This is a genomic window from Microcoleus sp. w2-18bC1 (genome assembly GCF_036700365.1).
Lineage (GTDB): Bacteria > Cyanobacteriota > Cyanobacteriia > Cyanobacteriales > Microcoleaceae > Microcoleus.
The window spans coordinates 1-46,283 of record NZ_JAUBOS010000047.1 but is presented as its reverse complement, the minus strand read 5'-3'; the positions used below and the strand labels follow the sequence as shown (position 1 = coordinate 46,283).

39 protein-coding genes and 2 pseudogenes are annotated in these 46,283 nt (G+C 45.7%); 24 read left to right on the top strand and 17 right to left on the bottom strand.

Annotated features, from left to right (window positions below; genetic code table 11):
- The first annotated feature begins 228 nt into the window (after positions 1-228).
- Together QT979_RS20845 and QT979_RS20840 are read left to right on the top strand one after the other, a co-directional pair.
- Positions 229-552 (top strand): hypothetical protein, encoded by a 324-nt coding sequence (locus QT979_RS20845; RefSeq protein ID WP_333311562.1) that lies wholly within the window; start codon positions 229-231, stop codon positions 550-552.
- Between the two features lie 253 nt (positions 553-805).
- Positions 806-1,735: a phosphoribulokinase gene (locus QT979_RS20840; protein ID WP_333227394.1), complete on the top strand. Its 930-nt coding sequence runs from the start codon at positions 806-808 to the stop codon at positions 1,733-1,735.
- A gap of 89 nt (positions 1,736-1,824) precedes the next feature.
- Here QT979_RS20840 and QT979_RS20835 read toward each other — a convergent pair whose 3' ends face one another.
- The gene (locus tag QT979_RS20835) at positions 1,825-2,013 is read right to left on the bottom strand and encodes a hypothetical protein (RefSeq protein ID WP_333214433.1); all 189 of its coding nucleotides are present in this window, start codon (positions 2,011-2,013) and stop codon (positions 1,825-1,827) included.
- Between the two features lie 112 nt (positions 2,014-2,125).
- Here QT979_RS20835 and QT979_RS20830 point away from each other — a divergent pair, with 112 nt between their 5' ends.
- Positions 2,126-3,106 (top strand): ABC transporter ATP-binding protein, encoded by a 981-nt coding sequence (locus QT979_RS20830; protein WP_333311561.1) that lies wholly within the window; start codon positions 2,126-2,128, stop codon positions 3,104-3,106.
- A gap of 84 nt (positions 3,107-3,190) precedes the next feature.
- Here QT979_RS20830 and QT979_RS20825 read toward each other — a convergent pair whose 3' ends face one another.
- Complete coding sequence (locus QT979_RS20825; RefSeq protein ID WP_333311560.1) at positions 3,191-4,837, bottom strand: ATP-binding protein; 1,647 nt, start codon at positions 4,835-4,837, stop codon at positions 3,191-3,193.
- A gap of 402 nt (positions 4,838-5,239) precedes the next feature.
- On the opposite strand from QT979_RS20825, the gene QT979_RS20820 reads away from it, so the two are divergent.
- On the top strand, positions 5,240-9,211 hold the full coding sequence (locus QT979_RS20820; RefSeq protein WP_333311559.1) for a VWA domain-containing protein: 3,972 nt from the start codon (positions 5,240-5,242) through the stop codon (positions 9,209-9,211).
- A gap of 171 nt (positions 9,212-9,382) precedes the next feature.
- Here the strand turns inward: QT979_RS20820 and QT979_RS20815 are convergent, their stop codons facing one another.
- On the bottom strand, positions 9,383-10,399 hold the full coding sequence (locus tag QT979_RS20815) for an adenosine kinase (protein WP_333311558.1): 1,017 nt from the start codon (positions 10,397-10,399) through the stop codon (positions 9,383-9,385).
- Between the two features lie 145 nt (positions 10,400-10,544).
- On the opposite strand from QT979_RS20815, the gene QT979_RS20810 reads away from it, so the two are divergent.
- The 4 genes from QT979_RS20810 (at position 10,545) to QT979_RS20795 (ending at position 13,990) form a co-directional block, all read left to right on the top strand.
- Positions 10,545-12,104, top strand: a complete 1,560-nt coding sequence (locus QT979_RS20810; protein WP_333214165.1) for an AAA family ATPase — start codon at positions 10,545-10,547, stop codon at positions 12,102-12,104.
- Positions 12,105-12,190: 86 nt separating this feature from the next.
- On the top strand, positions 12,191-12,517 hold the full coding sequence (locus QT979_RS20805) for a hypothetical protein (protein ID WP_333214163.1): 327 nt from the start codon (positions 12,191-12,193) through the stop codon (positions 12,515-12,517).
- 119 nt (positions 12,518-12,636) lie between these two features.
- Positions 12,637-13,431, top strand: a complete 795-nt coding sequence (locus tag QT979_RS20800; protein ID WP_333311557.1) for a YdcF family protein — start codon at positions 12,637-12,639, stop codon at positions 13,429-13,431.
- 325 nt (positions 13,432-13,756) lie between these two features.
- Positions 13,757-13,990, top strand: a complete 234-nt coding sequence (locus QT979_RS20795) for a hypothetical protein (RefSeq protein WP_333214159.1) — start codon at positions 13,757-13,759, stop codon at positions 13,988-13,990.
- Positions 13,991-14,082: 92 nt separating this feature from the next.
- On the opposite strand, the gene QT979_RS20790 is transcribed toward QT979_RS20795, so the two are convergent.
- The 3 genes from QT979_RS20790 to QT979_RS20780 form a co-directional block, all read right to left on the bottom strand.
- The gene (locus QT979_RS20790) at positions 14,083-14,316 is read right to left on the bottom strand and encodes a ferredoxin-thioredoxin reductase variable chain (RefSeq protein ID WP_333311556.1); all 234 of its coding nucleotides are present in this window, start codon (positions 14,314-14,316) and stop codon (positions 14,083-14,085) included.
- A gap of 278 nt (positions 14,317-14,594) precedes the next feature.
- Positions 14,595-17,366: a DUF3536 domain-containing protein gene (locus QT979_RS20785; protein WP_333311555.1), complete on the bottom strand. Its 2,772-nt coding sequence runs from the start codon at positions 17,364-17,366 to the stop codon at positions 14,595-14,597.
- Positions 17,367-17,425: 59 nt separating this feature from the next.
- A complete protein-coding gene (locus tag QT979_RS20780) occupies positions 17,426-17,692 on the bottom strand; it encodes a hypothetical protein (protein ID WP_333311554.1) in 267 nt (88 codons plus the stop codon).
- Positions 17,693-18,135: 443 nt separating this feature from the next.
- Here QT979_RS20780 and QT979_RS20775 point away from each other — a divergent pair, with 443 nt between their 5' ends.
- The 7 genes and pseudogenes from QT979_RS20775 (at position 18,136) to QT979_RS20745 (ending at position 19,997) form a co-directional block, all read left to right on the top strand.
- Positions 18,136-18,252 (top strand): nucleotidyltransferase domain-containing protein, encoded by a 117-nt coding sequence (locus QT979_RS20775; RefSeq protein WP_333311564.1) that lies wholly within the window; start codon positions 18,136-18,138, stop codon positions 18,250-18,252.
- Between the two features lie 108 nt (positions 18,253-18,360).
- Entirely contained in the window at positions 18,361-18,621 is a 261-nt protein-coding gene (locus QT979_RS20770) for a DUF4160 domain-containing protein (protein ID WP_332984565.1), read from the top strand.
- Between the two features lie 3 nt (positions 18,622-18,624).
- Positions 18,625-18,906, top strand: a complete 282-nt coding sequence (locus tag QT979_RS20765; protein WP_333311553.1) for a DUF2442 domain-containing protein — start codon at positions 18,625-18,627, stop codon at positions 18,904-18,906.
- Positions 18,907-18,961: 55 nt separating this feature from the next.
- Entirely contained in the window at positions 18,962-19,123 is a 162-nt protein-coding gene (locus QT979_RS20760) for a hypothetical protein (RefSeq protein ID WP_333311552.1), read from the top strand.
- Between the two features lie 68 nt (positions 19,124-19,191).
- Positions 19,192-19,458: pseudogene (locus tag QT979_RS20755) on the top strand (DUF4365 domain-containing protein); the annotation flags it as partial.
- Positions 19,455-19,715 (top strand): hypothetical protein, encoded by a 261-nt coding sequence (locus QT979_RS20750; protein WP_333311551.1) that lies wholly within the window; start codon positions 19,455-19,457, stop codon positions 19,713-19,715. The pseudogene QT979_RS20755 and the gene QT979_RS20750, both read left to right, overlap by 4 nt.
- A gap of 48 nt (positions 19,716-19,763) precedes the next feature.
- Positions 19,764-19,997 carry a hypothetical protein gene (locus QT979_RS20745; RefSeq protein ID WP_333311550.1) on the top strand — a complete coding sequence of 78 codons (234 nt, stop codon included), beginning with the start codon at positions 19,764-19,766 and terminating at the stop codon, positions 19,995-19,997.
- Positions 19,998-20,024: 27 nt separating this feature from the next.
- Here the strand turns inward: QT979_RS20745 and QT979_RS20740 are convergent, their stop codons facing one another.
- The 4 genes and pseudogenes from QT979_RS20740 to nuoB all read right to left on the bottom strand — a co-directional run bounded on the left by QT979_RS20740 (position 20,025) and on the right by nuoB (position 23,273).
- Complete coding sequence (locus tag QT979_RS20740) at positions 20,025-20,840, bottom strand: alpha/beta hydrolase (RefSeq protein ID WP_333311549.1); 816 nt, start codon at positions 20,838-20,840, stop codon at positions 20,025-20,027.
- Between the two features lie 32 nt (positions 20,841-20,872).
- Complete coding sequence (locus QT979_RS20735; protein WP_333311548.1) at positions 20,873-22,072, bottom strand: FAD-dependent monooxygenase; 1,200 nt, start codon at positions 22,070-22,072, stop codon at positions 20,873-20,875.
- A 79-nt stretch (positions 22,073-22,151) separates the two neighbouring features.
- The gene (locus QT979_RS20730) at positions 22,152-22,568 is read right to left on the bottom strand and encodes a VOC family protein (RefSeq protein ID WP_333311547.1); all 417 of its coding nucleotides are present in this window, start codon (positions 22,566-22,568) and stop codon (positions 22,152-22,154) included.
- A pseudogene (gene nuoB / locus QT979_RS20725) lies at positions 22,561-23,273 on the bottom strand (NADH-quinone oxidoreductase subunit NuoB). Before nuoB ends, QT979_RS20730 begins: the two are co-directional and overlap by 8 nt.
- A 494-nt stretch (positions 23,274-23,767) precedes the next feature.
- Here nuoB and cax point away from each other — a divergent pair.
- Both cax and QT979_RS20715 read left to right on the top strand, forming a co-directional pair.
- The gene (cax, locus tag QT979_RS20720) at positions 23,768-24,889 is read left to right on the top strand and encodes a calcium/proton exchanger (protein ID WP_333230329.1); all 1,122 of its coding nucleotides are present in this window, start codon (positions 23,768-23,770) and stop codon (positions 24,887-24,889) included.
- A gap of 1,116 nt (positions 24,890-26,005) precedes the next feature.
- Positions 26,006-28,081 (top strand): serine/threonine-protein kinase, encoded by a 2,076-nt coding sequence (locus QT979_RS20715; protein WP_333214136.1) that lies wholly within the window; start codon positions 26,006-26,008, stop codon positions 28,079-28,081.
- Between the two features lie 286 nt (positions 28,082-28,367).
- On the opposite strand, the gene QT979_RS20710 is transcribed toward QT979_RS20715, so the two are convergent.
- Positions 28,368-29,006: a transaldolase family protein gene (locus QT979_RS20710; RefSeq protein ID WP_333214134.1), complete on the bottom strand. Its 639-nt coding sequence runs from the start codon at positions 29,004-29,006 to the stop codon at positions 28,368-28,370.
- A 279-nt stretch (positions 29,007-29,285) separates the two neighbouring features.
- Between QT979_RS20710 and QT979_RS20705 the strand changes: the two genes are divergently transcribed.
- Positions 29,286-29,510: a hypothetical protein gene (locus tag QT979_RS20705; protein WP_333214133.1), complete on the top strand. Its 225-nt coding sequence runs from the start codon at positions 29,286-29,288 to the stop codon at positions 29,508-29,510.
- 379 nt (positions 29,511-29,889) lie between these two features.
- On the opposite strand, the gene QT979_RS20700 is transcribed toward QT979_RS20705, so the two are convergent.
- A complete protein-coding gene (locus QT979_RS20700) occupies positions 29,890-31,053 on the bottom strand; it encodes a quinone-dependent dihydroorotate dehydrogenase (protein ID WP_333214131.1) in 1,164 nt (387 codons plus the stop codon).
- Positions 31,054-31,265: 212 nt separating this feature from the next.
- Here QT979_RS20700 and QT979_RS20695 point away from each other — a divergent pair, with 212 nt between their 5' ends.
- The gene (locus QT979_RS20695) at positions 31,266-34,205 is read left to right on the top strand and encodes a GAF domain-containing protein (protein ID WP_333311546.1); all 2,940 of its coding nucleotides are present in this window, start codon (positions 31,266-31,268) and stop codon (positions 34,203-34,205) included.
- Between the two features lie 173 nt (positions 34,206-34,378).
- Here QT979_RS20695 and QT979_RS20690 read toward each other — a convergent pair whose 3' ends face one another.
- On the bottom strand, positions 34,379-34,837 hold the full coding sequence (locus tag QT979_RS20690) for an ABA4-like family protein (RefSeq protein WP_333311545.1): 459 nt from the start codon (positions 34,835-34,837) through the stop codon (positions 34,379-34,381).
- A 178-nt stretch (positions 34,838-35,015) separates the two neighbouring features.
- Between QT979_RS20690 and QT979_RS20685 the strand changes: the two genes are divergently transcribed.
- Positions 35,016-36,026, top strand: coding sequence for a leucine-rich repeat domain-containing protein (locus tag QT979_RS20685; RefSeq protein ID WP_333311544.1), 1,011 nt, complete (start codon positions 35,016-35,018; stop codon positions 36,024-36,026).
- 139 nt (positions 36,027-36,165) lie between these two features.
- Here QT979_RS20685 and QT979_RS20680 read toward each other — a convergent pair whose 3' ends face one another.
- A complete protein-coding gene (locus tag QT979_RS20680; protein ID WP_333311543.1) occupies positions 36,166-36,522 on the bottom strand; it encodes a hypothetical protein in 357 nt (118 codons plus the stop codon).
- Positions 36,474-37,973: an NAD(P)/FAD-dependent oxidoreductase gene (locus QT979_RS20675; protein WP_333214121.1), complete on the bottom strand. Its 1,500-nt coding sequence runs from the start codon at positions 37,971-37,973 to the stop codon at positions 36,474-36,476. The genes QT979_RS20680 and QT979_RS20675 overlap by 49 nt, the downstream gene beginning before the upstream one ends.
- Before the next feature lie 70 nt (positions 37,974-38,043).
- On the opposite strand from QT979_RS20675, the gene QT979_RS20670 reads away from it, so the two are divergent.
- The 3 genes from QT979_RS20670 (at position 38,044) to QT979_RS20660 (ending at position 42,351) form a co-directional block, all read left to right on the top strand.
- Positions 38,044-39,735 carry a hypothetical protein gene (locus QT979_RS20670; protein WP_333311542.1) on the top strand — a complete coding sequence of 564 codons (1,692 nt, stop codon included), beginning with the start codon at positions 38,044-38,046 and terminating at the stop codon, positions 39,733-39,735.
- Between the two features lie 183 nt (positions 39,736-39,918).
- The gene (locus QT979_RS20665; protein WP_333214117.1) at positions 39,919-40,914 is read left to right on the top strand and encodes a pentapeptide repeat-containing protein; all 996 of its coding nucleotides are present in this window, start codon (positions 39,919-39,921) and stop codon (positions 40,912-40,914) included.
- Positions 40,915-41,004: 90 nt separating this feature from the next.
- Complete coding sequence (locus tag QT979_RS20660; RefSeq protein ID WP_333311541.1) at positions 41,005-42,351, top strand: serine/threonine-protein kinase; 1,347 nt, start codon at positions 41,005-41,007, stop codon at positions 42,349-42,351.
- 278 nt (positions 42,352-42,629) lie between these two features.
- On the opposite strand, the gene QT979_RS20655 is transcribed toward QT979_RS20660, so the two are convergent.
- The gene (locus QT979_RS20655) at positions 42,630-45,041 is read right to left on the bottom strand and encodes an ATP-binding protein (protein ID WP_333311563.1); all 2,412 of its coding nucleotides are present in this window, start codon (positions 45,039-45,041) and stop codon (positions 42,630-42,632) included.
- A gap of 242 nt (positions 45,042-45,283) precedes the next feature.
- Positions 45,284-45,511 (bottom strand): hypothetical protein, encoded by a 228-nt coding sequence (locus QT979_RS20650; protein ID WP_333215592.1) that lies wholly within the window; start codon positions 45,509-45,511, stop codon positions 45,284-45,286.
- A gap of 385 nt (positions 45,512-45,896) precedes the next feature.
- On the opposite strand from QT979_RS20650, the gene QT979_RS20645 reads away from it, so the two are divergent.
- On the top strand, positions 45,897-46,283 hold a 387-nt coding region (locus tag QT979_RS20645), incomplete at its 3' end, for a transposase (RefSeq protein ID WP_333311540.1).

Here is a 46,283-nt window from a genome sequence, read left to right as displayed (position 1 = left end):
TTTTAATAATTTTAGGAATCGCGTATTAGCTTGCTTTTCTGATTAGAGAAACTTATAACCATAAGTTCAGGAGAGCCGATAATATCAGCTCCATTAACAATAAATTGTTAAGACTGTCGTCCACAATTAAAATACTGCCCCTTAATTTTTCTGAAGATAATTGATTCATCGGCTTGCTACGGGCTTAGTTAAACTTAAAATTTGTTTAAATTTATAAATTACGCACAGGTGCGTCCAAACCTATTTTTTTTCACGGAAAGACGCATGGCCGAAGGCAAGCAAGAGGAAAAAAAACAGGTTTGTGAGGGCATGATTGCCTCCTCAAGTCAAATTTATTATACTAATTTGTCAAAACAGCGAAAGCTGGGGCTAAAATTTCATATTTCGGATAAATTCGATCGACCTGGGCGTCGATTGATTGACTGGCGAATTGATTTACTGCTTGCTGCGGGTTTGGAAACCAAAAATATCTCACAAGCCCCACCGCTGCAATTTGCACTACAAAAGACCAAGGAGACTACCCGGACACTTTGCAGGGGTAATTTTCCCTAAATTCTGACGCGGAGCTGGATTCAAAAGTACGATCGACATCGTGGGCGGTAAGAAATGGGCGTGATCTTTTTATCTGATGCTCCCTGAGTCTGCGGTGTCGCATTATATTAAGAAATATAACAATAATTTTACACATGGGGGAGAATCCGGGGGCGGGATCAAGTCAAACCATCCGAGCGATCGGATCGAACACAACTTTGATAAGATTTAAGATTGACAACAAAATTTGCTATTGTGCGTCCGGGTAAAAACAATGAGCGATCGACCAATTATTCTCGGTATTGTCGGAGACAGCGCAGCGGGCAAAACCACCCTGACGCGGGGAATTGCCCAAGTATTGGGACCAGAAAATGTCACTGTGATTTGCACTGACGACTATCATCGCTACGACAGAAAGCAGCGGGCAGAAATCGGAATCACAGCATTGCATCCCGACTGCAATTATCTCGATATCATGCAGCAGCACCTCAGCCTGCTGCGTACCGGACAAGCAATTCTCAAACCCATCTACAACCACACCACAGGTACATTCGACCCACCGGAATACATCAAGCCCAGCAAATTTGTAATAGTTGAAGGTTTGCTGGGTTACGCAACCCGAACCATCCGCGATTCTTACGACGTAAAAGTGTATCTTGCTCCTCCCGAAGAGTTGCGAACTCAGTGGAAAGTTAAGCGCGATATTATGAAGCGCGGTTATACTGAAGAACAGGTGCTTGCAGAAATAAAAAAACGGGAACCAGACTCTGAAGACTTCATTCGTCCTCAGCGCAAATCGGCCGACGTTGTAGTTAGTTTTTACCCGCCCGAAGCGGAAAATGAATCGAATTTGAGCGTCCGTCTAGTGCTCAGACCGACAATTCCTCACCCTGATTTTACTGAAATTTTAGGTCGAGGCAGCGAGAGTTTTAAACCTGCAATTCGCTTGGGACTTGATCGGGATATGGGCAAACCAGTTGACGTTTTGGAAGTAGACTCCCACGCTACCAGCGAGCAAGTAAACGAACTGGAAATGATGTTGTGTAGCGAGTTGCCACACCTGCGGGGATTTTGCTCCGCCCAAGGCAACCCGGAAATTGGCAAACTGATCGGCACAACTGGCGAAGTTTTGCAAAGTTATCCGCTAGCTTTGACGCAGTTGCTAGTTGCATATCACATGATGAAAGCAATTCATGTCTATTAGTTAGTTGGCAGTTGGCAATTGGCAGTTGTTGGTTGTTAGTTGTTGGTTGTTATTGCAAGGATTAATAACCAATAACCAATAACCAATAACTAATGTACTCGCAAAGTCGGGTTAGCAGTGCCTAATTGCTGAAGTGGCATGGAGACTGGCAACTGACTTTGAGGTGCAGGCAGCATTTCGCCTCGGAAGTCGAGGATGGTGACAAGCAGCAGATAGGCAACTGCTAAAATTATAGAAATCACTCCAGTGATAATAGCAACAAGTTTTGAACGATCCATATTCAGCAAATTTTAACTACAGCTAATATTAGTTTAACATTAAAAATATCAACATTATTACTTAACTTATGCAATAGAATATAATCAGGTGCTAGTTATTTCTCTGACAAAAATGGAACCTCTTGTAGATGCGCCAAATCCCACCGAGATACCCAGAGCTACCCCAGTTGTGGAAACATTTAATCTGGGGAAGTTCTACCGTACCGGCTTTTGGATGAATGAAAAAATTGAATCGCTCAAAAATTGCACTCTGACTGTCTCTGAGGGGGAAACTTTTGGGTTGTTAGGGCAAAATGGAGCGGGGAAAACTACGCTGCTGAAAACTTTGCTGGGTATAGTGCGCCCCACTTCTGGGCGGGCGCTGCTGTTGGGGAGGCCTTTGGGCGATCGCACTGTGAAGCAGCGAGTCGGCTATTTGCCAGAAAATCCCTATTTTTACGATTATCTCACGGGCTGGGAATTCTTGCAATTTGCGGCGGGGTTATTTCAAATTCCCCCCTCGATTCAGCGACAGCGAATTCCGAATTTGCTAGACTTAGTTGGACTATCTCAATCGGCGGCAATTAAAAAACAGTTGCGCCAGTATTCTAAGGGAATGCTGCAACGGATCGGCATGGCTCAAGCTTTGATTAACAATCCCGATGTGGTATTTTTAGATGAGCCGATGTCTGGTTTAGATCCGATGGGACGCTATCAGATGCGGGAGATAATTTTATCGCTGAAAAATCAAGGAAAAACGATTTTTTTTAATTCGCATATATTGTCGGATGTGGAGAAGATTTGCGATCGAGTGGCAATTTTGGCGAAGGGTGAGTTAATCTGCATTGGTGCGATCGACGAACTCCTCGGCACTACTGAAACTTACCGGGTTGAAGGTAGGGGCGGTCACTTGAATATCCTGAAAAAATGGATACCGGATATGGAAGTTGATAATGATTTGTGGTACGGTCATTTGCAGGGCGATCCGAAGGAGTTTCTTTCTAGTCTGAGCGGTACGGGAGGGCAGCTAATTGGGATGAATTTGGCTAAGCCTAGTTTGGAAGAGTTTTTTATGCAGCAACTGCAAGAAAGAGGAATTTATTCTAGTAGTTGAACTTTATACATCAAGTTGATTGTGAGGTGGGCATTTTTCCCGCCCTGACTATAGAAACGGGCAAGATGCCCGTTCCACAGCACATCAAGTTTCTTGTGGGGTGGGCATCTTGCCCGCCTCTGAAAAGCTAATGTTTTTTACTTCCGTTAACAATGGCAACTGTAGATTTGCACATACTAACTCTGCACAATTCCACTGCCGCAGATACTCACAAACTTCAGAAATAATCGCATTTGCTGCATCTAAATCTCCTGCTTGAGAAGCATGATAGTGCGCTCTGATTAACGGCTTAATATCCTCGATATCTTGCCATTCCGATTTAGGTTTGAGCGGAATGCTGATATAATAACTATAGGCTTGGCTGTGGGCGGTACGGAGATTTTCAGGGTGTTGACTTAGCAGGTACTCGCCCTTTTCTCGGACTAGCGGATGCAACTGATAGGATTTGAGGTGGCGATCGTAATATAGCAATTGTCGGCGCTTGAGTGCCTGAATAATACTTTCTTTGAGTTCATACTTGCTAACTTCTGGCATTTGAGCGCTAATTCCGGCAAAAGATAGCGGATATTCTGAGGTTTGGTAGACAGAAATTCGGCTGAGACAAGTTTGCTCGCCGTCGCTAAGACGCGCTATGATTTCATCGATAGCTCTTTCAATATCTCGAATCAGCAACCAGTCTCTCTGGTGCAGAAAAATCCCGACATTTCCCTGAAACTCGGTATCATCTCGAATCAAGGCTGCGACGAGTTGTAAGGCTTTGGGATGTCCACAATAGCGATCGCACATTTCGGCTAATTCTTCTGGATTTGCAGTCAGATTAAAAGATTGCAATAGGGCAACTGCGGCATCTCGATCCAATCCGTTTAGCTGGATTTCGCGGGTGACAGTTGACGGCAATTCGGCTAAGCTTTCGCGACTGGTGAAGAGGATTTTGCTTTGATGTTCTGTTTCTAATAGTTCTTTGAATAACCAAGCATATTCTGCACAATCGTCGGCGAAATAACCCGCCGCTTTTGCCTCTCCAGCTTTCAAAAGTGTGTCGGCGCGATCGAAAACGAGCAAGCAAGGTTTTTCTCTGAGGATTTTGAGCAGATTTTCGGTTTTTTTGAAGTAGTCATTTTGAGCATTGACGGCTGCGGTAATGTCGCCGTTGGAGAGGGTGAATAGCAGCGAGTCAATTGTGCGATCGAACGGGGGTGCTTTGCCTGTTGCAGATTGCAAGGATTGCCAAGCGGCGCAGGTGAAGGGGGTATTTTCTGTGTGGAGTTGGCGAATTAGTTGGCTGACGAGGCTGGTTTTTCCGATGCCTGGTAATCCGACAATTGAGATGGCGGTGATATCTGAGTTAACGATCGTAGTTTTTAAGATATCGATTTCTTTTGTGCGCTGTACCCAATTTCTGATGGGGGGTAAGTTTTCTGGGAGGGGGAAAGTGCGATCTGTTTGGGAGTCGAGAGGGATATCTGCGATCGCGGCGGCTAAAAGTGGCTCTGTTTTCTTGATTTTGTAGCCTTCAGCAATGTATTCCCAGTTTTCTATTTCTACTGCTTTGCAAATATTGATAAAGTTCTCTCGTCTAATTTCTATTTTCGCCCAAAACCGCTTTAAGGTAGCTGTTGAAACTAAAGCGGCAACACACCAGGCATCCTCAGTTTTATTCCATCCGAGATTGCGTCTTACCATGTCAATGATTTTTAGCCCTTCTTCGGATGCTCTGAGCAAACCTGCCATTGCGACTCCTCTACGGAAATTATGCCTTAGTAAAGAATATTACATGATTTTGTGAGCCAAATGAGCCAAATGAGCCAAGTGAGCCTTTGATGTTGAGCCAAATGGTGAGCCGTTAAGCCTATACAGATTCAGGATTGTGGAGTATTGTGAAATGATGTGTTTGGCTGTCAGCTACGTTTGACGGTGCATCTGGCGGGCGATCGGGGATACAGCTTATCTACTGCTGGAGCAATGTAAAGTTTTATTACAAAAACTGGGCGAACTGCATAAAAAGCAGAGAAACGCCCTGATAGATATCTAGGAAGGCTTGCAAGGCGGGCTTTGCTGGTTTTGACGCAACTATATTTGTGAGGAGATGGGATTATGCAATTACTGACAGATGATGTGTTGTTGGGTAGTGCAGTGGATGCAAGTGCGATCGCCCCTCTGGAGGAAGAGATCAAGGGCGATCGAATCTTGTCCTATGGTTTGGATACCCGCAGTGCTAGCCAGTTAGGGGCCAGTTCGTCTTTCATTTCGACCTTCGACGGACTAAGGGGACAAGTTGGAACGATCGATCCGTCAGCCAAATTTACCCAAATTGCTAGTACCTTCAGTTTCTCCGACATCGCTGTTTCTAAAGACGGGACGATTTTCGGAATTACGCCCACTCAGTTATTCAAAATCGATCCAGTATCGAGTTTAACTTCATATGTTGGCGATCTGGGTGCAGGTGTTGTCAACATTAATGCTCTAGAATTTGCCAATGATGTCCTCTATGCGGCTGGCAATTCCAACTTATATACAATTAATACCAGTAACGGGGCAGCATCTTTCGCAGCTAACTTAGGCCCTGGGTTTACCAGCAGTGGGGATTTAGTATTTGACGCTGCGAACAATCGATTTTTAGCCACATCGAGAGGAGATACAAGCGATAGTTTGTTTGCGGTATCTCTCACAGGTCAAGCAACGAAAATTGGTGACATTGGTATCAATAATGTTTGGGCATTGTTGTTTGAGGGCGGAAAACTTTTCGGTTTCACAGGAGATGGGAAGCGAATTGCGATCGATCCTGGAACGGGAGCGGGGGTTTTTGATACCCTTGTCAAGGGTATTAGCGATCGAATTGGGGGAGCATCTGGTATTCAAATTAAGAAAGGAGAGATACTGTCGAGCACTCCGGGAACAATTCTGTCAGCGGATACGATCGATGTGTTTTTGCCATCCGGTGGCGAAATTACTTTAGATATTACAGTGACAGTGCCTGGGGATGCTTCTAGTTCAACCACTCGCAGCGCATTAAGTGTTGAAAGTGTGGATACTGTGGCTGCTCAGATGCCAAGTTCTTCAGCGGTTAGTGCAAGTGCAACGAATGACCAGCTTCCGCTTGATGTTTTTTTACTGCAAGACGCTTCTAACTCGTTCAGAGATGATGTGTCTACTTTCCAGCGTCTAGTACCAAATTTAGTTGATACTCTGTTAAATCAGCAGCCAAATACTCAATTTGGTCTTGGCAGTTTCGTTGACAAGCCAATAGAAGGGATCGGAAGTATTGATGCAGGTCATTATGTTTATCGAACTAATCTGCCATTAACCAAAAATGAAAATGAACTGCAATCGGCAGTGAATAATCTAACTATTCTCCCTGGTAATGCTCAAGAACCGGAAGCATCACTGGAAGCCCTGTTACAAACGGCACGTCGTGCTGGCACTTCTGAAATTGGTTTCCGAGATAGTGCGCGACGTGTTGTTGTTGTAGCTACAGATGCACCGTTTTACCAAGCGGGTGATGGTGGGATTCAGGCGGGAATTACCAGACCAAACAATGGCGATGCTGTCCTTGATGGCAATCCGCCGGGAACCGGAGAAGATTATCCGAGTATTCAGCAAGTTCGCGAGGCGTTGATTGATGCAGGTATAGTGCCTATTTTTGCTGTTACATCTATATCCGAAATAGATAATGTAAACAATATTTCAGTGTATAACGACCTAGTTAATAAATTAGGTTTCGGTAAAGTTGTCAGATTAGACTCAGATAGTGCTAATTTGGTGAGTGCAATTACAGAGGGCTTAGATCGAGTCAGTCAGGAAATTACTCTCGTACCTGCTGATGATGATTTCAACTATGTGAAAGATATTTCACCCAAGAAATTTGAAAATGTCAAGCCGGGTGATCAGCTAAATTTTAAAGTCACATTAAAATCGGATAGTGCAGGTGGTGACGATAATCTGAAACTGCAAATACCTGGATTTGGTAATCTGGGTGATACGAAGATTAATGTGCGAACAGATCGAGTTCCCACGTCAGTCAACAGCCCTCCCGCAGTCATACAAGGTTCTGTAACTGGTGACTTCAAATTATCGCCTGATGATTTTTTATTGCAACAGACTTTGGTAGCAACGGCTGGGGGTCTTCTTGGTGGTGCAATAGGAGTAACCTTTGTTAACCCATTAGCTGGACTTGCTACAGCAGTAGGAGCCGCTTATGCTGTTCCAAAACTTGGTGAAGGTGCCGGATCTTTTCCTTATGGAGTCTTGGGTCGTACAAAGTTTGAAATCACAGATCCCGACAATCCTTCTCAACTAAAAATGGTTGATCTAGTTGATGATCGACGAGATATTCGAGATCCTTCTTCTCCACCACCACCGAAACGTGGTGATTCGACAACTTCAGAGCGCCAAATTGAGCTAAAACTGTTTAGCCCTACAGATAAGCAGCCCTCTCCTTTTGAATCAGAAACTGAAACAGGAAAAACCTGGGTTGTTATTCACGGGTGGAATGATGGGGAGAAGACAAATGATGGGCAGCCGAGCAATTTACCTAAACTAGCAACAGCTTTAGCAAATGTCCGACCTAACGATCGAGTTTATTTCTTAAACTGGGAGCAAGCTTCTGTTAATGGTCGCATAAGTAATGATGATACAAACGATTTAGAGTCATCTCTAAGAGTAGGTAACTATTTTGCTGCGAAGTGGATTCGACCTGTTGCAGAATTTGTGGTCACGGAACTACTAGACAAGCTAAAAATAGATTCTGTGACAGCTAGCGAAAATCTAAACTTAATAGGTCATAGTCTAGGTTCATTAGTTAGTGGTGAAATTGGTCGCCTCTACAAAGAAGGCTTCAAAGATGACAAAGGCAATGAAATAAAACCCAATGGAGTAGGTGTTAACACTATTACTGCTTTAGATCCGCCATCGGAAAGCAGCATCGATCTCTTAACTCTTGGAGGTGTTGACTATGATTTAGATGGTCGAAATACTCAAGCAGATTCGCCCAATAACTTTAGTGAAGTTTCTAATTACTCTCTAGCACTTGTAGGAGCACGAAGCCTTGCCGGAAATCAGCAACTTGCTGCCACTGCTGATGAGTCATTTCAGATGGATTTTGGTGGTTTGAGCGTGCCAGTAGATGAACACGGTCAAGTTGTTCAGACTTTCACAAACTTGCTGAATCAGATAAAAAAGGATCAGCCGTTAGGATTACTCCAGCAAGAAATTATCAAAGATCGCATCCTCACTACTGATCGAGGGCGCTTCAATACAAAACAAAATGCTTACTTTTACCTTACAAATCCTATCGATCGTCTATCTGAAAAGCTTTTTGTTCATGAAGGAATTTTGTCAGTTCAAGCACCAGATAGACCAATCTTTCTTGCTGTTAAGGATACCAACTCAGCAAATGATGATATAGTCTACGGTAGCATTGATAACAATATAGGCGATCTCAAGCTAGACGGAAGTAATTTCGATGGTCTTTTAGGGGTGACTGGTAACTCTATCTTTACAGGCTCAGGAAATGACAAAATCTTCGGCGATGCTGGTAATGATGAAATTAATGGTGACAGCGGTGATGACACCCTCGAAGGTGGGGCAGGTAACGATACGCTCATAGGCGGCAATGGGTTATTTGATTCTGGAAAAGATGTACTTGAAGGCGGTGAGGGTAATGATGTAATAACAGGCGGTGGTGACAAAGATATCCTCACTGGTGGAACCGGTTCAGATAGATTAGATGGTGGGAACGATGATGATGTTCTTTTTGGTGGATTGGACAAAGAGCAAGACATCCTAATCGGCGGTTTAGGTAATAATTTGTTTCTGTTGGCTACTGATACAGGTTTACCTATTACAGATACCGCTAATCTAGACAAAGTTGACATAATAGAGGATTTTCGTGCAGGTTTCTTGCCGGACGGCATAGGCGGCGATCTTCGTGGTATCAGCGGAATTGGCTTACTCAACGGTTTAAATCGAGATCAAATTGAAGTGGAAAAATTGGGTGATTTCTTTAACCGAAAGACAGCCATTATTGCTAATGGTCAGTATTTGGCTGTGCTCAAGGGTGAGTGGTTCACGCAGGGTGATTTGAGATTGACTGAAATACCAACTTGAACATTAGGAGCTCTCTTTAATTGTATCTCATCTGAGTGCTAAAAATACAATTGTATTGTGTGCGATCGCCCTTGCTGCATCTGCGTTCATCCCCGTTCATCCGCCTTCATCTGCGGTTCAAAAAAGAGCGATCGCCCTTACGACAAAAAGTGCGATCGCCCCTTTCAATTCCTAACCAGAAATCACCTCACTCAAAAGATGAGCCTGAGAACCCTCCAGACGCGGCCCATGAATCTGCACCACCCTAGAAGCCAAGAAATTGCCCCAACGAGCCGCTTGTGTTGAACTCAAACCATTAGTAATTCCAAACAAAACACCCCCCGCAAAAGCATCCCCAGCACCCACAGTATCGATCGCCTTTACCGGAAATCCAGCCACATCAACAATCTGTTTGTTCTCCACCACCATGCAGCCTTTATCCCCATTAGTGATAAAAGCCAAATCGGAAATCTCGCTCATTTTCCGAGCGCACTCTTCCAAAGATTCCTCCTTAAAAAAGCTCCGAACTTCATCAGCATTGCAAAAAATTACATCGCAATATTCCGAAACCACCTTGTGAAAATCATCAGCAAATCGATCGACTAAAAAGCCATCCGAAAAAGTAAAAGCCACCTTCACACCCAGACGCTTAGACTGTTCCATCGTCTCAATGCTAGCCTTTCTCGGCTCGGGAGCATCCCAAAGATAGCCCTCAACATAACTGTACTTGCAGTGAGCCAGTCGATCGACATCAATATCAGTCGTCGCCAGAGTAGTAGAAACCCCCAGATTAGTACACATCGTGCGTTCCGCATCCGGCGTAGTCAGCACCACACAAGTACCAGTGGGTTCCTTAGACTCAGCAGCAGGATGCACGTTAAAATCAATCCCCGCCGCCAGCAAATCTTGCCGATAAAATTCGCCGTTAGTATCCTTAGCAACCTTCCCCGAATAATACGCTTTACCGCCGCTCTGAGCCAAACCAATCATCGTATTTGCCGCCGAACCCCCCGATCGCATTTGCAGCGAATTGTGCTCTAAATCGTGCAAAATCCCCCCCTGCGTTTCCGAATTCATCAGCGTCATCCCGCCGCGATTCAGCCCGTGGCCGAGTACAAATTCATCTTCCACCAATGCTAGGATGTCTACAAGGGCATTGCCTACGCCAAACACATCCACGGAACGGGAATCTTGATTATTTTCTGTCATCGCTGCTTTTTTTTACACTAACTATCAACTCTATAATAAATCGGATTAAAGTCAACATCCCCACTCCCAATCTAAAGTCCCCAACTTAAAATCTAAAATTCACCATCCAAAATCCCCAATCTAAAATCTAAAATCTAAAATCGCTATGACTTGTCTCCCACCGCTGATTCAGCAAATGTTGCAGCCCGGCTTTTACCCGCACGGGGTGACAGAACCAGTGCAGCTAATTCAGACTCACGCTTCCTTTGTCCTGCTGACAGGAGATTATACTTACAAAATCAAGAAACCAGTCAATTTTGGCTTTTTGGACTATTCAACTTTGGAGAAACGGCAGCATTTCTGCAAAGAAGAATTGCTGCTGAACCGACGCACGGCACCGGAAATTTATCTAGAAGTTTTGCCAATTGTTCAAATTGGGGATTTATTTCAATTGGGCAGCAACTTACCTGCTATAAATTCTGGCGAGATTGCTGTAGAATACGTGCTGAAAATGCGAGAATTTCCTCAAGATTCGCTGTTGCTCAGCTTGTTGGAACGCGGACTTTTGACCGAGCAAATTATGGCAGACTTAGGCCGGGAAGTTGCCAAGTTTCACAGCACGGCAAATAGTAATAGCTACATTCGCACATTTGGCGAAGTCAGTCAGATTCGTACAGCAATAGACAACAATTACCTGATCTCGCAAAAATATATTGGCGGGCCGCAGACTCAGGCACATTTTCAGGAAACTAAAGATTATACTGATGCGTTTTTTGAGGAAAATCAAGAGTTATTTAATATTCGGGTTGCCAAGAATAAAATTCGCGAGTGCCACGGAGATTTGCACTTGCGGAATATAGCCTTCTGGCAAGATAAAATATTGCTATTCGACTGCATTGAATTTAACGAGCCTTTTCGCTTTGTTGATGTGATGTACGATGTCGCTTTTACAGTAATGGACTTGGAATCGCGGGGGCGCAGAGACTTAGGCAATGCTTTTCTCAATACTTACATCGAACAAACAGGGGACTGGGAAGGACTGCAACTGTTGCCTCTGTATTTGAGCCGTCAAGCTTATGTTAGAGCAAAAGTAACTTCGTTAATGTTGGACGATTCTGCTATTTCAACAGCCCAAAAAGCAGAGATTTCACAAACGGCTGCTCATTACTATAAACTGGCTTGGCAATACACAAAACCGCACCGGGGAAAGTTAACTTTGATGTCTGGTTTGTCTGGTTCTGGCAAGAGTACAGCAGCTCGATATTTGGCTCGACGCACAGGGGCAATTCACATTCGATCCGATGCGGTTCGCAAACATTTAGGCGGAATTCCTTTAAATGAACGCGGGGGGCAAGATTTGTACTCGGCTGAAATGACCGCGCAGACCTATGGTAGATTGTTAGAGTTGGGGATAATTTTGGCTGAGCGAGGTTGGAATGTGATTTTAGATGCCAAGTTCGATCGCCAAAACTTGAGAACCGATGCAATTAATCAGGCTCAATCCCACGGCTTGCCCATTCAAATCATTTACTGCACCGCACCAATTGAAGTATTGCGAGAACGCCTGCAACAGCGCAGGGGCGATATTGCAGACGCGACAGCCGAACTATTGAGTTCGCAGCAAGCAGCTTTTGAACCTTTTACAGAATTAGAGCAAATTTCTGTAAAAATTGTCAATACCGCCCCAGACTTAGAGGTACAATTAAACGAGATTTGTGGGGAGTAGTTGTAGCTCGATCGCCCTTGGCAATTTGATTGTCTGCTAATATTGTAAATATCTTTCTGTGTTATTACAAACACAACTTGCAGCTTATGCCAAAATTTACCGGAGACTCCAAGGGGTTTAGCCCCGCGCTGATATGGTTTGTGTTGTTTACCGTTGGGTTTCGCTTAGTAGGATGTAAGCTGCCCCTGAGTCTCGGTCTTGGTGTCCTCGGCGGCGTGGCAGCAGGTTTAATTGTCGCTTGGTGGCACAACGAATTACTACTCAACCCGAATATGAATTCCCAGGACAAAACCTCGGATGCTATCCTCAATAAAGAAGTAGTGCAAAGGGACGGCCATAAATATAGCAGAACCTCTAGGGCTGATGCTGCTACATTGTTTGGCTGGTTATCTGGGCCAGAGGATCGTCGCTAGCATTAGTCATTAGTCATTAGTCATTAGTCATTCGTTAACATTCACTAATGCCCTTCGTTCCAATACCCAATACTTCGGCTACGCGAGCGTACAATTTCCCAATGCCAATTTCCAATTGAATGTTTGTATTTCTATCGAAACTCTTGCCGCTGTTTATTTATCCTTTGGGATTGAGTTGCCTGTTAATGATGGCGGCTTTAATCACACTTTGGAAGCGTCCCAAATGGGCGGCGGCGCCAATTGCTGGGGCTCTAATTATTTTACTGCTCGGAAGTAGCGGTTGGGTTTCAAAATCGTTAGTTCGATCGCTCGAATGGCAAAACTTACCAACCGCCGAACTCCCCCAAGCTGAAGCGATTATCGTCTTGGGCGGCGGTGTCAAAGCAGCTTTACCTCCCCGTCCTTGGGTAGAATTAGCGGAAGCGGGCGATCGAATAATCTACGGTTCCCGACTTTATCGGCAAGGCAAAGCTCCTTTGCTAATTCTCAGCGGCGGTAGAGTAGATTGGAAAGGTGGCGGGCCTCCCGAATCAGCAGACATGGCAGAAATTGCCCAAACAATGGGCGTACCAGCATCAGCAATTCTGCAAGACCCCGATTCACACAACACCTATCAAAATTCCGTCAACGTGCGGAAAATTTTAGATGCTAAAGCTATAAAAGGGCCGGTTTTGCTAGTGACATCGGCGATGCACATGACTCGATCGCTCTTAATTTTCCAGCGTCAAGGAATAAAAGCAATTGCGGTACCAACAGACTTTCAGATCACAAAGCAGGATATCGCAGCATCCCAAAGCAATTGGCAAGCAGTCGCCTTGGATTTATTGCCGGATACCTATCAGTTAAACCAGTCAACTAAAGCTTTGAAAGAATACATCGGCTTAATCGTTTATCGGCTGCGGGGATGGCTTTAACAGAATTTTAGATTTTAAATTTTGGATTTTAGATTGAAGAATTTAAACTCATATCAAATCCGGTTGCATCCCAATTATAGGGGCGGGGCGGGTTTATATAATTTGTCTATACTTATCAAATATCTGGGCGAACCGGCCCCTACAAAACTTCATCAGATAAGATTCTAAATCAAAGGGATACGATCTAAAACCTAAAATCTAAAATCTAAAATCTAAAACCTAAAATCTAAAATCTAAAATCTAAAATCTAAAATCTAAAATCGATTGAGTGTGCTAGCTTAAAGTCAATACAGCCAATATTAGCCACCGTCGCCCCCAAACAATCATGCTGCCCCACGAGTTGCAAAACATTGCCCCAGAACCGACTCCCGCGGCCGAAATTTTTCAGAGACACCAAATTGTCCGCGAGTTTTACGACGAAATTAAGTACCGTCAAGAACTAGAACTTCACTGCCAGTGGTATTACGCTACAGCCAAGCAGCATCAGCAGGAATTGCAGAAAATGCAGGGAGATTGGAATATTTTAGGTTGGTTCAGCCGCAGAGGGTCGAAAAATTAAGGATTAAATAAATTACGAATATTAACTTAATCCCACTTTAAACAACCGAACCCCAAGATCCCGACTTCTTTAAGAAGTCGGGGATCAAACAGCTAGACTTCAGAAGAGATCAATTCAACCTCATCTTCTTTGAAATGAGCTTTAAATTTTTTGTCAAACTGAACTAGAATCGGCCAATTGGCACTTACAGGTCTGCCGTGCCATTCCTGAACGATCGCCACGACTTCTCCTTCCATACCCTTAATATCAAATGGTTGACTGCGACTTTCAGGATGGTGGTAGACAACAACAGAGTTTTTAATGCAAACGCGATCGCCAACTTTCATAAATTTAAACTTAGTGTTCTTTCTTCCAAACTCTACAAAGCGCGCAAGTGCAGAACACCTGTACGCTTTGGGGACAGTCTTTTTATCTTCCCACATAAGTAGAGCGAAAACTTAAACAAAATTGGCGGTTCTCTGTCGGTGCTTCGATCGCCCGCCACGATCGGCATGGAGGCATCCAGGCCGATCTATTCTCGGTTGAAACCGTAGGCCCGATCGGCATTTCAAGCTCGATCGGGCGGATTCTCAAGGGCGGGAATAGATGCAGGCTAATCAGAAAACTATTTACTTAACTGATTTAACCAACACTCAACATCAACAGCCAAGGTTTGACCCAACTCCAGCAACTGCCGGATCGAAGACAACTCCCAGCCCCCGCCTGAACGTGCAATCTCCAAGGCAACAGCAGCCACCGCATTTTCGTCCGCCGAGGCATCTTGCCGTTGCAGCCAGCCCAAGCACAGAGGCACAATTTGGCTGTACAGAGAATCGAAATACAGTTCCTGCGATTTGTCCAAACACAAGCCTAAACTCAGCCGATCGCCCACAGCAATCAAACGCTCGATCGTGCGGATATCAGCTTCCAACTTGACAGGCGAGCGCTCATCCACACCCGATCCTGCTTGCAGCAGCGCGTCTAGCGATCGCCAAACCATCTTTTCCAAAATTTCCTTGACTTCGGGAACGTTCAACCGACAGCGGAGATGGCCGCTTTCAGTGGCGATCGCCTCAATTTCTGCCAGCAGCGGTTCCACATCCTCCGTTTCCACTTCCAGCGCCTTGGCCGCCGTCAAACAGCGGTGTCCCAAAGCCACCTCAGCAGCCACCTGCAACTCTACCGGCACCGGCAACTCGTCTCGGTGGAACGCCATCATCACCCCGTAATTTTCGCGGTAAACCTGAGTGTAAAGCTGATCCAACCGAGTCAAATTTTCCTGACTCAGCAACTGCACGATCCGGTGGCGTTCCTCAGCGAATAAATCCCGCAAGCTAAAGGACTGATCCCCAAACAGCCGCACCATTTCCAGAATCGCGTGGGCTGCCGAAGCTTCTTGCATAACTCCAAACAACCGCTCTTTGAGCATAGTGTAAGACCGGCGGCTGCCAAAAGGCTGAATGCAGCAGTGGAAGTCCCAGCCGCCGAGGTGCAACGCAGCAAACACAAAAATCTCTGTTTCCCGCGTAATTTCCGAGGTTAACTGCAATTGACCCACAGCCAGAGTCATCGAGCCCATGCGCTGAATTTGGAAGTCTTCCTGCTGGGCCTGATAGCAGTAAACTCGCTGTTCCCGGGGATATTTGGCAAACAGAGAACTAATCGCGTAGTGGGCGGCCACTTGTCTGAGACTAATTTGGGCTGTCACCACAAGTTTGCGGTAAACTTCGGCCCCTGTTTGGAAATAGTCAACGTTGCTGGGTACGAGGGCTAGTTGAGCGACAAAATCCTTTTCTAGCTGGACGCCGGTAACTTCGCCCGCCAATTCCAGAGCCCGGGCCGCGTAGCGCAGAATTTGCACGCCTTCTGGCCGCGAGATTTCTTCAAAAAACCAGCCGCAGCTAGTGAACATTAACAGGGTGTGGCGCTGCATTTCCAGCAGTCGCAGGGCGTCCACCTGTTCTCCGGCATCGAGGGGGCGCACTTGATGGCGTTGAAGGAAACTGTCAACGTTAGCGGGCGATCGATCCCGGATGACCTCAATATATTCATCTCTGGCTTTCCAGGGATCGCTCAACAGCTTGCGCCCCGCTTCTTCGTAAATCGGAATCAGTCGATCGCGCAGCCAATTGAGAGTATCTCGCAGAGGGCGGCGCCATTTGAGGTGCCACCCGCCGCCACCACCGCAGCCACAATCATCTTGCCAGCGATCGACCCCGTGAGAGCAACTCCAGGCCGTCACGGGTTTGAGTTCCACTTCCCAAGCGCTCGGATTTTGACTTAAATAATGAGCAAAATTCGTCACCGTCCAGCCGCGGCGGGGAAACTCTTCTGTGAAGGCGTAAGCGAGGCATTTTTCTGTACTGTTTTTGTGGTGGCCGAAAGTTTCGCCGTCCGTCGCCACGCAGATTAATTGAGCCGGTCGGTGGTCTCCCCGTACTGCTTGACCCAACCGCCCGGCCAAGTGGTGGCTGCTGCTGAGAACGTCATTAAAGCCCATATCCCGCGAGATCGGGCCGTCGTAGAAAAAGATATCAATGTAGGGAGTGTTGGCAGGTGGGGCTTCGGAATTTTGGAAGTGCCTGCGGCCAAAATGGTGAGAGCTCAGTGGCGAGAGTTGGTGGTCAGCCATCAACCGCATTTCTGGTTTCAAATAGCAGCGGTACGGGCGAGTCGGATCGATTTGACCGCCGCCGACTTCGTGCCATTCGGAATTTTCCGCTGGTTCTCCTTCGTGGTTTTGCCCGATTAGCGGGCGGCAGCGTTCGGCTTGGGAGGGGGCTAAGACAATGAAGCGGATGCCTTCAGCGACTAAAACTTCGAGGGTGGCGTAGTCTACGGCGGTTTCGGCGAGCCACATTCCTTCGGGATCGCGATTGAATCGGGAGCGGAAATCTGCGATCCCCCAGCGAATTTGCGTGTATTTGTCTCGCTCGTTAGCCAGCGGCATGATGATGTGATTGTATACTTGGGCGATCGCGTTGCCGTGACCGTTGAGGCGCTGACAGCTTTTGCGATCGGCTTCCAGAATCCGCTGGTAGACTTCCGGGTCGTAGCGTTCCAGCCAGCTCATCAGGGTCGGCCCGATGTTGAAGCTCATATACTCGTAGTTGTTGACGATCCCCGTGACTTCGCCGCGATCGTTGAGTATGCGGGCAAAGGCGTTGGGGCGGTAGCACTCGATGTCAATGCGTTCGTTCCAGTCGTGGGCTGGAGAGGCGCTGGCTTGGCGTTCGATCGCGTCCAGATAAGGGTTTTCCCGGGGTGGCTGGTAAAAGTGACCGTGAACCGTCACGCAGACCCCAGTTGCAGCAGCCACGCTGGTTTGGGTTGCAGCCGTTACGGTTGGCGAAGACAAAGGCAGCACATCGGATTGAGTAGTAGAAATCGAAACCATGCGATCGAATCCTCAAGTAGTTAAAGACAATAAAACCAGCCTAATTACAAACTGAAACCTTACGCAGCAAGAGTTACAGCTAGGCATCTGTTAGGACTAAATTTGGCTGACAAGTTTTGATACATTTGTAGTATTGCGAGCAAAGCATTCGTTCCAAGATGCCAACCGTCGATCCCTGGGTTTTTTGCCAATGCTTTGCTGTTGAAAGACTTAAAAAAGGTAGCTTTTGCTGCTTTTTGGCACTTGCGACCCATTTCGGGTTCGTGCTTGCAGGGCTGCTCATTGAGATTTTGATTTACATTGCTGGATCTTAAAGTCTTATTCATTAAATAGCAAGTTTTCGCCGGAAAAATTTAAAATTTGGCGATAAATCTTGGCGGTTGTGGATATCGGTTTAATGCCCGATCGATTTATAGAATAAGAGTATTGCCCGAGTTTCGCATCATACTTTAGGTGCTTTTTACCTAAGTTCTGGAGAAGTTAGGCCAGTTGGGTTAGGGCGGGGCAGATTTGCTGCAAATGTACTTTCCAGAAGACTTGTAACACTGGTGCGGAGTCAAAAGGCAACAAAAAAGCAAAACGGTAACTGTTATATTTTAACCCCTGAGAGGTATGTGGGGGCGGAGGCGGAGGCATTGGAGGAGGAGGAGGGTTTGGACGAGAAGATGCTGCATTTGACGGCGAAGTGGGAGAGGCTATTTTCCGAGAGTGCCAAGTTAGAGGCGATGATTCGGGAAAATCTGCGGGGTGGAGTTATGGGAATTGAGGAATTGCTGAAGTCCAAGCGCTGCGATATCCTGAGAATTGCTACTCACTTAGGCGCGTTTTTGGTTCGGTTGCCAGGGGTGAAGCAACAGCAGATAGCGAGGTGGATTTTTTAGTATAATTGGAACCAAAACGCACGTTTTAAGCAATATTAAAGAATGTATTGAGCGGATTTAGTCTTACGAAATATGGGAAAAGACGCCGAAAGAATTGTATAGGAGACAATCTAATGCCAGAGCTCAGCCGATTTTTAGGCATCATCATCACGATGTACTATAACGACCACCCGCCCCCGCACTTTCATGCCCGCTACAATCAACAAAAAGCCATCATTGATATCGAAACCCTCTCAATCCTAGAAGGCAAACTTTCCCCTCGCATCTTAGGATTAGTTGTAGAGTGGGCTGCCCTTCATCAAACAGAGCTCATGCAAAACTGGCAACTTGCCAGACTTCAAACACCATTAGAACCTATTGCCCCTTTGGAATAAACAATGCTCAAAGATATTAGCTCAGTTCAACCATTAGAAAACTATCAACTTCACATCAAATTTGAAGATAACCAAGAGGGAGTAGTTGACATTAGCCAATTAATCGAATTTACCGGAATCTTCGCCCCCCTGCAAGACTTGACTTACTTTAACCAAGTCAAACTACATCCAGACTGGGGGACAATTTACTGGGAAAATGGAGCCGATTTAGACCCCGATGTTCTCTACTCCATTGTCACCAACCAACCGATACAAATCAAGGAAACCATAACCAACATGATGTAATTTCATCTACGAGCTAAAACCAAACAGGTTAACAAGAATAATCGCTACGTAAAAAGTGGAAATCAACCAACAAAAAGAACAATTCAGCAACTTCTACCTGCAAGCTGTCACCACCGTTGCTGGCTATTCCCTCTACAAACCCTTCGTAGACGATGACAGCGTGGATTGGGGAGTAGCTGCGAAAGGCGCGACAGGCCCCATTAGAGCACCTCGCTGAGAATTGCAGTTAAAATCTACATCAAGTGATATCCAAGACGATAACTCCATCCGCTACCCCTCAAGCTCAAAAACTACGACGACTTAAGAATGGATGACTTCGCCATACCCCGAATTTTAGTTGTCGTTTTAATCCCCGAAACACCCGAAGACTGGTTAACCCAGTCGGAACCAGAACTCTGCATGAGAAGCTGCGGATATTGGAGCTCGCTGCGGGGAATGGCAGACACACCAAATACCAGTGCTGTCACCGTCACCATCCCTAGAACTAACCAATTTACAGTCGCCGCCCTTCAGTCAATTATGGAGGGAATTAGCCAAGGAGTCCAACCATGAAATTCACCGTAAAAGATCGCCAAACTCTCGAAACCATCGAGCTAAATCAACTGAGAAATTACTTACAAACTCACGGCTGGCATCAAGACCAACCTTTTTTAGATAATGCCACACTTTGGCACAAACCAACAACCGACGGAGAAGAATTAGAAATATTGCTACCTAATCGGCAAAATCTCCGAGATTATGGAGCGCGTATCAGCCAAGCAATTCAAACCCTAGAAAACGCCGAAAATCGCCCTCAAATTAAAATTTGAAGCGAACTGCTTACCCGCATTCCCAACACGATAATTCAGGGGATTGTTATGCAAATTCACACCCCAAATACCCAAAAATTAAGTGGCGAAATTACTCTCATCGGCCTTGTAGTTGCCAAATTGCAAAAAATTCAAACTTCACATGCAGACAAAGATTATATCCTGGCGATTAAAGCTTATCAAGAACGCTTACCGATTCTCTGTAGCGGTGACTTAATCAAAGACAACAACGCCTTCATCCTCAAAAACCCCCACAACTTAACTCTCGATGAATTCTGGTAAGACTAACAGATTTTGTCTAAACCTAGATTAAAGACCTTCCAAACAGATATCAAGTTCCCTCGCAAAGGCCTCCGGCGCATCCAGCATCAGCCAGTGTCCAGTATCGGGTAGCGTAGTTGTCGTCAGTGTCGGACGGAGGATGTGGAGGCTGAAGGGAAAAGTGTTTGAGTGAGCAATAATGGCGTGGGCTCGTGTTCCAGGGGCTGCTAGGTAGCGATCGAGAGAATCAACTGCGTCAAAGGCAAACATCCCGCGAGACATTCCAGACAGACAATCCTGTGGAGTCGCCGCCAACCAAGCGAGTATCCGATCGCGCGTCTGGGCCGTGCTTCCTGTCAGCGCCTCGTTAAAGCTGGTTTCCACAGCAGCCCGCCAATCCTCCGTCTCCAGAGCCCTCTGGTAGGGGACGATCCGTTCCTCGTGCACATCTGCAGGCACCTTGGTAAAATCTCCAGGTGGGTCTGCCAGGATCAACTGCGCGATGCGGTGCGGTGCGCTGGCTGCTGTGGCGAGGGCAATACAAGCACCGAAACTGTGTCCGACGATCGCCACTCGATCGAGTCCCAGCCCATCGAGTACCGCGAAAACATCCGCTGCACAGGAGGCGGGCGCATAGTTGCCGTCCTCCGGCGGTGCAGAATCACCGTGTCCCCGCATATCAAGGGCGATCGCGCGTCGGGTACGGGCGACATGGGCAAGCTGGGCATCCCAGATGCTCGCAGAAACCGCCATACCGTGCACGAACACCACCGGCAGCGACTCAGACTCTCCAGCGGTGACAGGGGGGCTGGCTTCGATGATGTGAATAGTGCCGATCGGTCCTTTGATATTTGTCGATCGCATACAATTTTCTCCTAACTTTGAATTTCCTCTTTTTACACAACCAATTTTACCTGCGTTACTCCTTGGCGCAATTCATACTGTCCTTTTACCCAAAATTGTTTAATTTTTTCACCCAAAAACGGAGCAGCTTGCATCATCAATAAACGCAATAATCCATTTCTTCGCAGTTGTTCGCCTTTCCACGCTTCTTCTGCTTGAAGTTGTTGGGCGCGAATAATTTCCGGTTCCCGTTCTGCCTGAATCCGCGATAATGCTAAGTCAATATCCTCGTAATTAGCCCCTGCTTTCAATAAAGGTACAAGGTGATTGGCCGCAACAATTACATCGCGGAACGCCATGTTAATTCCTTGAGCGCGAACCGGAGACATGGGATGTGCAGCATCCCCCAAAAGTATGATTCCTGGTCGATGCCAGCGCGGACAGCGACCAACCACTACAGATAATCGCATCGGAGATTCGATCGTATCCGCACAGTTGCGGAAATGTTCTGCCATCCACGCAGGCGATCGCGATGCGAAAGTTTCTGCCCAGTCTGTGTGTTTCCAATCGGTTTTGTCATCTGCCGATAGCACCCAAGCCAGATGAAGTTTTCCTGATTCTGCCCCATGAAAGACACTAAATCCGCTACCGCCATTCAGGATGGAATAAAATACATTATCCGCCACAAACCGAGGATGAGCTGCCAGTTTAAACCACAGAACATCTATACTATTCTGCTGTTTTACTAACTCTAATTCGGCACGCTGTCGTACAACCGAGTTTCTACCATCTGTACCAATCACAAGTGCAGCAGGAATCTCTCGTCCATCTCCTAGCTTTACACCCGCAATGCGATCGTTGCTGTACAGTAAATCTTTTACCGGAACACCTGCGATAAATTCAAACTCTGGATGCAACTGAGCTTCTGAAATTAGTGCTTCAAGCAATGGCGGTTGAGAAACTAGCGTACAAGGTCGATTTGACCCCATTGGCTCATCAACTCGAAATAACTGCCGATCGCCCACAACGAACTCCCAGGCATCAATTTGTCGGTGTGGAACACCTTCTAGCATTGTGGATAAGCCCATTTGGGCGATCGCATCCAATCCGCTGGGCATTAACGCTTCACCGCGAAACACTCGATACGAATCTTTTGCCGCCTCAACCAAGGTTACGGCAATACCTCGTTTCACCAGCAGCAAGGCAAGTGCCGCACCAGTTGGGCCCGCTCCCACAATTACAACTTGCGTCATTGCCATTCCCCATTGCTTTTTAATGTATTTCCCCGCTGAATTTCCATCCTAAGAGATCAAGCACTGCCGCAGCTCTTCATCAAGTAGCCTCCTCCACTGTAAATCCGATTTCTTGCCCGTAGGATAGTTCCAGTGTGTGACCGTCTGGGTCTCGCAAAAAAGCCCAGTAGCCGATCGGATATCCAGAATCTTTTGGTTCTTCAAGCAGCACGCCTTCTTGACGTGCTTTGTCGCAGAGAGAATCCATGTATTCGCGGCTTTTGCAACCTACTCCCAGGTGTGCCAAGGGAGACAAAACCGGATGTACGGAGTTGGTTTGAATTAGCACAATTACAAAAGGGCGAGTGCGATCGGAAAGCCAGACTACAGTAACACCAGCTTCTGCATCGATGCGGCGGTGAACTACTTGCATTCCAGCATACTTGGAGTAGAATTCAATACTGCGATCGACATTTGAAACCGGAAGGGCTATATGAGTCAGTCCAATATCAATCATGAGAGGTATAAGAAGTTAATTGAAACTGTTGGACTGTTGGCAATCCCGATGATGTAATTTCTTTTGGCGGCACCTGTCGCCTGAAGTCTCCAGGTGTTTTCCCTCGTGGGTTGGTGAGACGATTTTCATCCGGTGAGGGCGACTGTAATAGCGGTGGGTTGGTTCCCTCAGTGCCTGTTCTTGGAAGCTTTCGTTGGCAATTTTCTTGCGGAGTTTGACGATCGCATCCATAATCGCTTCGGGGCGAGGCGGGCATCCTGGCACATAGACATCCACGGGAATTAACTTGTCTACACCGCGGACAGCAGTCGGAGAATCTGCACTGAACATTCCGCCTGTAATCGTGCAAGCACCCATTGCAATCACGTATTTGGGTTCTGGCATTTGTTCGTACAGGCGCACCAAAACCGGAGCATACTTCATCGTGATGGTGCCGGCGGTAATCATCAAATCTGCCTGTCGGGGAGACATCCGGGGAAATAAACCTAATCGATCCAAATCGAAACGGGCTGCCAGCATGGCGCTAAATTCAATGAAGCAACAGGCAGTCCCAAACATCAGCGGATACAAGCTGGACATTTTTGCCCAGTTATAAAGGTCATCGACTGTTGTGAGGATGATGTTTCCAGATAGCTGATGCGTGACTTCAGGAGCAGCGATCGAATTGGCGATCGGCAAATCTTCAGAAGGAATATGCAGTGTCATGTCAGGTAAGTTCATTTTGACAAACTCCTTAATTAATCTAGCGGTTGGTTATCGGTAGTTGCGTGTTTATTTGTATCTGAATACTAAAAATTTTATAAAAAATTGAATAAAAAACAACTGACAAATACAGTTTTTCTTTAATTATGGTATGGCATTTTAGATGTGGCAACCAACTGTAATATACTGTAAAATATCGGATAAAAATAGCGATTTTGGAAGTTATGCTTCAACTGCGTGGGATTCGCGATCGCGCTGTACAAAAGCTCGATCGATCGGCGACCAACAGCTAGCGGGCCAGAGAGGGCGATGGTCTCAGAGTATCAGCCTCCGGATTTATCGGTGCGGGTCGCTTTCATCAATCTAAAACTTGTGCTAAGCGAAGTCGAAGTATCTAAAATCTAAAATCGATTGACGGAACGCTTAATTCCAGAACCCAAGCTTTTTTTATTTGCCCGCAGGCTATCATTGTCAGTTGACAGCTTTTGAGAATCTAAATGCTAAACACAAATACAATAATTTCCAGCCTGCTGTTATTTATCCCGGTTTCCATCGCCGGACACTTTCTCGGCTGGGAATCCTCCACAATCTTCGTCACCTCGGCTTTAGCCATCATCCCCCTAGCCGCCTGGATGGGGACAGCCACCGAAGAAATCGCCGTCGTCCTCGGCGCCAACTTGGGGGGTTTGCTGAACGCTACCTTCGGAAATGCCACGGAACTGATTATCGGCATCGTCGCCCTCAACGCCGGACTAATAGATGTTGTCAAGGCCAGCATCACCGGTTCAATTATGAGTAACCTTTTGCTGGTGATGGGATTTGCGATGCTGTTGGGCGGCTTGCGCTACAAAGAACAAGAATTTCAGCCGATAGTCGCCCGGTTGAACGCTTCAGCGATGAACTTAGCCGTGATTGCCATTTTGGTGCCGACGGCAGTGAATGCCACCTCTACGGGCATCCCTCCAGAAACTATGCAGAACCTCTCTAGCGCTGTTGCTATAGTCCTGATTGTCGTCTACGTGCTGACGCTGCTGTTTTCGATGAAAACCCACAGTTATCTGTACGATGCGGGGGTGGCAGAAATAGAAATGCTTGAAGAATTAGCCGAAAGTAACTTAGCACCAGATAGTCCTGACCACAAAGTCAATCTGCCACTGTGGATTGGGGTGCTATTGGCCTGTACCCTGATGGTAGCTGTCGAGTCAGAACTGCTGGTGGGTACTCTGGAAGAAGCGACGGCGCGTTTGGGGCTGACATCACTGTTTACCGGGGTGATTTTAGTGCCGATTATTGGCAATGCTGCCGAACATACGACGGCGGTGACGGTGGCGATGAAAAATAAAATGGATTTGTCGGTTTCTGTGGCCGTGGGTTCGAGTTTGCAAATTGCTTTGTTTGTTGCGCCCGTGTTGGTTTTGGCAGGTTTTGTCTTGGGCAAACCGATGGACTTGAATTTCAACCCGTTTGAACTTGTAGCGGTTGCGGTGTCGGTGCTGATCGCCAATTCTATCAGTTCTGACGGCAACTCTAACTGGCTAGAAGGTACTTTGCTGTTGGCAGCTTATACGGTTTTGGCGCTGGCGTTCTACTTCCATCCGGTAATTGAGGGACTTGTTTAAAAGGCTTTCTTCTGCTGAAGGGAGAGGGAAGAGGGAAGAGGGAAGAAGGCCGATTTTTTCACTCCCTCACTCGCCCACTCTCGCACTCTCACTTCTTTCTTCGAGAGTGGTGGTTGCGATCGTACAATTGAAATGTGGCTGTTCTCTCGTTATTAGTTCTGGTCTGTTTGTACATTATGTGCTCTGATCAGGGATTTGTGACCTCGATCGGCTATGACAAACAACAAAAGCTTTGACCTCAACCCGATCGTTAGATCGCAGTGCTCCCGGTTATAAAAAACACGGAATGCTGAAGTCAAGCCAGACTAAAACCTCCCTTGACTTCAGAGACCCTGCAAGATTTAAATCAAGGGTGCTGATGAGTCTTTTACTAGGTGTGCTACGATCGTCATAAGTTGAAAACTGAGTTGGACTTGCATAGCCAAAAAGTTCACCAAAGTTAGTCATACTTAACTTGACTGATTAACATTCTGGGCGATATGATTAAATCAATGCCGAAAAAAAGGCTTAATTATCTGGGAGAGTAAACCGAGCGTGCAAGTCAAAAATGACCAGCCTGTCACAAGGTAGAACGGGAGCCCGCATTTCGTTAAATTGGTTGAAAATAGTGGATGAATAATGGCTACAAGCTTCAACTAAAATTAATTCAATTAGGGCGTTGCTCCGCCCGAATTAACGCCTGTGGACAAGAAAGAGCCGACTCCCTTGGGTGAAGCAGGAAACAGACCCTTCAGGAGTAATTCTGATTGAATGGTGAGGCTTAAATAAGTTTGGCCAAGTTTGGTGTAGCAGTAAACGACGGTCGATTTAAAACTGACCAGCCTATAAAAAGGTCGAACGGGATACCACGATTCGTTAAATTGGTTGAAAATAATGGTTAAACAATGGCTAAAAGCTTCCACAATAATAAATAGTTGTATAGACTTCAAAAATAGGGTGCTGCTCCACCCGAATTTACGCCTGTGGACAAGTAAGAGCCGACTCTCTTGGCAGAAGCAGGAATCAGACCCTCTAGAAAATACTTCTAGTTGAATGGTAAAGCTTAGATAAGTTTAGCCAAGTTTTGTATAGCAGTGTCAAAGTAAAACTTGATAGAGCAACCTCAATCAGGGTTATGTGGCTTCTGTGAGTTATTGCCTCAATCCCAAATGCCCGAATCCCTCCGATCCAGCCAACTCTGGCAAATCCGTGTGTATCCACTGCGGGTCTGAACTGTTGTTGCAAGGTCGATATCGGCTAGTCGCGCCTCTCGGAGGCGGTGGCTTTGGCCGAACATTTGAAGTGGACGACAACGGCGCCCGAAGAGTGCTTAAAGTCCTGCTCAAAGACCATCCCAAAGCTGTAGAACTTTTTAAGCAAGAAGCCGACGTATTGGTCAGGCTGAGACATCCAGGTATTCCTAAAGTCGATCGCGACGGTTATTTTACATTTACGCCAGCTCACAGCACAGAGTCTTTTCACTGTCTGGTGATGGAGAAAATTGCTGGGGCCAATTTGCAAGACTGGCTGAAACATCGGGGTCGCCCCATCAGTCAAGAACAAGCTCTGAATTGGCTCAAACAACTGTCGGAAATTTTAGACCAAGTTCACCGACTCAACTATTTTCATCGAGATATCAAGCCGCACAATATTATGTGCAAGCCCAACGGGCAGTTAGTGCTGATAGACTTCGGAACTGCTCGGGAAGTGTCGGGGACTTATTTCGCTAAGGTTGGCCAGGGGCAAAATGTGACCGGTATTGTTTCTCCTGGCTACACGCCGCCGGAACAAACTAATGGCAAGGCTGTTCCGCAGTCGGATTTTTTTGCTCTGGGGCGCACTTTTGTTTATTTGCTGACTGGGAAGCCGCCGACTGCGTTTCCAGAGAACCCGCGCACGGGCAGATTAATGTGGCGCAAAGGAGCTCCTCAAGTTTCCGACGCCGTGGCTAATGTGATCGATTACCTGATGGCGCCTTTTCCGGGCAATCGACCTCAAAGTCCCCAGATGGTTTTGCAGTGCTTGGAGGAAATTAATCTCGACGACGCAGAAACTCAGGTGCCGACTCAGTTGCCGACGACGGGGCAAACTAAAATTCGCGGAACTTCCGGGCCGTCTGGGGCGAAGAAGCAGAGTTCAATGAACCGCCTCAGACCTCTGAATTCGGGATTGAACAAGACCGATAAAGAAGTTTTTGATTGGAAAAAGAAGCTGCTGGCCGGCACGGCTGTTTTGATGCTGGGTATTGGCGCGTCTCAAATTTACGGTTCGCTGCGTTATGGGGTGTTCCCGGCAAACCCGGTGTGGCTGCTTTCTAGTTTACCTAGCAGTCAGTTTTTGCAAAGAAGTTTGGATAATAAAGGGAGTGTAAATGCGATCGCCCTGTCGCCTGACGGTCAAACTTTGGTGAGCGCAAGCTTTGGGACGATTAGAATTTGGAATCTGAGGACGGGACGCCTCCTGGTGCCGCCTCTCTATTCGGTGCATTCTAAAAAATCGGTCAAGACGTTGGCGGTGAGCCCGGACGGCTCGATTTTGGCCAGCGGGGGCGGCGATAATAATGTGATTCTCTGGGATTTGAAGACGGGGCGACGGATGCGGACGATTGCTGCTCACAAAGCCGCCGTCAACGCCATCGCTTTTAGCAGGGACGGTCAAACTCTCGCTAGCGGCAGCGATGACAAAACTGTTCGTTTGTGGAATGTCAAAACCGGCAGCAGGTTGCGGACTTTGAGCGGCCACGCCGGAGGAGTAAACGCGATCGCCTTGAGCAGGGACGGTAAAACTCTCGCTAGCGGCAGCCAGGACAAGACTGTGCGTTTGTGGAATCTCGATACCGGAGAAGTCAGAAGAATTATCACAGGTCACGGGGGCCCGGTTAATGCTGTGGCTTTTAGCCCGAACGGGCAAATTGTGGCTAGTGCTAGCAACGACAATACGATCCGTTTGTCGAACGTACAAGACGGGAAGCGCACCCGCACTTTTAAAGGGCATTCGAGCTGGGTGAGGACGATCGCCTTTAGCCCGGACAGCCGCACTTTGATCAGCGGGGGCGGAGATATTATAGTTTGGGATTTGAAGACGGGAAAAGAAAGAAGCACTCTTTCTGGTCACAGTCAGTTTGTGAGTTCTGTTGCTATTTCCTCCAAAGATAGCAAGACTTTTGTGAGCGGCAGTCCCGATCGCACTATTAAGATTTGGCGAATGCCATAGTCATACTATTTTAGATTTTAGATTTTAGATCTAAGAATTGGTAATGACTGCTTTTGTATAGGTTTGGAGTACGGGTCTACAGTTGCATTGTTTTTTTTTGCTGGCATCAGTAGTCATATCAATTTCGGTTGCATTAGAATGATTAAACCGCTCTTGACCCTCTCGGCGCAGAGGAATAGAACAGAGGGATGAATAATTCCGATGGTACCGGATTTAATATTATTCAAAACCCAGACCAATTACCCATTACCAATTCGTAATTTTCCAGTTTCACATAAATTGGGTATTATCCACAAATTCCGCGCCCGTTTTTCGCAAATTCATCCACAGTTTGCTGCGATAATTCATGAACTGTCATTGCTTGCAAAATGTCAAAAGGCAATGTCAAATGATGGGCGCCAGCTAACAAAGTTTTTACCGCTTCTTCCGGCGACTTAATGCTAGCTGCCAAAATCTCAGTATTACTTCTCTGCAACACATTGGCCATATCCCGCACTAAGGCAAAACCGTCTCCTAACAATCTGGTGGCGCGATTCACGTAGGCGATCGCATATTTGGCCCCCGCTTCTGCTGAGACAACTGCTTGTGATGCGTTGTAAATAGCTGTCACCGCGCAAGGAATTTCTGGTGACAAATGCGCTACTGCTTGAAAACCAGCCGCCGTTGCTGGAACTTTCAACACTGTTTGCTGTCCAATTAATTCAAAAGCCGCTTTTCCTTCTGCTACCATGCCATCAAAATCAGATGCAGTTAGCTGATAATACACTTCCCCCGGAATAAGTTTCGCCAGTTGTGTGAGCGTCACATCGGGAGCTAAATCGCTTTTTCCCAGGAGGGTTGGATTAGTAGTAATTCCCGAAAGCCAGCCGAACTTGCTCGCCTCTTTTGCTTCGGCTACAATTGCAGTATCGAGATATATTCCCATCAGCTCTACACCTTTATTTTCTTAGTTTATTCTGAGTTGTCCGATGTTTAGTTTCAATTTGATGTCACTGAGCGTCAAATTGATTGTTAGGTATTAACTGTAGCAGATTTGCAAAAACATCGCTAGTAAGTAAAAATAACAATTAAGTGATGGGTATCACCTCATTGGCTGATTACGATCGCCATGTAAGAAAACTTCGATCGCCAAATGCCGGAAACAAACAATTTATATTTGTAGTATGGGTTATGTATGCAATAACTCAAGGAGGTGACTCATAAAATGAGAGAAAAAGAAAATCATCAGTCACAAGTCAGTCTTGAGGAATCTTGTGACAAAGCGGAGTTGAAAAAAACCGCAGCCACTCAAGACTTACCAGAAAATGATAATTCTCAAACCGAGTCTAAAGCATTTGAAAATCACGGTGAAGATGGTTTGAAGGCTCTAGCACGGTTAATGATGGTGAGTCTAACTTGGTCGCTGGCAGGACTTTCTAAACCTAAGTAAATTTTTGGGATATTGGTTATATCGTTTCCGGTTGGATGGGAATGATCAAGTCAAGGTTGCACAATTCCACATTCCCCCACTCCCCACGAACCACTCTCCATCATAGAAAGTGTAACCGGAATTGATATTATTGGTTATTGGTAATCAAGACTGGTATTCTGCCAGAGTGCCATGAATCTTTAAGTTTTAATATCCAATTCCTAATCTCTCGCCTGTGCTTTTTATAGTACAGGCTTGCCCATTTCCCAATCGGATGGGACTCAATGCCTCATCCCTGGGCTTCGCCCAATTCCCCATATCAAACTTTTATTTATATCAACCGTTTTGGCGGTTGCTATAAATCCGCCCCAAAGACACAATATTGTTGTGTCCTGATCTGCTACTTAATATTTTCCGAACCTACTGCCTCAGAAATCGAATTAAATCCTTTTTTGTCCAACTTTTGCAGCAAACCTTGGAGAATCCGACGCACCATCCAAGGCCCTTCGTAAACCCAACCGGTGTAAACTTGAATTAAACTCGCACCGGCGGCTATTTTTTCCCAAGCATCTTCGGCGGTGAAAATGCCGCCAACTCCAATTATCGGCAATTCGCCTTTTGTATATTGCCAAATAAATCGGATTACTTCTGTCGATCGCTCCCGCACTGGAAGCCCGCTAATTCCCCCGGCTTCTTCGGCGATTGGTTTGCCTGTTTCTCGCAATATTTGTGTTTTCAATCCGTCGCGGCGAATCGTGGTATTTGTGGCGATAATTCCTGCTAGTTGGTAGGTTTTTGCTAAGTCGAGAATTGATACGATCGCCTCGGACTCCAAATCCGGCGCAATCTTGACTAAAATTGGCTTGGTTCCCTGATTTTCTTGTTGCAAAATTTCCAAAATTGTGCTAAGCCCAGCAGCATCTTGGAGCGATCGCAACCCCGGCGTATTCGGAGAGGAAACGTTCACTACAAAATAGTCGCCCCAATCTTTCAGCAGCTTAAAACTCTCCAAATAGTCGGCTGCTGCTTGCTCTAACGGTGTTACCTTAGATTTACCGAGATTGATGCCCAAGGGGAATGAGGACTGAGGCATGGGGCGCTGGGCATCAAATTTTGACTGTTTCTGTCCTGCCTGAAACCGGGCTGCCATTGCCGCGGCTCCTTGATTGTTAAATCCCATGCGGTTGAGGGCTGCACTGTCCTCCGTCAAGCGAAACAAGCGAGGTTGGGGGTTTCCCGGCTGTGGTTGACAAGTGACAGTGCCAAGTTCGGCAAAGCCAAAGCCAAAATTTGCCCAAATGTCAGCAGCTACGCCGTTTTTATCAAATCCGGCGGCCAAGCCGACAGGATTGTTAAAGCTCAGTCCCCACAAAGATTGTTCGAGGCGAGAATCTTGGACTCCCAAAGATTTCTGCAATCGCCAGAGCATTTGGCTGGTTGCGGGGTTTGACTGGGTTCTGGCTGCGAGTTCGAGAACTTGAAGAGTGCGGTTGTGCAGCCACTCGGCATCGGTTTTCAATATGGAAAACAACAACGGGCGTACACTTGATTGATAAATATCCAATGATTTGTACTGGGGCAATTTACAAATTAGAAATGAGAAGGAAAATAAAAATATTCACGAGCAGACAGTGAAGGTGAGGTTGTTACTTCAACTTCGATCGACTTTATCCAATGTTTGAGATTGAAGCATAAGTGAGACGATTATATTATAAGTTGACTCTTTGGCATTTTATTTTTTTGAATATTTAAGTTAGTAATTTTAAATTAGACAAGGTGCGGGGAAGCTTGGAAATGGGGCAGCAGCAAAGACCAAAGGATTTAGACGAACAAATCGCGACCCTAGAGCGCGTTCTCCAGACTCTCCGAGAAGAGGAGAATGTTGAAGTGTTACTTTCGACCACACTCGGTTACTTGCAAGCGGAATTTGACTGGGGGTTGATTTGGATCGGGTTGTATGATCGACAGGCCCACAGATTGTTCGGGAAAGGCGGCATAACTCCTAACGGCGACCAGTCTTTTCTCAAACAGCGGTTTGCTCTCAGTCCAGGGGATTTGCTCGAACAAGTGGTGATTCAGCTTCGGCCTGTGGGAGTCCCGGATTTGCGATCGGAAAGTAGAGCCGGAGAATGGCGCAAAGCAGCTCAAACTTTCAATATTCAAGGCACGACTCTGTTTCCGCTCCGCTACAAAGACCGCTGCTACGGCGTGATTTTGCTCGGCACTGAGGTATGGGGAGCGTCGCCCAAGTCGGGGGAAAAAACGCAGTTGGCGATCGTATTTGGAGCTCTGGCAACTGCTCTTTACCAAATAGAAAAAGACTGGCAGCGACAACAAGTTAAACACCCAGATGAGTCTCTTTTAGCGCTGATTTCGCAGTTGGGGGAATTGCGATCGCTCGACCAATACTTGCAAGCGGTTGTCGAACAAACTCATGAATTTACTGAGCCGACACGCACCAATGTTTATTGGTTCGAGCGAGAGCGGCGCTATTTTTGGCGCCGAGTCAGCAACCGCGAAGTTGCTCCGGGTTTGGGCGGGCCCGGCCGAGCGGCTTCGGGCATCACCGTTCAAGACTTGGGCGAATTTTATCAGGCTTTGGGCAGGGAAGAAATGGTTTGGATCGGTGAATCTCAAAGTTCTCTGAAAACTGAGCTGACGGGGCGGTTGATGCAGCAAATCCGGGCTCGCTCTCTGTTGGCTGCGCCGATTGTTTCAGAAGGGGAATTGTTGGGATTTTTGGCAGTCGAAGCCAGCGAACCCCGGATTTGGCAAGACAATGAAAAGCATTATCTGCGGGGGGTGGCGCAGTTAGTGGCTCTGACGGCTCCTGTGTCGGAGATGGAGGAGAAAATTCAACAAACTGAGATCGATCGAGATTTAACTGCCGGAATAGCTCACGCCATCTACAGCGATGCTGACTGGGAGGCGACTTTGAAAAATACCGCCGAACAGTTGTGCGATCGGCTCAAATGCGAATACTTTTTGCTGCTGCTGTACGGCGAAGAACAAAATCGCTTTGAAATTGTCTGCCAAAATCAGCCCCGCAATCGCAGGCCAGTGCCGTCGCCACTCAATGCCCTCGATGTGGCTGACGTGTGGCTGTTGCAAGAAAGCGAACCTCTGGCTATTGAAAATTGGGAGGAAGATGGGCGGTTGGGCGCTTGGCGGGATGTGTTGGGGGAGGCGGGGGTGCGATCGCTTTTGGCATCGAGCACGAGGGGGAAAAAGAAAGAGGGAGAAAACCCGAATCTAAAATCTAAAATCGCTAATCGAAAATCGATCGAGGGTTTGCTGGTTGTCGGGCACAGTGCCACTCGCACTTGGAGGCGATCTGAACAAGAATTAGTTCGGCTAGTAAGCCAACAACTCGGATTGATCCTGCATTCGTGGCAGCAGAGTTCGGCAATTGACAAATATCAGCAATTTGAGCGATCGCTCAAATCGGGTTTGGCGGTTTTGCACCATTCTCCTGATGAGCAATCTGAGCAAGAGATATCTGCTGCTTCACCGACGATGTTCCCAGAGTTGCCGCTACAAAAGCTCGATCGTAACTTTGCTCAACACGTTTCCCAAACACTTTCCTGTCCTTTAGTAGCCGTAATTACTTGGAATCCCGGTGAGGAGGAAGGTTCAATTGCGACGGCGCTAGCTGCCAACCCCGTATTTGCGCTCAATCCCGAGGCGGTGATTCCTGTCAAAACAGATGCCTTGATCCAACAAACGCTGGCTGCTAGCGGGGTGCTGCAACAGAGCACGAGCCAACTGCAACTGGCGACGAAGCGGTGGCTCCGCAGTCCGGGAATTGGCGAGATTCTGACGGTGGCACTGCGGACGGCCCCAGAACACGCTCCGGCGGGCATTGTGGTGGCAGCAGACGCTCCGGGCCGCCAGTGGTCGGAGTTGTCGGTGAGTTTACTCAGCTCGATGGCGTCTCAGTTGGCTTGGTGGCGCAGGTATTTGGCGGTGCAATCGATCCAGGAGTCGCAGCGATTGGATCTGGAGTTGCTCAACTGGTACAAACAGCGCCGTTTTGAGGACTTTTACCGCACTGTGGGAGCGGGGGTGAAGGAGTTGGGGGAGTTGAGTCAGTCGATTTTGCAGTCGGCGAAGGAACAAAAGGATGCTCTGAAAACTTTGCGCTACCAACAGGTTTTGCGACACATTGGCAATGCTGTGGGGTCAACTCATTTGCTGCTGAAACAGGAACAGTGGCGGCTGCAATTCGGACAAGATGCGGTGCCTGTGAGCGCTTGGCTGAGGCGATCGCTCGATCGAACGGCCCCCATGGTCAAACAGTCTCAAGTCTTGCTGGAAGTGCACAGAGAAACTGCTGTGTCGATGCCTGCGGGTCAGACTTTGAGCGTTCGCGGGGACAGCATCAAGCTGGATTTGATCCTGTGCGAATTGCTGGCGACGGCTTGCAGGCGCTCTGCTGTTGGCGCCAAGATTGAGATTCGCTCTCAGTTGTTGGGGGAAGATTTGTTAGAATTGTCTGTGATCGATAGCGGCGCGTGCGATCGACACTTCATTGCAGCTTTCAACGGGGATTCCGAACCCGATATATTAGCGGTTTCTAATTCCCATAGGTCGATCGTGCAAAATCTTTTAATTTGTCAGCGAGCAGTACGCTTAATGGGGGGAAACTTTTCTTTAGAAATCTTAGAAAACAATTTAATTGTGGCTCGTTTAGTGCTGCCCCTAGCCAATTCTTAAAATTCTGTAGCCGCGAGTTCACCCCTACCTGTAATTCACATACTATAACCATCGTAAATCATTTGTGAATTTCTTACTCCCTCCCCTTGATAAGGGGAGGGTTGCGGTGGGGTCAAAAATTTCCGACTCCTGCAAGGATTGCTATAACATCCAAGGTATTAAAAACCTTTTCCCTAAACCGATGAAGTAGCAGTTTCCGCCGCATCAGAACTTGGGAAAAACCTTTGAGTAATCCAAGCAGTTACAATATGAGAAAGCAATCCCATCGGTCCCGCAAAAAAACACAAAGCCAAAGAGTGAACCGTCCAAACTCCTGTCCGCTGTCCTTCCAAATAAATCCAGCGCCCGACAAATAAGTCCATCACTAAAAAATGTATCCATCCCGTAGCCGCCGCCGTTTCTTCCCCCAGAAACTTAGCAATATCTGCTAACTTAGGATTGGATAAAGCAGCCGCATTTTCCGCAGTCAGACTGCTACCAAACAAATATATGTACAAAACAGCGAGCATCGCAAACGGAATAAAGGAATTCATCACTTTTCTGGTAATTCCCCAGTTGGGTAATAAAATCATAATTGCCCAGAAAGGCACAACGAACAGATTACCGAAATTAAAAATTAGTTCTGGTGTCATAGTTGGCTCTTGGCTCCTGCGAATGCAATGCAATTAAGGATGTTAAGATTACTTTACACAATTTTTGCGGAAATTTCTCAAAATCCGAAAAAAATCTCATTCACAAATGAAATAGAATTGCTATACTTATCTAAAATTTCAAATCTCGCATCTAAAATCGATTAAGGCAGCACAGCCCATGACAAATTATAATAACTTTGCCGAGTGGTGCAAGCACAAAGAAAATATCTCTCCCGGCGCCAAAGATACGGTAGAAATACTGTTGCAAATATCAGATAGTTCAGATTGCGATCGAGCTAACGAACTGCTTTCTAATACAACAGAACTTAACCTCAAAAATCTTCAACTTACCGATATCAGTCCCCTCTCATCTTTCACTCAACTTACTAATCTCATCCTCGGTAGTAATCAAATATCTGACATCGCTCCCCTGCAAGCTTTAACTAACCTGAAAACTCTGGTTATAGATGTCAATCAAATATCAGATATCAGCCCGCTTTCATATCTAATAAATCTGACTCAACTCGTTCTCGATACCAATCAAATCTCAGATATCAGTCCCCTAGCAGGTCTAACTAATATTACCGCACTTGTCTTGTTTGACAACAAAATTTCCGACATCACTCCGGTGAAAAATTTAACTAACTTAAATGCGCTGATTCTCTACAAAAATCAAATCTCCGATCTCGCTCCTCTGGCAAATTTAACTGAACTCCAGACACTCTACCTTTACAATAATAAAATATCGGATATCACCCCGCTGGCTTCCTTGAAAAATCTCAAAACGCTGTTTCTCTTCGGAAATGAAATATCTGACCTTACTCCGCTGGAATCTCTAACAAACTTAAATAAATTGGTTTTATTCCAAAATCAAATATCCGATATTAGTCCTTTGAAATCGCTCACTAATTTAATTGAACTAAACCTGGGTAACAATCAAATATCAGATATCAGTCCGTTGAAATCGTTAACTAATTTGACTGAACTTTATTTGTTCAACAATCCGATTTCGGATAGCAGCGCGCTACAAGCTTTAAATAATTTATTTTTACTAGACTTGTACAACAATCAAATCTCTGATATCAGTTCCCTGCAATCTTTGCAAAAGTTAACTACGCTGGACTTGCGCGGGAATCCCATTGTTAATAAAATTTGTCCTGTCAATCCTGAATCTATATGTAGGTTTTAATTAATTATTAAGGTCGAGGCAAGATTGCGGTTTATAGAGTATAATGTCAAAGGTCAATATCAGGAGAAAGTGATGAGCGGACACGATGCTTTAATGTTAGGATTGCTACTGTTGCCAGGTTTGGCTTTATCGATCGCAATTATGGGCGCTTTTGCCGCTGGTGGATAATCAGTTTTGGCAGCAGGCAGATTTTGTAAAAAGTAGTCTTTTCCTCGTGCCCTGGCTCTGGCTGGGAACGCATTTCACTATTGCTTTGCCTCCTGTTTTTTTGCCAGCGAGGCAGAGCCTCTGGATCTCGGTTCGCCGCCAGAGGCAGGGAACCACTTAATTTCCCTTCTTCCTTCTTCCTTTTTCCTTCTCCCTTCTTCCTTCTTCCTTCTTCCTTCTTCCTGACATCCGTTACATCCGTTACATCCGTTACATAATCCGTTGCCGAACTTCCTTTGCTTACAAAAATTGTGCTGTAACATTGGAATTTACCAAAGTATTCGCGCACAAAATACCCGATGCTGCGACGGCGGGCACGCCAATTCCGGGCATGGTGCTGTCTCCCACGCGATACAAGCCTTTGACTGGTGTTTGCGGGCCGGGAAATGTGCCTTTTCCGGCGGCAATTGCAGGCCCGTAAGTTCCTTGATATCGGCGCAAAAATCGGGCGTGGGTTAGCGGTGTGCCGATCGACTCTAAGACTATCCGCGATCGCAAATCCGGTATAATTTTTTCTAAAGCTTGAAACAGAGATTGCGATCGCTCTTGCTTTTTCTGCTGATACAATTCGCCATATTCCCAACCTTCGTAAGGTTCCAATGTATAAGCGTGAATGGCGTGATGTCCGGGCGGCGCGAGAGTTGCATCCCACACTGTAGGAATCGAAATCATGCAAGTATTTCCGGGCACTGTAATGTCAATTTTGCTGTCGTGAACGACGACGTGGTGACCGGTCAAACCTTCGAGTCCTTCGGCTTTAATTCCTAAATGCAGGTGCATGAAACTGTCTACGGCGGGCATCGATAAAGCGTTTTTTCGGTAGCTTTCCGGCAAATCTTCAGGCCGCAGTAATTTTGTATAAGTATCCCAGATTGTGGCATTTGAAATAACAATTGGGGCGCGGATAACTTCGCCATTTTTCAAGCGAACACCGGTGGTTTTGCCCGCTTCAACTAATATTTGCTCGACGGGAGCTCCCAAGCGCAATTTTCCTCCCCAGCGCTGCAAACCTCTGACTAAAGCATCGACGATCGCACCGCTGCCTCCAACAGGATATTCGATCGCACAGCGCGATCGTTCGCCAATCATAAAAGCTATTTCCGGGGCGACAGTTCCGTGCGCTTTCAAACCCGACAGCAAAAAGCACTCCAAATCTATCAAACGCCGCACCCAAGGGTCACGCACGTCCCGATCCATCAAGGAACCTGCTGAACCAGCGATCGCACCTACTAGCGGCAACAGCTTCAGCAAAGCAGGCGAGTACCGAGACAGCAAAACAGGTATTAACTGCCAGTCGGATCTCAGCGCTAAAGCCGGAATTCCACGCAAAGCTTCATACAAAAGTAATAAATTTTGTTGAAATTGCTGTAATTCTACAGCACCTTGCGGTGCGAACTTAGCTACAGCATCTAAGTAACTTCTCGCATTAGCATAAATCGGTAAACTTCCCTCTGGAAAATGGTAATGCCCCAGCGGATCGTAGGAAATTGCTGCGATCGATTCCTCCAAAACATCAAAAACTTGCCGCAAAGGATTAAACGACCGGGGGTCAGTCAAACCGCAATAAAAAGAAGGCCCCGAATCAAAGTGAAATCCCCGGCGGGAAAAGCTGTGAGCCGCCCCGCCCGCTATGATGTGGCTCTCGCAGACGAGTACCCGCTTGCCGTAGCGAGCTAGCATTGAGCCAGCGACTAAGCCCCCAATACCGCTGCCAATTACGATCGCATCAAAGTCTTGCATTTATCAAATGTGGTATAATTGTATTATTTCTTGCTGAGTGTTGACAGGGTATTTTTATGGGAGGAAAACTATGAAAGCTTTATCTATTTTAGATGAAGTTGTTCGCGAATTAGAACAAGACGTGAATCTTTCGCGCATTAAAAAAATAATATTTTTTGCTTGTAGAGACTTCTGGGAAAACGACCCTGCCCAACTCACCAGCGCAGATGTAAGGATATTAATCGAAGAACTGTGCGCCAAATACAGCAGGTTAGAAGATATTGAAGCTGTTTTAAATAGTATAGTCTCTAAGGTTAATAAAAAAACCGAATATGCTTTAGTAACAGATCTTATAGTCTGTCAACTTAGCAGGCTGTATGAATTTGAAGACTTCACTAAATTAGAAATAAACATATCTAGTTTTGGCGGTCAGGAAGCTCCCGCATTTGAAGAGCACTTTAGTTCGGAAGTACCCAGCAGCGAAGAAAGGGGCAGAAACCCCGGCAGTTTATTTGATGTCAGACAAAAAATTTTGCAACAAACAAATCCGCTGAGGGCGAAAATCCTAATTTTTTCTACTCTTTATCACCAGTTTACTTTTAGCGATCGCGACTGGCTACTGCTGAAAACTCAAGAACTTGACACTCTGCTGCGACAACTGTTTAATGTCTGTGGTAGCCTAGCTGAACTGGAATCTCAGTTGTACAGAACTGCTAGCAATCTCGACAACAGGGATGAAAACGACCAAGCTGCGAGCGTAATCATCAAAGCGATGAATCCTTGTTACGCAAAAATGCAACAGGAAGAATCCTATGAAGCTGAATCTTCGGGTAGTGAAGATTACGATCAGACACATTTAAACAACAGTGTTTATGAAGAGATCGAGCTGGTGGACAAACGCAGCGATTATTTTGATCCAGGCGAGATTACTCACATCCTTCAAGCTGCTCCACCTCATTATCATTATGACCCTCAAAAGAGTTACTTAGTGCCTGACACGGCAGAAAATCTACCGTTTAAAGAACCCGAAACCAGCAATAATTATGCTACCGAGTTCAGACAGGAAATCGTAGAAACATTCCCAGTTGCAGAAATGCCGACTATTATCGAAATTTTAGAACCTGCGGCTCCTGTTATTATAAATATTAGCGATTCCATTAAACGAAAATTGGAATTGGAAGAAGAAATGACAGGATTAGTCAGTCAAAGTGCTAACTCCGCAACGGCGCAAATAGAAAATATATTTACCCAGTTAGAAGCTGCTTTGAACAGAAAATTTTCTACGGCAAGTGTAGAGGAGCGTTTGTACTGGAAATATAAAAATCTCAGAGAGTATGTAGCCAAAGTTCAGAAGTTTACAGATAAATTGCTGGAAATTTTGATTGAACTGGAGTCAAAAGAAAGCGGAAAATATCCTTCTGAAATACCAGAAAACATGGCAGACAATATTTCCGAAATACCGCCGGAAAACTCTAGCCATAAAGCAAATCAGTATCAGCTTCTGGAAATGGCAAAGCAAGGCAAACCAAAGGCGATCGCCCAATTGATTAATCAATTACTACAGCCTAAAGGAATTGCTGCTACAGCGGGATTTAAAGATGGTTGGCTCCATGTAATTCTGGAGTCTGCTGAAGTACCAAACCAACAGGCTACAGCTACATACATTCACAAAAAACTCTGTACTTTAAAATCACAATATCTTACTCATGTGAAAATTCACGGGCGACAGTTAGGCAGCAAAACAGTTTTTTGGACTCAAGAATTTGTCCATCAAACTCATTAAATGCCCCGACTCAAGTCTGAGGATACACAAACTAACTCGGCCTGCGTCAACTGAAATTCAAGAAATTTCATCAATTTTCTCAGACTTAAGTCTGGCGCTACAAAAATTAAGTCCACCTGCGCGAACAGAAACTTAAGCAGTCTAGAAATAGCAGATTCTACCTAATTCACAACAAAAACAAATATGAATGCCAGCGAAATTTTAAGGCGATATACATCAGGAGAACTAGATTTTCAAGGTATGAATCTCAGAGGAGTATACCTGAGCGGTGCCGATTTAATTGGCGTTAATTTAAGCAGTGCTGACCTCTGGGGTGCAAACTTAGCGATGTCGTACCTGAGCAGAATTAACCTTCAGCGCGCAAATTTAACTAATGCAAAGTTGTGCGGTGCTAACTTAAATCAAGCAAACTTGAGCGGAGCCAATTTATCCGATGCAGACTTCCACGGAGCGACTTTGCAAGGTGCCGACTTTCGCAGAGCCAATATCTCTTTGGCAGTTTTTATCGATGCAAATTTGAGCGATGCAGATATGCGAGGTGTCAATTTGCAAGGTGCAGATTTGCGCGGTGCGTGCTTGCGGGGTGCAAATTTGCGGAAGGAGCCGCGGATTTTTGAGGGTGCAAATTTGCGGGGTACAAATTTGCAAGGTGCAGATTTGCGGGGCGTCAATTTGCAAGGTGCAGATTTGACTAAAGCTAATCTCAGTCACGCGAATTTGACAGAAGCATCTCTGGGGGAAGCAAATCTGACTCAGGCAAATTTGAGCGAAGCGATTTTAGATGGCGTATTTTTGACTGAAGCAACTTTGGTAGAAACAAATTTTTCCTGGGCTGTAATGGCAAATGCTAAGTTGGAAAGAGCTGTGTTAATTGATGCTGAATTGGCTGGCGCTAACTTGCGGGGTGCATTTATGACTGATGTTAAGTTGAGCAATGCTAATTTAATTATGGCTGACTTGAGTCGAGCTAATTTGGTGCGGGCTGATTTGAGTCGAGCTAATTTTAATCAGGCAAATTTGAGTGAAGCTAATCTGACTGATGCTTATCTGGCTAGAACAGATTTGCGGGAGGCAATTTTGCACCGCACAACTTTGATTAGGGCAGATTTGAGCACTGCTAATTTATCAGGTGCTCAGTGGCGCGGTACAATTATGCCGAATGGAGAAATGCACGGGTAATTACTTCTACTAGCAATTTAACGCTCTCGGCCAAATAGTTAATTTAATAGTGAAGAAGATTTCCTGTAAGTAAAAAAATAGGACAAGGCTGTGTTAAATCCAGGAACAATTTTACAAGAACGTTATCAACTGCAACAGCGTTTAGGACGCACAGCGGCCGGTCATCAAACTTGGCTAACAGTAGATTTAGAGTCTCAAGAACAGGTGACACTGAAAATGTTAGCTTTTAGCCCGGAAATGCAGTGGGAAGAGCTCAAGCTTTTTGAAAGAGAAGCACAAGTTTTGCAGGCCCTAAATCATCCCCGCATTCCTTGCTATCGAGATTATTTTTCCCTGGAGCGGGAAGCCGGATCAGGATTGCCTTGGTTTGGGTTAGTGCAAGATTATATTCCGGGATTTTCACTTCAGGAATTGTTAGAAAAAGGCAAGAAATTTCCAGAAAAACAAGTACGAAAAATTGCCAGTGAAGTGCTGGAAATTTTAATTTATTTGCATGAATTAAGCCCCCCAGTTTTGCACCGAGATATTAAGCCTAGTAATTTAATTTTGGGGGAAGATCAGCACGTTTATCTAGTAGATTTTGGTGCGGTACAAGCTCAAGCGGCGGTGACAGGCGTAACGTTTACAGTGGTAGGAACGAGTGGCTATGCACCCTTAGAACAGTTTTGGGGGCGGGCGGTGGTGGCTTCGGATTTGTATGCTTTGGGAGCTACTTTAATTCATTTGTTAACGGGGATGACTCCTGCGGATTTACCACAGAAAGATTCTCGGATTCAGTTTAGCGATCGCGTGAGTGTGAATCCCAGTTTGGTAAGCTGGATTGAGAAGATGACGGAAATCGCCTTAGAAAAGCGTTTCAGCAAGGCTAGAGACGCTTTAGCAGCTTTGAAATCGGGCAACATACAAGGGGCTAATCTTCAAATTCCGACTGTTTGGAAAATTGCTAAACCACCTCACAGTCGCATTCAATTTAGCAAATCAGCGACGGAGTTAAACATTAAAATTCCGTCTACTTTAGTCAGAAAGCCTTTTTTCTGTGCTTTTTTAATAGGAATATTAATTATACTGTTATGGAGGCCAATTACCTTAGTATTTGGGGAACCAAATTTTTATACTGGATTAGGATTGTTTACGATTATAGCAAGTACAAGTATCTTACTTAAGATTGTGGGCAATGGTAATAAAATTACATTTAACCGGAACTCCTTTAAACTAGAACATCAGATATTTGGTTGGAGTTATTTAGGACAAAGAGGGGAATTTTCTGAGATTTTGGGTGCTTTTATATACAATACTTCTTTTTTTGGGGGTAATCAAATCAGAATCCGTTCAGGCAACTATACAGGAACTTACTTTTATGTCTTAGGGAACCATTTGAAAGAGGTTGAGGCAGCTTGGTTAGCGCAAGAAATTCAAGATTGGTTAAATTTAAGATAAATTTTTGTAGGGCGAAGCCTTGGTGATTAATTTTTTTTGTATAATAGATATCCCCCAACTAAAAATGGGTGACGCACTCACTTATAGGGCGTCTAAAATACAGCAGATTTCAGGTTCATTAAGTACAGTAGCAACAGCTTGTAAACCACAGACTGCTTGATTTAAAAAATGATGCTATTTTAAAAGAGTTATGTCAAGGCTTTCAAAAAAAGACCCGAATGAAAGTCAGTATATCTTATTACCCGATCGCCCAAAAAACATTGAATTTTAATTCAAATTTATCCCTTCACAGGCAAAACGATCGCAAACTCAGTGCCAACTTCAGGCTCGCCATTCACCTCGATGCTTCCGCCATGTTTCTCTACCGCAATCTGGTGGACAATTGTCAACCCCAATCCAGTTCCTTTGCCGACACCTTTCGTCGTGAACAAATGGTCGAATATCTGCTGTTTAATTTCCTCTTTGATCCCAGTGCCGTTATCAGCAATTTTAATTTTAATGTACCCTTCGCCGACTATATCCGTGCAAATCGTGATGCGGTTGGGATTGGCGGTAATTTCGCTAAAAGTGCGTCCTATATTTGACTCTTCTAAGGCATCGATCGCATTGGCAAGCAGGTTCATGAAAACTTGATTCAATTGACCGGGAAAACATTCGATTTTAGGGAGATTGCCGTATTTAGTTATCACTTCGATCTGCGGCCGGTGTTCGTTTGCTTTGAGACGGTGTTTCAAAATTAAAATAGCGCTATCAATGCCTTCGTGAATATTAAAAGGAACTTTGTAGTCTTTGTCACCTCTGGAGAAGGTACGCAAACTGTTGCTGATACTGCAAATGCGCTCGCACCCAAGTTGCATTGAGTCAATCATTTTCGGTAAATCTTCCAAAAGATAATCGAGGTCTATCTCTTCGGCGTGGTCGGCTATTTCCGATTGCGATGCACCGGAGCGATACAATTCTAAGTGTTCTATAACATCTTCCAAACTTCTTTTACCTTCGATTAAATTGCCAGAAATAAACCCAATCGGATTGTTGATTTCGTGGGCGACTCCGGCGACCAAATTACCCAAGGCAGACATTTTCTCACTTTGCACGATTTGCAGTTGTGCTTGTTGTAAATTTTTTAAAGTTCGTTCTAGCTGTTGGTTTTGCTCTTGCAAAAGTTCTGCTGCTTGCTTGCGATCGGTGGCATCAACACCCAAACCAATAATCCCGATCGTCTCGCCCTGGGAATTTTTTAACTGCACTTTCGTGATTTCTAAATCGTGTAGTTTGCCGTCCACAAGTCTGAGAATTTCGCTGGAGTAATGCGGCAAATCTTGAGCAAGGCAGGCGGCATCTGAAACCAGACAGCCCGCTGCATTCTCCCCTAGTATATCTTTATAATGATCGACAGCTAGGAAATCGCTCAGGGGAACGCCCACATCTTGAGAAAATGTCTTGTTCAAAAACTGTACTTTACCACTGGGATTAACCATCCAAATCCAAATCGGAGCGACATCAAGAATCGCTTGGAGCATTTTTTTCTGATCGGCAAGCTGAGCTTCGGTTCGGCTAATTGTTACTAGCGATCGCTCTAATTGTTGGTTATAATCCTGATATTTTTTATAGAGAAGAGCATTTTGCAAACAGATGGCTGCCTGGGAAGAAAGAAGATTGAGAAGTTGCAGGCGATCGCGGGTAAAAACTCTTGCGGTTAAGCGATTTTCCAGATACAAAATGCCGACTAAGCTGCCTTGATCGAGAATCGGCCAACACAGCAGGCTCTGCGGTTGGTATTTGAGGATGTAGGAGTCGGAATCCCAATCACTTTGTTGAGCGAGATCCCGAACAATCACAGGTTTCAATAAATTTTTAACGCAGTCAACAATTTTAAGGGGCAAGATATCGCTGTTTTCATCGAGTTTTGCGGATGATAAGTCGATCGCCCACTCGACTCCCGAATTGTCGAGCGTGCTGGTAGCCGCGATTTCCCATTGATTGCCGTTTGGCAAAATCAGCGCTCCTTTGTCAGCTCCTGTATTTTTCATCGCCAGTTGCATCAGTTTGGCAATCAGTCGATCGAGTTCTCTTTCACTAGAGAGCGCTTGACAAGCTTTTAGCAGTGTTGAAAAATTCCCGAAATCTGAGACACTCGCCGAAACAGACGGATGAATGGATGGATGAATGGATGGATGAAGCGATGGATTTTGCCCCGCAGGTGTTGGAAAATTTGCTAATGGATTTGCAGGGAGTTTGGCTGGTTCTAAAATCGGTTTTAATAATTGAGGATAACGTTTTTCTAAGTCGTCTATTTTTGCTCTATCTCCCCAGCGGACATAGCAATCATAGGCATCTATCATGTAGAGTCTGGCAATTTTTTCCCTTCCTAATGACAGGTAAAATTTAGCAGCGAGTTCGCAGGCAAGAGCTTCTTCATTGACATATTCGTTAGCTTTAGCTCCGGTAATAGCTCGATCATACAGTTCCATTGCTTCTGCTGTCTGTCCCAAAACGCCCAGCAATTCTGCCTCAAGCAGATCGAACTTGTGTTGGTAATTTATCGGCGTATGATGCGCGAATTCTTTGAGTTTTTTCTGACTAGCCCCAACGCGCTTCAGGATTTGTTGGCGCTCCGCCGGTGCGGCATCTGCATAGATTGCCAAATGTGCCAGTGCATCATAAAAGTCGTGCATCATCGTTACTAGCATCAAAACACAATTCCCAAGATAAGGTTTGCCTCCATTTTGCCTGTCGATTGGCTGCGGATTACGGCTCGAATATATCCCGAATCCCTGGCCTCTGTTTGCTAAAATTTATACACCTCAATCTAGCAGGTAACAGGTAAAATCAATTGAAAGATTGGAATGTTTAATGTATTTGTAAATAATCGGTCTGCGTTCGAGTTCGTCGAGAATGTCTGTTCGGGTGAGGACTATTTCTACCGATGCAATTAACGGTCGCTAATGCAACTTTTTGGGATTGTGGCAGCACCACCTCCCGCAAATCCTCCGCCACAATGACGTAGGTTTGAGAATTTTAGCTGCCAATTGTTGGTCTTTCTCACGCCTGCACCGATCGATAGCCGATCGAGAATCTGTGTAAGATTGCGCGATTTCGCGATCGAGCGATACCCCGGTATTACGCTAGTCAAATATACTGCATTTATTATTGTGTCCATATTGGCTGACCTCAACCCAGACATTAACTTGACAAAACTTAGTCTATCTATCTTAGGGCATAAACAGCATAATTTTCGAGCTGTCGATCAAAAAATCAAATTATCTATTAAAGAACAATATTTTATACTTGGGCGATCGCGATTAAAGCTTTTTACTTACGTATAAGTTTCTACTGTTAATCTCAAATGCGATTCAATGAACGCGAAATACCGTATAAACACTGCCTTATCATGTCTTCAAACATACAATTGCTAATTAATTAGGGCTTGCTGAATATATCGCCCGCGTGTTACGTGGCCTGGGTTATTTGATCGCGCGCTCAATAGTAAAGTGCAAGATAAACAGGTAGAATAGGTCAAAAGCCCTGCATCACCACCTGCGATCGTGTACAGAAAAGCTGAGCTTGCTCCCCTCCCAGCCTTAGACTTTGAACTAGCCAACGGGTCTAAATTGTCAGCGGACAACCGTTGGGTAAAAATGGCCAAAATAATCCCGTGGTCTGAATTTGAATCAGAATATGCGGCCAATTTCCCCACAGCGCATGGTGCACCAGCCAAATCGTTTAGGATGGCATTGGGGGCATTAATTATTAAAGAAAAATTAGGAATTAGCGATCGCGAAACAGTAGAACAGATCCGGGAAAACCCCTATCTACAATACTTCATCGGTCAATCAAGCTACAGCAATGAACTCGCATTTGACCCATCTTTATTAGTACACTTTCGCCAAAGAATTAGTCCCAACCTAATTAATAAAGTGAACGAACGCATG

Coding starts and splice junctions, on each gene's coding strand:
- QT979_RS20800 (WP_333311557.1), top strand. CDS start 12,637: ATGTTTGTATTTCTATCGAAACTCTTGCCGCTGTTTATTTATCCTTTG.
- QT979_RS20745 (WP_333311550.1), top strand. CDS start 19,764: ATGCAAATTCACACCCCAAATACCCAAAAATTAAGTGGCGAAATTACT.
- QT979_RS20770 (WP_332984565.1), top strand. CDS start 18,361: ATGCCAGAGCTCAGCCGATTTTTAGGCATCATCATCACGATGTACTAT.
- QT979_RS20665 (WP_333214117.1), top strand. CDS start 39,919: ATGAATGCCAGCGAAATTTTAAGGCGATATACATCAGGAGAACTAGAT.
- QT979_RS20705 (WP_333214133.1), top strand. CDS start 29,286: ATGAGAGAAAAAGAAAATCATCAGTCACAAGTCAGTCTTGAGGAATCT.
- QT979_RS20650 (WP_333215592.1), bottom strand. CDS start 45,511: ATGGACACAATAATAAATGCAGTATATTTGACTAGCGTAATACCGGGG.
- QT979_RS20730 (WP_333311547.1), bottom strand. CDS start 22,568: ATGATTGATATTGGACTGACTCATATAGCCCTTCCGGTTTCAAATGTC.
- QT979_RS20825 (WP_333311560.1), bottom strand. CDS start 4,837: ATGGCAGGTTTGCTCAGAGCATCCGAAGAAGGGCTAAAAATCATTGAC.
- QT979_RS20840 (WP_333227394.1), top strand. CDS start 806: ATGAGCGATCGACCAATTATTCTCGGTATTGTCGGAGACAGCGCAGCG.
- QT979_RS20785 (WP_333311555.1), bottom strand. CDS start 17,366: ATGGTTTCGATTTCTACTACTCAATCCGATGTGCTGCCTTTGTCTTCG.
- QT979_RS20815 (WP_333311558.1), bottom strand. CDS start 10,399: ATGACAGAAAATAATCAAGATTCCCGTTCCGTGGATGTGTTTGGCGTA.
- QT979_RS20810 (WP_333214165.1), top strand. CDS start 10,545: ATGACTTGTCTCCCACCGCTGATTCAGCAAATGTTGCAGCCCGGCTTT.
- cax (WP_333230329.1), top strand. CDS start 23,768: ATGCTAAACACAAATACAATAATTTCCAGCCTGCTGTTATTTATCCCG.
- QT979_RS20795 (WP_333214159.1), top strand. CDS start 13,757: ATGCTGCCCCACGAGTTGCAAAACATTGCCCCAGAACCGACTCCCGCG.
- QT979_RS20685 (WP_333311544.1), top strand. CDS start 35,016: ATGACAAATTATAATAACTTTGCCGAGTGGTGCAAGCACAAAGAAAAT.
- QT979_RS20765 (WP_333311553.1), top strand. CDS start 18,625: ATGCTCAAAGATATTAGCTCAGTTCAACCATTAGAAAACTATCAACTT.
- QT979_RS20710 (WP_333214134.1), bottom strand. CDS start 29,006: ATGGGAATATATCTCGATACTGCAATTGTAGCCGAAGCAAAAGAGGCG.
- QT979_RS20675 (WP_333214121.1), bottom strand. CDS start 37,973: ATGCAAGACTTTGATGCGATCGTAATTGGCAGCGGTATTGGGGGCTTA.
- QT979_RS20690 (WP_333311545.1), bottom strand. CDS start 34,837: ATGACACCAGAACTAATTTTTAATTTCGGTAATCTGTTCGTTGTGCCT.
- QT979_RS20830 (WP_333311561.1), top strand. CDS start 2,126: ATGGAACCTCTTGTAGATGCGCCAAATCCCACCGAGATACCCAGAGCT.
- QT979_RS20790 (WP_333311556.1), bottom strand. CDS start 14,316: ATGAAAGTTGGCGATCGCGTTTGCATTAAAAACTCTGTTGTTGTCTAC.
- QT979_RS20805 (WP_333214163.1), top strand. CDS start 12,191: ATGCCAAAATTTACCGGAGACTCCAAGGGGTTTAGCCCCGCGCTGATA.
- QT979_RS20735 (WP_333311548.1), bottom strand. CDS start 22,072: ATGACGCAAGTTGTAATTGTGGGAGCGGGCCCAACTGGTGCGGCACTT.
- QT979_RS20670 (WP_333311542.1), top strand. CDS start 38,044: ATGAAAGCTTTATCTATTTTAGATGAAGTTGTTCGCGAATTAGAACAA.
- QT979_RS20780 (WP_333311554.1), bottom strand. CDS start 17,692: ATGAATAAGACTTTAAGATCCAGCAATGTAAATCAAAATCTCAATGAG.
- QT979_RS20750 (WP_333311551.1), top strand. CDS start 19,455: ATGAAATTCACCGTAAAAGATCGCCAAACTCTCGAAACCATCGAGCTA.
- QT979_RS20655 (WP_333311563.1), bottom strand. CDS start 45,041: ATGCTAGTAACGATGATGCACGACTTTTATGATGCACTGGCACATTTG.
- QT979_RS20740 (WP_333311549.1), bottom strand. CDS start 20,840: ATGCGATCGACAAATATCAAAGGACCGATCGGCACTATTCACATCATC.
- QT979_RS20835 (WP_333214433.1), bottom strand. CDS start 2,013: ATGGATCGTTCAAAACTTGTTGCTATTATCACTGGAGTGATTTCTATA.